This is a genomic window from Burkholderia sp. HI2714 (assembly GCF_002223085.1).
GTDB lineage: Bacteria > Pseudomonadota > Gammaproteobacteria > Burkholderiales > Burkholderiaceae > Burkholderia > Burkholderia lata_D.
Window position 1 is genome coordinate 1 of sequence record NZ_NKFM01000024.1, and the last position, 56114, is coordinate 56114.

Consider the following 56114-nt stretch of genomic DNA (forward strand, 5'->3'; position numbering starts at 1 on the left):
TTTTCGGTTCAGTTAAGAACCGGTCGCTCACTCAAAGCTGACAGGAATATGAATCACTTCATAAACCTGACTTACTTTAGTGTGAGACTCTTGATACTTTCGCTATCTGATCCGAGGATCAGCTCGCTTTCATCAAGCGCCCACACTTATCGGCTGTTAATTTTTAAAGAGCATTTCTGCGAGGAACTTCGTGTTTCTCAGCAGCGCTGCGTTTTCAGCAGCAGAGAAGCGAGATTATGAACCGTGTTTCGCAGCTCGTCAACAACTTTTTTACTACATCGTTGCGACTGCAGGGCTCAACTTCCAGGCCGGCTGCGCATCGCCAACCCTGCTTCCCTTCTCCCGCGCCGTGTTTCCGTTAGCGCGAAAGAGGCGTGATTGTAGGCAGCCTCTTCGATCTGCGCAAGGGGTTCGAAGCAACTTTTTTACAAAAGCTGCAATTTGGCCGGCCGGCCATGCGTCGGCACGAGACCGCTTATGGTGCAAAGAACGGACTAGAATACGAGGTTCTTCGCCTCTTTCTATATACGTCTTTAATATGCGCCAGCGAATCGCCAAACGCCTCCCTCCCGATGCCGACAAACTGGTCGGCCTGTCGCTTGCGCTCTTCGCCTCGGGCAGCCGCATCGAGGACCGCTTCTGGGAAGCGAAGCTCGATGCGCTGCTCGCCAAGATTGTCCGCAACGGCAACCAGACCACGCTCGACGCAGCGCTCGACCATCTGCAGCAGAATCATCCAGACGCCTATGGCGCGCTCGCCGACATGGCCGAGACGCACAGCGAGTCGATGGTGATCGAGCACGATGGCCAACCGTTCGATGCGCTGCTGGTCGCCGTCCCGGTTCTCGCATGGACGCGCTACATGATTCCATCGGGCCCGCTCAAGGGCGACGTTGCCGACGCGCTTCGAACGCACCTGCAAGCGCACGTCCTCGCGAACGGTACCCTCGTCGGGCTTGCCCCGTTCCTCTACAGCATCGACCAGTTGCCGCGACACCACGTCGAGACCTACCGGCTCGCCCAGCAGCTCGCGCATGGGGCGATCAGCCAGCACACGCCCAAGCTCAGCTTCGGCGACCTGCCCGAAACCTCGCCGATCCTGGCCGACCCGCGCTTCCTGCTCGCCGTCGTTGCGGCCCCCGCCGGCGCACCGCTGTTCCGCTGGCAGGAAGAAGAAAACGGCAGCCGGATCGAACGCGGCCAGTGCCTCGAGCAATGGACGGCCCAAGGCGGCCCGAACCTGTCGATCGCGCTGCCCGGCTGCGAATTCGAATGCCTGCTTCCGGACGCGTACTATTCGGCCTGCCGGGATGCGGACGAACGCATCCGTCCACATACGGTAAGAACGGCCATTCGTTATCTATTCGACACACTTGGTGCAGCACCGCAAGAGCTGCGCGCGGTGGTCGCGGGCTTCGGCGAACGCCGTATCGACGAGTACCGTGTCGGCTTCACACGGCGTGCCAGCAACGACGTAATTTACGGCGTCGTATGGCCGCTCTACGGTCGTGAAAACGGCGACGTGTCGATCGACAGTGCGACGCTCGAAGGCGAAACGCCGATCGAAGGACCGGTCGAGGAAATCGTGAGCCTGCTGAAGGAATGCGGCGTAACCGACGTCCGGCGGCACGCGGGCCGCTTCGAACCCGAATATTGCGATGACTGCGGCGTGCCGCTCTACGCAGATCCGCTCGGCGAAATCGTTCATGCGGAAATGCCGGAAGACGCGTCACCCGCCCAGCCGCACTTCCACTAATCTGCACCACCGCAGGCCCTGACGGCCTGCCCACTGAAGCCGCTCACGGTTCCCGCCGGAGCGGCTTTTTACTTGTCTGCCTTCCCGCCGCCCGAAATTTCATACTTTTCCTAAGCCTTTCAGCCAAGCAGACATCGTGTAAGGTCTTTGTCATCATCAGACCCAAGACATGCCAGACGGCAGATCAATGGCTCACATAACGGAGGTTGAATATGCGGTTCCTGATGCTCAATTCAGACGCCGAGCGGCGTGACGGACTGAAGGCCCTGTTGCGACAGATCGACCGTCACGCCGGCATCAACGATGCACCCGACAGTTTTCAGGCGCGCAGGCTGCTGCGCAACCAGCGTTTCGACCTGGTCGCGATCGACTGGCTCGACGTCGGCCGGCTCAGCGAGCTACAGGCGCTCTCCAGCGCGTGCTCGCCGACACCCGTCGCCGTCCTGGTCGACGAAACATCGCCCGAAGCCATCCAGCGCTTCTTCAACTACGGTGTCGCCGGCGTGATCCCGCACTCCACGCGGCCACACCTGATCGTGCGTGCGCTCGAGATCGTGCTGCTGGGCGGGCATTACATTCCGCCGATTGCGCTCCGCCTGCTGCCTTCTACTGCTGCGGCGCGCTACGATGCCCATTTCCAGACGCTCGCCGGGTCGCTTCCCCGCCGGCCGCCGAGCGGCCTCCTGTCGCCGCGGCAAGCGCAGATCATGCGCTTCGTCCACATGGGTAGTACCAACAAGATGATCGCCCGCACACTCGGCATCAGCGAAGGCACCGTCAAGATCCACCTCGCCAGCATCTTCCAGCAGCTTGGTGCCGCCAACCGCGCCGCCGCGGTCGCAATCTACAACGGCTGGCTGTCGCCTCACCTCGAGGTGCTGCTGGCGAACCGCAGTCGCACGCGCAAGCCGACCATCGGCGAACTGGGCCCGGTTCCGCTGCGTACGCAACGGAGTGACCGCCGTTACCCGTTGCCGGCCGCGATCGATAGCGCTCAGGACCTGCCGATCGCCGCCGAGCCGCCGGCGCGGTTCCGGCGCGAACGCTAGTCAAACAGTCTCGATATTGCGACGGTCGGTGTGTGCGGATTCCCACCTTTGATGCTCAACGAGTAATATGGACGCATGGGTTTTCTTTTCACACCGCTTCCGCTCTGGGTTGGCATCGGTGGCTGGATCGCCGCCGTGGCCCTGCTCGCGCTCGCGATCTGGAATCGTCCCTTCGTGCGCCTGCAGGACGCCACGCTCCAGCACGTGTGGCTCGCGCTCGTCACCGCCATTGCGGTCCTCTGGGCCTCGAATGCGTGGCTCGAAGATGGCATCGTCATGCATCTGCTTGGCGCGACGCTGCTCGTCACGCTGTTCGACTGGACACTCGCACTGATCGCGATGGGCGCCGTCACGGCGGTCGCCGCGATCATCTTCGATGCGCCCTGGCAGGGCATTGGGCTGACCTATCTGATCTACGGCGCGCTGCCGGTCGCCGTGTCGGCATTGCTGCAGCGCGCCGCACTCGCATGGTTGCCGCACAATCTCGCGTCGTTCATTACCGGCCAGGGATTCCTGTCGCCGGCCATCGCGATCATCGCGGTCGCCGCTGCCGCTGCCGGGGTCCAGCTCGCGCTCGCGGATGGCGTTCCCGTCGTGATTCCGGCCGGCTATCTGCTGAACACCGCGCTGCTTGCACTCGGCGAAGCGTGGTTCACCGGCATGGCGACCGCGCTCATCGCCGTCTATCGTCCCGCGTGGGTCACGACCTTCGACGTCCGGCGCTATCGTCTCGGCGGCCCGCGCGCCTGAATTGCCCCTCCGGCGGCGGCGCCGTCGTCACGTGCCGACCGTCCCTCGCTCAGTGCGGCAGAGTGCGACATCTACTGCCGCACAACTTTTTTACGCTAAGATTGAACTCCGGTTCTTCATCGGGCATCTATACGTGCCCGATGTCTCATTCGCTCCTCACCAATAACCAGATGGACAGCTCTCCTGCGTCGCTCCGGATTTTCCGGGCGCTCGGCAAGCTGGCAGCCTGTATTGCGGGCCTGTCGCTTGCGCTTCCGACACCGGCATTCGCCGATCTGCTCGACCAGCGCTCCGAACTGATCAACAAGTTCGTCAACGAAATGCATGCCGATCCGCTCGCCGCCGATTGTGCAGCGCACGGCAGTTTCATCGCCAGCACGTCGTCGGCCTTCGACCGCGTCGACTTCGCGCCGAACGCATTCGACAGCGGCAACGCGACGATCACACCGTGGAACGACTCGTTCGACCAGGGCAAGCAGCGCGTGAAGGTCGACAATATCGTCACTGTCGACGGCCTCGGCGTCCACAGCGACGGCAGCGACCCGACGCCGCTGAAATTCCGATGCGGCTATGTCGGTCAACAAATGCTCGCGTTCAGCTGGAACGACCCGGTTCCGCCGCTTAAGCCGCGCGTCGAGCGCTCCTCGTCCTCGACGAAAAAATTCAAGGGCAAGGCGCACCGAGGCAAGGGCAAGGCCAAGGCATCGGGCCGTACCGGCAGCAAGAAGGCCGTCGCAACGAAAAAGTCGAGCGGCCAGAAGAAGGTCGTGAAGAAGACCGCGAAGAAGTCCTGATACGACGAAGCGACATCCACAGAAGTAGAAAAGCCGGGGCATCCTGAGATGCCCCGGCTTTTTTCATACGGCGACGCTACGCTTACGCTTACGCGAACGTGTCGACGTGCACCAGGATCGCCGCCAGCATCGCCGCGCCAAGCGCCGCGCTTCGCTCGCCGTTCCAGCCGACGCGTTCGTCGGGCAGGTTCGCGTTGTCCTTGAACGGCATCTCGAGCGTCAGCGACAGACAGCCGAACTGGTGGCCGATGTACTTCGACGCGAGCTTGAGCGCGTCCTCCTTGTACTTGCTCGCGGCATAGCCGTGCTCAGTCTGGAAGTCGGGGCTCGCGACCTTGAATGCTTCGATGAACGCGGTCTGCTCCTTGCCCTGCTGTTCGGTAAAGCTCGGCAGCATCTCGGACCCGGCAACGAACACGTACGGCAGATCCTCGTCGCCGTGAATGTCGAAGAACATGTCGCAGCCGATCGCATGGATGGCATCGCGCACGGCCAGCACCTCGGGGCTGCGCTCGGCATCGGGCGCCATCCACTCGCGGTTCAGGTTCGCGCCTGCCGCATTGGTGCGCAGGTTGCCATGCACGCTGCCGTCCGGGTTCATGTTCGGGACGATATGGAACGTCGCACGATCATACAGCTTGCGCGCGACCGGATCACCCGCCCAGTCGCCCCATCCGGCCAGCCGCTTGACGAGGCCTTCGACGAACCATTCGGCCATCGACTCGCCAGGATGCTGGCGCGCGATGATCCACACCTTCTTCTTCGGCGCGCCATCGGTTTCCGGCGTACCGAGCGTCAGCAGCGACATCGGACGGCCCTCGACCGTGCGGCCGAGTTCGACGACGCTCGCCTGCGGCAACTGCTGGACCGCGCCGAGAAACGCCGCGTGACGTTCTTCCGAGTACGGTTCGAAATACGCGTAGTAGATGCTGTCGAATTCCGGCGTATGGTCGATGGTCATCGTCTTGCCGTCGAACGTCGTCGGCACGCGGAACCAGTCGACCCGGTCGTAGCTCGCCACCGCGCTGTAATTGCGCCAGCCCGACGGATACGCGCATTCAGCCGCATTCTCGAACGTCATCACGCAGCGCTCGCCACGCGCGCCCGTCAAGCGGTAGTAAAACCATTGCGCGAATTCCGAGCGGGTGTCGCCGCGCACGCGCAGCCGAATCGCATCGGGACTGTCGCACGACACGACGTCGATTGCGCCTGCGTCGAAATTGCTGGTGATCGAAAGGGCCATCTGTCTCTCCTTTGTCGACCGGCGTTAGCGCCTTAGCGCTAACGCCGAGCTGGCGACCGAAACAGGCGGTGTAGCGCTTGCCCGGCCTCATGCATGCGCCGGCCGTCTCGTGAACGGCCGGCAGGGTTACTCGCCGACTCGCCGGCGATATACGTAAGTCGAATCGTTCGACGCCGCCGCATCGAACGCATAGCCTTCCGTCGCGAAATCCTTCAGCGCCTTCGGGTCGGTAATACGGTTCTCGACGATAAAGCGCGCCATCAGACCGCGCGCCCGCTTCGCATGGAAGCTGATGATCTTGTAGCGGCCGCCCTTCCAGTCCTCGAACACCGGCGTGATGACCGGTGCGGCCAGCAGTTTCGGCTTGACCGACTTGAAGTATTCGGTCGACGCGCAGTTGACCAGCACGCGCGCCGCGCCGCTGCGCGTCTCGAGCTGTTCGTTCAGTGCCCGCGTGATGCGGTCGCCCCAGAACGCGTACAGATCCTTGCCGCGCGCGTTCGCGAAGCGCGTGCCCATCTCGAGCCGGTACGGCTGCAGCAGGTCGAGCGGACGCAGCAGTCCGTACAGGCCCGACAGCACGCGCACGTGCCGCTGCGCATAGTCGAGATCGGCGGACGACAGCGATTTCGCGTCGAAACCTTCGTAGACGTCGCCGTTGAACGCGAGCACGGCCTGCTTCGCATTGGCCGGCGTAAAGGTCGACGACCAGTCGGCAAAGCGCTGGAAATTCAGGCGCGCGAGCGGATCGGAGATATCCATCAGTGTCGCGATGTCCTGCGGCGACAGCTTGCGCAGGCCGTCGATCAGCTCGGACGCGTCGTCGACGAATGCAGGCTTCGTGTAAGACTGGACGTGCGCGGGCGTATCGTAGTCGAGGGATTTGGCTGGAGAGAGAACGATTATCATAGAGGCTCGCTGGCACGCCGTGCCTTGCGGTCAGACGAAAACCACCGATTGTAACGAATGACCCGCTCTCTCGCCCCGCATGCCGCACATCGCGTCGTGCTCGACTCGAACGTCTGGATCGACATCCTCGTATTCGACGACCCCGCTACGCGCCCGATCCGGGCCGCGCTGGAAAGCGGCGCGCTTGCCGCCGTGATCGACGGCCGCTGCCTGACCGAGCTCGAATACGTGCTCGACTATCCGCAGTTCCAGTCGCGCGCCATCGACAAGGCGGCCGCACTCGCGACCGTCGCCCGGCTCGCGAGCCTCGTCGAGCCGCCGCCCATCGACGCCGACGCGCCGCCGCTGCCGAAATGCAAGGACCGCGACGACCAGAAGTTTCTGGAACTCGCCCGCGCCGCCCAGGTTGAGTGGCTCGTGTCGAAAGACCGCGCGCTGCTGAAGCTCGCGAAGCGCACCGCACGCGACTTCGGCTTCCGGATCGCGCAGCCCGCGCCATTTACCGAGGCCTGCTCGCTCGACGCCGCGCCGGACACGACGACCACGCCGGCCTGACCTACGTCGCACCACCCGATTTCGACCGTATCGATGAACGCTCCTTCAGACATGCCAACGACTCCCGTTTTCCCCTCGCGCCTGCCGAACGTCGGCACGACGATCTTCACGGTCATGAGCGCGCTTGCCGCAGAAAAAGGCGCGGTGAACCTCGGCCAGGGCTTTCCGGATTTCGACTGCGATCCGCGCATCGTCGATGCGGTTGCCGCCGCGATGCGCAACGGGCACAACCAGTATCCGCCGATGGCCGGTGTCGCGCCGCTGCGCGACGCGATCGCCGACAAGATCGCGCGGGTCTACGGCCGGCGATACGATCCGGCGACCGAAATCACCGTCACGGCCGGCGCGACGCAGGCGTTGCTGACCGCGATCATGTGCACGGTGCATCCGGGTGATGAAGTGATCGTCGTCGAACCGACCTACGACAGCTACCTGCCGTCGATCGAACTCGCGGGCGGCAAGCCCGTGTTCGTCACGCTGGAAGCGCCCGACTACGCGATTCCGTTCGACCGCCTGGCGGCCGCGATCACGCCGAAAACGCGCATGATCCTGATCAATACGCCACATAACCCGACGGGTACCGTGTGGCGCGAGTCGGATATGCGCAAGCTCGAGGAGATCGTGCGCGGCACCAACGTGCTGATCCTGTCCGACGAGGTCTACGAGCACATGGTCTATGACGGCGCGCGCCACGAGAGCGTCGCGCGCTATCCGGAACTCGCCGCGCGCAGCTTCATCGTGTCGAGCTTCGGCAAGACCTATCACGTGACGGGCTGGAAGGTCGGCTATGTCGCGGCGCCTGCCGCGTTGACCGCGGAATTCCGCAAGGTCCACCAGTTCAATGTGTTCACGGTGAACACGCCGATGCAGATCGGGCTCGCCGACTACCTGCGCGACCCGGCGCCGTACCTGACGCTTGCCGGCTTCTACCAGAAGAAGCGCGACATCTTCCGGGCCGGCCTCGAGCGCACCCGCTTCAAGCTGCTGCCCTGCACGGGCACGTACTTCCAGTGCGTCGATTATTCGGCGATCAGCGACCTGCCGGAAGCGGAATTCTCGAAGTGGCTCACGTCGGAGATCGGCGTGGCCGCCATTCCGGTGTCGGCGTTCTATCACGAGCCGCACGAATCGGGCGTCGTCCGATTCTGCTTCGCGAAGCAGGAAAGCACGCTCGCGTCCGCGCTCGAACGGCTCGCCCGCCTGTAAGACCCGCACGGGCGGTCGCACACCGCCCTGCGGGAACCACGCTTACGAACGCGCGACGTTCGTCGCGTCGATATACGCCTTGCGCTCCGCCGCCACGCGCTGTGCGGCTGGGCGCTCGCCCACCTTCTTCGCATGCGCCTTCCAGTCGATGCCTGCATCGAGCAGGAAATCGCGTCCGAATACGGCTTTCGTCGCCATGCCGATGACCGGCAGATGGACCCACGCGGCGATGTCCGCGAGGCCGAACGACTCGCCGAGCACATACGGTGAAAACTGCGTCATCTGCTTGAATCCATCGATCGCGCGCGGCAGCCGCTTCTCGACGTGCGCCTTCATCCCGTCGCTGACCTTGCCGCCGAAAAACGCTTCGGTGTAAACCTCGCGCGCCATCCATTCGAGATACAGTTCGAGCGTCTCGATCAGTTCGCGTACCTTCGCGGCCGCGAACGGGCTCGCCGGGAAAATGCCTTTTTCGGGATAGCGCGCCGCCAGGTACTCGATGATCACCTGCGACTCGAACAGCGCGCCTTCCTCGGTCTTCAGAAAGGGAATCTTGCCGAGCGGCGAATCGGCGAGCTGTGCCGGATCGACGACCGGCAATCCGCATACCGACTCCTCGAACGGAATGTCGTGCTCGAGCAGGACGAACTTCACCTTGTTGTAATAGTTGGACAACGGGATACCGCACAGCTGTAGCATCGGAGTCTCCTTCCTTGCTGAAGCGCGGCCGCATCGATGTCGGCCGCATCGGGATTCATCGCGCTGAAAAGCACGTTCGTGCTAGTCTAAAGCAAGTTTTGCGTCCGCCACGACAACAATACCTCCGCTACGACATCGTCCGCATCAGCACGCGCTATGTGTCCGCTGCCGCAGCCCTGCCATCCGATGGAGACACGCTCGCATGAGTGCTGAACTGCTGGCCTCGCGTCCGCCCGAGAGCGAATCGACGCTCGTCCTCACGCTTTCCAACCCCGGCGCGCGCAATGCGCTGCATCCCGACATGTACGCGGCCGGCATCGAAGCGCTCGCCACCGCCGAACGGGATCCCGGGATTCGCGCGGTCGTGCTCACCGGCGCCGATCGCTTCTTCTGCGCGGGCGGCAATCTGAACCGGCTGCTCGACAACCGCTCGAAGGATCCGTCCTACCAGGCCGACAGCATCGATCAGCTCGCCGCATGGGTAACGGCGATCCACGCTTCGACGAAGCCGGTGATCGCAGCAGTCGAAGGCGCCGCAGCCGGCGCGGGCTTCTCGCTCGCGCTCGCGTGCGACCTGATCGTCGCCGCGCACGATGCGAAGTTCGTGATGTCGTACGCGCGTGTCGGCCTGACGCCCGATGGAGGCGGTTCGTGGTTCATCGCCCGCGCGCTGCCGCGTGCGATCGCGGCCGAGATCCTGTTCGAAGGCAAGCCCGTTGCAGCCGAACGTCTGCACACGCTCGGCGTCGTCAACCGGCTCGCCGTGCCCGGCGCGGCACTGACCGACGCGCTGGCATGGGCCGATGCGCTCGCCGGCATCTCGCCGAACGCACTCACACGCATCAAGTCGCTGCTCGACGACGCGACGACGCAACCGCTCGACGCGCATCTCGCCACGGAGCGCGATCATTTCGTCGCATCGCTGCATCATGCGGACGGGCTCGAAGGCATCTCCGCATTTCTCGAGAAACGCCCGCCCCGCTACAAGCGCTGAACCGTCGCGCCAGCTATTGAATTGAAGCATCGCCACCGCATCGACCCGGTGCGGCGCGGCGACGCGTCCCTCTCGACGACTCGGGACGATACGCAATCGCCCCCGGCGCCCTGTCATGCAACGCACGCATCGGCACGCACATTTCCGTCGCCGGCAGCCCGCATCGATCCATGCTCTAATGACCGCCTGTCGCGGCGCTGCCTGCGCCGTGTTCGCGCATGCAACCAAGGAGTTCACGATGATCGACGTCTATAGCTGGGCGACCCCGAACGGCCACAAGGTGCACATCATGCTCGAGGAAACGTGCCTCGCTTATCGCGCCCATCCGGTCGATATCGGCGCAGGCGACCAGTTCAAGCCGGAATTCCTGAAGATCAGCCCGAACAACAAGATCCCCGCGATCGTCGATCCGGACGGCCCCGGCGGCACGCCGATCTCGCTGTTCGAATCGGGCGCGATCCTGATCTACCTCGCGGAGAAGACCGGCAAGTTCCTGCCGACCGATCCGGCCGCACGCTACGCGACGCTCGAATGGCTGATGTTCCAGATGGGCGGCGTCGGCCCGATGCTCGGGCAGGCGCACCACTTCCGCCTGTATGCGCCGGAGAAGATCGAGTATGCGGTCAACCGCTACACGAACGAGGCAAAGCGCCTGTACAACGTGATGGACAAGCGCCTCGGCGAATCCGAATATCTCGCGGGCGACGCGTACACGATCGCGGACATTGCGACGTTCCCGTGGACGCGCTCGTGGCAGAACCAGGGCATCGTGCTCGACGAATTGCCGAACGTGAAGCGCTGGTACGACGCGATCGCCGCGCGACCGGCCGTGCAACGCGGTGTCGAAGTGCTCGCGTCGATGCGCAAGGCGCTGCAGGACGACAAGGCACGCGAGGTGCTGTTCGGCGCGACGCAATACGCGAAGCACTGACACGCATGTGACGGGCGGAGCGGCATCCGTGCATGCCGCTCCCCGCTTCAGAAGTAATGCAGCGTGATGAATTCCGCCGCGCAAACTGGCAGCGGCACATCGGGACGCTCGACCTGCACCGTCACCGACCACGTCACCTGCACACCGTCCCGCGCGGCCTCGGCGGTTTCCTTTACCGCAAACAGCGCACGCACACGCGCACCGACTGGCACCGGCTTCAGGAACCGCACGCGGTTCAGTCCGTAGTTCACACCCATCTTCTGCTCGAAACGCATCGCGTCGGCCATCAACGCCGGAATCAGCGACAGCGTCAGGAACCCGTGCGCGATCGGGCCGCCGAATGGCGACTCGCGCCGCGCGCGTTCGGGATCGACGTGAATCCATTGATGATCGCCGGTCGCATCGGCAAAGCCATCGACACGACGCTGGTCGATCGCGATCCAGCCGCTCGCGAGCGGCTCTACGCCGACCCGCGCCTGCAGCGCCTGCGCCGATGCGATCAGCGGCAAGGTCACGTCGGTCATGCGTGCGTGCCTCCCGGATGGCGCAGCCCGAAGATCACCTTGGTATGTACAGTGATCACCGTCTCGCCGGCGCCGTTCACGCCGACCCACTCCGTCGACACGATGCCGCGGTCGGGCTTGCTTTCCGATACGCGCTTGTCGTGGACCTTCTGATACATCGTGATCGTGTCGCCGGCGCGCACCGGCTTGAGCCAGCGGATCGAATCGATGCCGGGCGAGCCCATGCTTGTCGAGTCCGACCCGAGCTTCTTGATGAGCAGGCTCATGAACACCGAACACGTATGCCAGCCGCTCGCGACGAGCCCGCCGAAATGCGATGCTTTCCCGGCTTCTTCGTCGAGGTGGAACGGCTGCGGGTCGTAGCGTTGCGCGAACGCCTTGATGTCGTCCGGTTCGAACGTGTAGCGGCCCACTTCGGTGGTACTGCCGACCACCAGGTCTTCGTAACTGATGCCCACTAGGTATCTCCTTCGTTGGTGCGCTCGCGCATCGCCGTCATGCCGCGTCGGTCCGCGCGAAATCGGGCAACGCCGCGATGCGGGCAAGATGATGATCGGTGTCGCCGAGCGTCGTCTCGATGATCGTCAGCCGCTTGAACAGGTGCGCGGCGGCGACCTCGTTGGTCACACCCATGCCGCCGTGCAATTGGACGGCCTGTTGGCCAACGAAGCGCGCGGCGGCGCCGACACGCGCTTTCGCAGCCGACACGGCCTTGCGCCGCGCATCGGCATCGCCGCTCGCGTAGCGTACGGCTGCCAGGTAGGTCAGCGAACGCGCCTGCTCGGCATGGATCAGCATGTCGACCATCCGGTGCTGCAGCGCCTGGAAACGCGCGATCGGCACGCCGAACTGTTCGCGTGTCTTCGTGTATTCGACCGTCGCGCGATTCAGTTCGTCGAGCACGCCGACCGCCTCCGCGCACAGCAGGAACGTCGCGTAATCGGCAACCTGCTCGAGGGCCGCAGCGTCGCGCGCACCGCCCGTCAGCAGTCGCGCCGGCGTTTCATCGAACCCGATCGTCGCGGCACGCTGGCCGTCGATCGTCCGGTAGTCGACCACCTTCGCGTTCGCGGCATCCCGCTCGACGACGAAGAGGCCGATACCGCCCCCGTCGACGCGTGCGGGCACGATCCACGCATCCGCCTGTGCGCCATGCTGAACGACCGACTTCGTGCCGATCAGCCGGTACGTGCCGCCCTGCTCGCGCGCATGCGTGTCGAGTTCGAACAGGTCGTAGCGCGCATGCGGTTCGTGGAACGCGACTGCCACACGCTTGTGCCCCTGCGCGACGGCTTCCAGCAGCGCCGCATCCTCACCCGCGCCGGAACCGGCAACGCGCAAGGCCTCGACGCCCACCGCCGTTGCCCAGTACGGCTCGATCACGAGCGCACGGCCGAGTTCCTGCATCACGACCAGCATGTCGACCGGGCCGCCGCCGAAACCACCCTGCGCGTCCGGCACGGGCAGCGCGGTCAACCCCAGTTCGGCGAACGCGCTCCATTGCGTGTCCGACACGCCCGCATCGCTGCGCACGATTGCCTGGCGCGCTTCGAAGCCGTATTGCTCGCCGAGATAACGGCGCAGCGCGTCGGCGAACTGCTGCTGCTCATCGGTAAAGCTGAAATCCATGGTTGTCTCCGTTCCCTGATCACAGCCCCAGAATCATCTGCGCGATGATGTTCTTCTGGATCTCGTTCGAGCCGCCGTAGATCGACGTCTTCCGGTAATTGAAGTAGTACGCGGCAAGCGGTGCCGCATCGTCATCGCCCGCGATGCTGTGCTCGCGCTGGCCGTCGAGGAACGGTACGTCGAACGGTGCGGCGAGCGGGCCGATCGCGTCGACCATCAGCTCGGTGAGCGCCTGCTGCACTTCGGTGCCCTTGATCTTCAGCATCGACGCCTCGGGGCCGGGCCCCTTGCCGCTCGTCTCGCGGCTGACGACGCGCAGCACCGTCACCTCCAGCGCCATCAGCTCGACCTCGAGCGCCGCGACCTTCGCGGCGAACACGGGATCGGCGAGCAACGGCTTGCCGTTCTTGCGCTGGTTCGACGCCACACGCTTCAGGAACGCGAGCTCGCGCTTCGACGCGCCAACGCGCGCGATGCCGGTGCGCTCATGGCCAAGCAGGTATTTCGCGTAGGTCCAGCCGCGGTTCTCGTCGCCGACGAGATTCTCGACCGGCACCTTCACGTCCTCGAAGAACACCTCGTTGACCTCATGGTCCTCGTCGAGCATGACGATCGGGCGCACCGTGATGCCGGGCGTCTTCATGTCGATCAGCAGGAACGAGATGCCTTCCTGTTTCTTCGCGGCCGGATCGGTGCGCACGAGGCAGAACATCATGTCGGCGTACTGGCCGAGCGTTGTCCAGGTCTTCTGGCCATTGACGACGTAGTGGTCGCCCTGGCGCTCCGCGCGCGTGCGCAACGATGCGAGGTCGGATCCCGAACCCGGCTCCGAATAGCCCTGGCACCACCAGTCCGAGCCGTCGAGAATGCGCGGCAGATAATGACGTCTCTGCGCTTCGCTGCCGTATTTCATCAACACGGGCGCAACCATCGATACGCCGAACGGCAGCACGGTCGGCGCGCCGATCCGCGCGCACTCCTCGTCCCAGATGTGTCGTTGCGTCGCGTTCCAGCCCGGGCCGCCGTATTCGACGGGCCATGCGGGCGCAGACCAGCCGCGCTGACCGAGAATCCGGTGCCAGCTCGCGAAATCCTCGCGATCGAGTCGTTTGTGATCGAGTACTTTGGCGCGCAGTGCGTGAGGCAGGTTGGCCTCAAGCCAGGCGCGGACGTCGACGCGGAACGCGTCGTCCGAGGGGGAATAATCCAGATCCATGCGCAGTGTCTCCTGTCCGCAGCCGTCCGGCCCGGCAAGGACTCACTGCATAGGTCATTGCAGTGGTTCTTTCAGCGCGGCAGGAATCGGCAGCGGCATCACGTCGATGCCTTCTTCGGCCAAGGATTGCGCATCTTCGAGCGTCGTGACGCCACGAATGCTGCGTGCCGGCGCCTCGTTGTAATGGATGCGCCGCGCTTCCTCGGCGAAGCGCTCGCCCACATTCTCGGTTTTCTCCAGCACCTCGCGCAGCGCACGCATTACCTGCGCCTGCAGTGCACGCGAATCGACCGGCTGTGCCTGCGTCGCGCCCGACAGGTTCAGGCGCGGCGCCGACGGCAGACGGTTGACCTCGGTCGTTCCGCACACCGGACATTCGACCAGCTTGCGGGACAACTGCGCTTCGAATTCATCGGCGGAAGCGAACCAGCCTTCGAACCGATGACCGTGCGGGCACTGTAAATCGAGGACCTTCATGCTGAATCAGGGCGTGTGACGAGTGTAGCGCAAAAAGCGGTTTTGTGAACGGTCGTGCTAAATACCGGTCGCGCGACGCGGCGCCGCCGCGTCACCGGATTGTAACGCGGCCCCCAACCCGCCGCTGACGCCGCGCTCAGGGCGTCAGGACCGGCCCGAGCGGCCACGTGCCGGACAGCACCTTGTCGAGCCACATCGTGCCGATGATCGTCTTCACGTCGGAGATCTGGCCCGTGCGCACCCATTCCTGCAGATCGGCCTGCGTCGCGGTGAAGGTCTCGAGGAATTCGCCTTCATCGAGCTTGCGCTCGCCGGCCGTCAGCCCGCGCGCCAGGTACAGGTCGATGAATTCGGTCGAATAGGAAATGATCGGATGAATCCGTGCCAGGAACACGTACTCGCGCGCCGTGTAGCCGGTTTCTTCACGCAGTTCGCGCACCGCGCATGCGAGCGCGCCTTCGTTCGGATCGAGCTTGCCGGCCGGGAATTCGGCCATCACCTTGCCGATCGGGTAGCGATACTGGCTTTCCATCAGCACGCGGCCGTCGTCGAACAGCGGGATCACCATCACCGCGCCCGGATGCTGGACGTATTCGCGCGTGGCCTTCTTGCCATCCGGCAGACGGACGGTATCGCGCTTGAGCTTGAGGAACGCGCCGTCGAAGATCGCCTCGCTTTCGAGGCAGGTTTCGGTCAGTGCGGCGTCGTGATTGGGTAGTTCGGCCATCGGCGGCTCCAAAATTGAGCGCGACGGCCGAAGCCGTCAGCGTCGTTTGACGAGATACTGGAACGTGAAGCCGGGAAACGCGAACACGACGAAAAGACTGAACGTGATCGCGTAGAACTGCCAGCCCTGTTCGAAGCGGTTGCCGGCGCGCGACTCGAGCCAGAAGCCGAGCGCGCCAACGATGAAGTACAGCACGATCAGCTCGCCGATCCGGACCCACCCGCTCTTCTTCGCCGCGCCGAACGGCACGACGGCGAAGAGGCGTTGGTTCAGGAACGGCAGGTTGGCGCAGACGAGCGCCAACAGCACAATAAACCAGCCGGCTGCCGACATTACAGCGGCAGCGTGTGACGAATTGCCTGCAGGCAGGCCGTCAGCAGCGGGCTCGGGATCAGGCCGAGCGCGACGACCGCCAGACCGTTCAGCACGAGGATCGTACGCTTGCAGAAATCGCCCGAAATCGGCGTCGTATCCTGCGGTGCATCGAAGTACATCAGCTTCACGATGCGCAGGTAGTAGAACGCGCCGAACAGCGACGTGATCACGGCCAGCACGGCCAGCCACGTGAGGCCCGCGTTGACGGTTGCCTCGAGCACGGCGAGCTTCGCGTAGAAGCCGACGGTCGGCGGAATACCGGCCAGCGAGAACATCATGACCATCATCACGAACGCGAACACCGGGCTGCGCTTGTTGAGGCCCTTGAAGTCGTCGATCGTTTCGGCTTCGAAATCGCGGCGTGCGAGCAGCATCACCACGCCGAACGAGCCGAGCGTCGTGATCAGGTAGACGATCGCGTAGAACATCGCCGAGCTGTATGCGTTCGCCGGTGCCGTTGCGTCGCCCTTCACGATGCCCGCGAGCAGGCCGAGCAGCACGAAGCCCATGTTCGAGATCGCCGAGTACGCAAGCATCCGCTTGATGTTGCGCTGGACGATACCCGTGATGTTGCCGACGATCAGCGACAGTGCGGCCAGGATCACGAGCGCGGTCTGCCAGTTCTGTGCGAGCGGCAGCAGGCCCATCACCAGGAAGCGCAGGCCCCACGCGAACGCGGCAACCTTCGGGCCGCCGCCGACGAACAGCGTCATCGCGGTCGGTGCGCCCTGGTAGACGTCCGGCACCCACATGTGGAACGGCACGGCGCCGAGCTTGAACGCGATACCGGCGACGATGAAGACCACGCCGAACATCAGCACGGCCGCGTCGGTGTTGCCGCCGACCGCCTTGTACACCTCGCCCAGCTCGAGCGAGCCGGTCGCGCCGTAGAGCATCGAGATGCCGTACAGCACGAAGCCCGACGCAAGCGCGCCCAGCACGTAGTACTTCATCGCGGCTTCGCTCGACTGTGCGGCGTCGCGGCGCAGCGCGATGACGGCGTACAGCGACAGCGACATCAGTTCGAGACCGAGGTACAGCGTCAGGAAGTTGTTGCCCGACACCATGACCAGCTGACCGAGCAGCGAGAACATGCCGAGCAGGAACACGTCACCGCGGAACATGTCGCGATCTTCGAGGTACTTGCGCGAATAGACGAGCGAGACCGCGAAACCGAACGACACGACGGCCTTCATCATGCTCGCGAACGAGTCGACGACGACCATCTTCGAGAAGAAGTAGTACTGCTGCGGGTCGAGTGCCTGCACCGCGAACCACACGCCGGCGACGACCGACGATACGACCGCGATCAGGTAAGTCAGGCGGCGGCCGGAGGCGCCGGTAAAGGTGTCGTTCAGCCATGCGACGACGATGGCGGCCATCACCAGCGCGTCAGGCAACAGGACATTCATAGGAGCGTTCATGATCTTGAGTTCCTCCGCTCGCGATTACTGGGCCAGCGGCAGCTTCGACTGCGCGACATGGGAGAGGAGGTTTTCCACGGAAACGTGCATCACGTCGGTGAAAGGCTTCGGATACAGGCCCATCAGCATCGTGAACGCGGCGAGCACAGCCAGCATCAGGAATTCGCGACGGCCGATGTCCTTCAGCTTGGCAACGTGATCGTTCGCAACCGCGCCGAAGTACACGCGCTTGTACATCCACAGCGTGTAGGCAGCGCCGAGGATCAGCGTGAATGCCGCGCCGAATGCGATCCAGAAGTTGTACTGGACGGCCGCGAGAATCACCATGAACTCGCCGACGAAACCCGACGTACCCGGCAGGCCGCAGTTGGCCATCGAGAACAGCATCGCGAAGGCCGCGAACTTCGGCATCACGTTGACGACGCCACCGTAATCGGCGATCTGGCGCGAGTGCACGCGGTCGTACAGCACGCCGATGCAGAGGAACATCGCGCCCGACACGAAGCCGTGCGAGATCATCTGGATGATCGCGCCTTCGACGCCGAGCTGGTTGAAGATGAAGAAGCCGAGCGTGACGAAGCCCATGTGCGCGATCGACGAATACGCGACCAGCTTCTTCATGTCGGCCTGCACCATCGCGACGAGGCCGATGTAGATCACCGCGATCAGCGACAGCGTGATCACGACGGGTGCCAGGAAGTGGCTCGCGTCAGGCGTGATCGGCAGCGAGAAGCGCAGGAAACCGTATGCGCCGAGCTTCAGCATGATCGCAGCCAGCACGACCGAGCCGCCCGTCGGCGCTTCCACGTGCGCGTCCGGCAGCCAGGTGTGGACCGGCCACATCGGCACCTTCACCGCGAACGCGAGGAAGAAGGCAATGAACAACAGTATCTGCGGCGTCATCGCGATCTTGGCGTTCTGCCACGTCGCGAGGTCGAACGAATGCGTTTCCGTGTACAGGTAGATCAGCGCGACCAGCATCAGCAGCGAGCCGGCCAGCGTGTACAGGAAGAACTTGAATGCCGCATACACGCGGTTCGGGCCACCCCACACGCCGATGATGATGTACATCGGGATCAGGGTCGCTTCGAAGAACACGTAGAACAGCAGGCCGTCGGCCGCCGAGAATACGCCGATCATGATCCCGGACAGGATCAGGAACGCCGCGAGGTACTGCGCGACGTTCTCGGTGATCACTTCCCATGCGGCGATCACGACGATCACCGTGATCAGCGCGGTCAGCACGACGAACCACATCGAGATGCCGTCGACGCCGAGGTGATACGCGATGTCGAAGCGTTCGATCCAGGTCGACTTCTCGACGAACTGCAGTGCAGCCGTGCTCGAGTCGAAGCCCGTGATCAGCGGGATCGTGACCGCCAGGCCGAGCAGCGAACCGATCAGCGCGATCCAGCGGGCCGTCCCCGGATTTTTGTCGTTACCCACCGCAAGCACGAGGAGGCCGAAAACGATCGGCAGCCAGATCGCGGTACTGAGAATCGGAAAAGCGTGCATTAAGTTGTCCCCCGCCTTATTTGCCGCCGAGCGTTACAAACAGGGTCAGGAGCCCCAGCATGCCGATGATCATGGCGAACGCGTAGTGATAGATGTAACCGGATTGGAGGAAGCGGATCACGCCGGCGAACCAGCCGATGAACCGGGCGCTGCCGTTGACGAGGCCGTCGATCACCACGACGTCACCTTCCTTCCACAGGCCGCGGCCGATCGCCACCGAACCACGGGCGAACACCACTTCGTTGATCTTGTCCATGTAGTACTTGTTGTCCAGCAGCGTGTAGATCGGGCCGAACGCGCGGCGGATCGACGCCGGCAGTTCCGGACGCTTCAGGTACAGGAACCACGCGACAACGACACCGGCGAGCGCGAGCCAGACCGGCAGGCCCGACACCGAGTGCAGGCCCATGCCCACCCAGCCGTGGAACTCTTCGGCCATCTCGGCCAGTGCCGGATGGTTTTCGCCGATGAAGATCACCTTGTCGAACGCAACGCCGTGCTGGAAGAAGTCGCCGAACAGCATCGGGCTGATCGCGATCGCGCCGATGATGACCGACGGGATCGCCAGCAGGACCAGCGGCACCCACACGACCCACGGGGTCTCGTGCGGTTCGTGCGCGTGGTCGTCATGACCGTGGCCATGGCCGTGATCGTCGTGGCCGTGCGCAGCCGCCATGCCCATCGGCGATTCCGGATGCTTCGGCTTGCGGAAGCGCTCTTCGCCGTGGAACACCAGGAAGTACATGCGGAACGAGTACAGCGCCGTGACGAACACGCTCGCGACGACCGCGAAGTACGCGAAGCCCGAACCCGGCAGGTGCGACAGCTTCACCGCGTCGATGATCGAGTCCTTCGAATAGAAGCCCGAGAAGAACGGCGTGCCGATCAGCGCGAGCGAACCGACGAGCGACGTGATCCACGTGATCGGCATGTACTTGCGCAGGCCGCCCATGTTGCGCATGTCCTGGTCGTGGTGCATGCCCATGATGACCGAGCCGGCGCCGAGGAACAGCAGCGCCTTGAAGAACGCGTGCGTCATCAGGTGGAACACGGCGACCGGGTAAGCGGACACGCCGAGCGCGACGGTCATGTAGCCGAGCTGCGACAGCGTCGAGTACGCGACTACGCGCTTGATGTCGTTCTGGACGATGCCGAGGAAGCCCATGAAGAGCGCCGTGATCGCGCCGATCACCGTGATGAACGACAGCGCGGTATCCGACAGCTCGAACAGCGGCGACATGCGCGACACCATGAAGATGCCGGCGGTCACCATCGTCGCCGCGTGAATCAGCGCGGAGATCGGGGTCGGGCCTTCCATCGAGTCCGGCAGCCACACGTGCAGCGGGAACTGTGCCGACTTACCCATCGCGCCGATGAACAGGCAGATACAGGCAACGGTCAGCAGGCCCCAGTCGGTGCCCGGGAAGTGCAGGCTCGCGAGTTCCGCGCGCTTTGCGAACACTTCGCCGTAGTTCATCGAGCCGGCGAATGCGAGCAGCAGGCCGATGCCGAGCAGGAAGCCGAAGTCACCCACGCGGTTCACGAGGAACGCCTTCATGTTCGCGTAGATCGCGCTCTCACGCGTGAAGTAGAAGCCGATCAGCAGGTACGACACCAGACCCACCGCCTCCCAGCCGAAGAACAGCTGCAGGAAGTTGTTGCTCATCACGAGCATCAGCATCGAGAACGTGAACAGCGAGATGTACGAGAAGAAGCGCTGGTAGCCGTCTTCTTCCGCCATGTAGCCGATCGTGTACACGTGCACCATCAGCGAGACGAAGGTCACGACGACCATCATCATCGCGGTCAGCGAATCGACGAGGAAGCCGACTTCGAGCTTCAGCGAGCCGACGTTCATCCATTCGTAGACGGTCGCGTTGAAGCTTGCGCCGCCCATCACGTCGAAGAAGACTTTCGCCGACAGGAGGAACGCGATCATTACGCCGAGGATCGTGATCCGGTGTGCGCCCTTGCGCCCGACTGCGTTCCCGAACAGCCCCGCAATCAGCGAGCCGGCCAGCGGAGCGAGCGGAATCGCCAGCAGCAGGTTTTCATTGAGTGTCGTTGACATAACAGCGTTGCCTGAAATTAACCTTTGAGCTGATCGAGATCCTCGACATTGATCGTGTCGAGCTTACGGAACAGGGTCACCAGAATCGCGAGGCCGATCGCGGCTTCCGCTGCGGCGACCGTCAGCACGAAGAACACGAAGATCTGGCCGTGCACATCGCCGAGGTAATGCGAAAACGCGACGAAGTTGGTGTTCACCGCCAGCAGCATCAGTTCGATCGACATCAGGATGATGATGACGTTGCGGCGGTTCAGGAAAATCCCGACGATCGCGATCGCAAAGAGGATCGCGCCGAGCACGAGGTAATGAGCAAGAGTCAGCATGTTTTCTTTTCCTCCGCTTAGCCGTTGGTGCCCGAACCGGCTTCGCTCTGCGCCGTTTCCGGCTGCGGCTTTTCCGCGTCCATCTTCACGAGGCGCACGCGGTCGTTGCGGCGCACCTTGACCTGATCCGATACACGTTGACGCTTGCTGTCCTTGCCCTTGCGCTCGGTCAGCCCGATCGCGGCAATGATCGCGACCAGCAGCACGAGGCCGGCGATTTCAAACGCGAAGATGTAGTCGGTGTAGATCACCTTGCCGATCAGGCGCGTGTTCGACCAGTTGGCCATCTCGCCCGTCGCCATCGCGTGCACCGTCTGCGTGTCGCCGTAGCCGCGCCACAGGATCAGCGCGGTTTCGATCACGATGATCGCGCCGACCACGGTCGCCATCGGGACGAAGCGCTTGAAGTCGCGGCGCAGGTAGTCGATGTTGATGTCCAGCATCATCACGACGAACAGGAACAGCACCATCACGGCGCCCACGTAGACCAGCACCAACAGGATCGCGAGGAACTCCGCTTCCAGCAGCATCCAGATCGCGGCGGCGTTGAAGAACGCCAGCACAAGGAAAAGCGCAGACGCCACCGGGTTGCGCGAAGTGATCACCTTCAGCCCTGATACCACCAGGAGCAGCGCGAAGATGTAGAACAGTACGGTCGTGAATTCCATGATTACCGGTTCATCGTTAGGCCATAGTCAGGCGCGGCTTGCGGGACGCTCTCGCGTGCCGCACCCGTCGCGGCGGCTCGGCCCAGGCTTCGGGCCGGCACTGCAAACACAATCAACGATACGGCGCGTCGGCAGCCTTCGCCGCTGCGATGTCCTTCTCGTAGCGATCGCCCACCGCAAGCAGCATTTCCTTCGTGAAATACAGGTCGCCGCGCTTTTCGCCGTGGTACTCGAGAATCTGCGTCTCGACGATCGAATCGACCGGGCAGCTCTCTTCGCAGAAACCGCAGAAGATGCATTTCGTCAGGTCGATGTCGTAGCGCGTCGTGCGGCGCGTGTTGTCCGCGCGCGTTTCCGATTCGATCGTGATCGCCAGCGCAGGGCACACGGCCTCGCACAGCTTGCACGCGATGCAGCGCTCTTCGCCGTTTTCGTAGCGGCGCAGTGCGTGCAGCCCGCGGAAACGCGGCGAGATCGGCGTCTTTTCTTCCGGGAACTGCACGGTGACCTTGCGCTTGAACGTGTAACGGCCGGTCAGCGCGAGCCCCTGCAGGAGTTCGGTCAGGAAGAAGGTCTTAAAGAAGTGTTGGATTGCGCTCATGATTTCGTCCGATTACTTCACCCAGATGTTGAGCGGCGACATCATCCAGAAGCCGACCACGACCACCCAGACCACCGTGACGGGCAGGAACACCTTCCAGCCCAAGCGCATGATCTGGTCGTAACGGAAACGCGGGAACGTCGCGCGAACCCAGATGAACACCGACAGCAGCGCGAAGATCTTCAGCACCAGCCAGAAGATGCCCGGAATGAACGACAGGAATTCGAACGGTGCATCCCAGCCGCCGAGGAACAGCGTCGCGGTCAGTGCCGAGATCACGATCATGTTGATGTACTCGGCGAGGAAGAACAGCGCGAATGCCATACCCGAGTAATCGATCATGTGACCGGCAACGATTTCCGACTCCCCTTCCACCACGTCGAACGGGTGGCGGTTCGTTTCGGCGATGCCCGAGATGAAGTACACGACGAACGCCGGCAGCAGCGGCAGCCAGTTCCACGACAGGAAGTTCACGCCGTGGCCCGCGAAGAAGCCGTGCTGCTGCGAACCGACGATTTCCGACAGGTTCAGGCTGCCGGCCGTCATCAGCACCAGCACCAGCGCGAAGCCCATCGAGATTTCGTACGACACCATCTGTGCCGCGGCGCGCATCGCACCGAGGAACGCGTACTTCGAGTTCGATGCCCAGCCCGCGAGAATCACCGCGTACACGCCGATCGACGAGATCGCCATCGCGTACAGCAGGCCCGCGTTCACGTTCGCGAGGACCGCTTCGGCCTGGAACGGGATCACGGCCCACACGGCGAACGCCGGCACGACGGTCATCACCGGCGCGATCAGGTACAGCCAGCGGCTGGCGGCGCTCGGCTGAATGACTTCCTTCAGCAGCAGCTTCAGCACGTCGGCGATCGGCTGCAGCAAGCCGCCGGGGCCGACGCGGTTCGGGCCGAGACGCACGTGCATCCAGCCGATCAGCTTGCGTTCCCACAGAATCAGGTACGCGACGCACAGCAGGATGACGACGGAGACGACGAGGATGCGCACGATTGCCCACACCGTCGGCCATGCGAAGCCGAGAAGCTGGGACCCGCCCGCGTTGATCGTATCGAACAAGCTCATTTACGCCTTCTCCACCACCAGTTCACCGGACAGGCTGCCGAGCGCTGCGCCGGCAGGCGTTGCCGCCGACACGCGAACGACGGTCTCCGCAAGATTCGCGTCGCGCACGGCCGGCAACTGCACCGCACGCTCGCCCTGGCGCACGCGCACCGCGTCGCCTTCCTTCAAGCCCAGCTTGTCGAACAGCGCGGCCGGCAGGGCTGCGGCATTCGCCGCCTTCGCGGCAGCCGTCAGGTGCAGCGCACCTGCGCGGCGCACGAGTGCGTCGGCGTGATAGATCGGCACATCGGCCAGGCGCTCGAAGCCGCCGTTCGCGGCATTCGCTGCAGCACGAGCCGGTGCGACCGACGTCTGGTTCGACAAGCGGCCCGCGACACCGGCGTCGCCGAGTGCGGCGAGACGCACTTCTTCCGCGGTCTCATATTCGAAGTTCGGCAGGCCGAGCAGGCTGCCGAGCACGCGCAGCACCTTCCAGCCCGGACGCGTGTCGCCGAGCGGACGCACGACGCCGTTGAAGCTCTGCACGGTGCCTTCGGCGTTGACGAACGTACCGGCCGTTTCCGTGAACGGCGCAACCGGCAGCAGCACGTCGGCGTAGTCGAGGCCATGCTTGAACGGCGACATCACGACGACCATCTCAGCCTGGTTCAGCGCGGCAAGCGCCTGCGCCGGATCGGCGGTGTCGAATTCCGGTTCGACGTTCAGCAGCACGTAGCCCTTGCGCGGCTGCGCGAATGCTTCGCGCGCGTTCAGGCCGCCTTCGCCCGGCAGTGCGCCGACGACGTGCGCGCCGACCGTGTTCGCCGCTTCCGTCAGGAAGCCGAACGTGGCGCCGGTGTTGTCGGCGATCCACTTGGCAACGGCGTGCAGCTTGGCGAATTCCGGATGGCGGACCGCGACGTTGCCGAGCAGCACCGCGCGGCGTTCACCGTTCGCGAGCGACTGGGCGACAGCCTGCGCGGCCGGCGATGCCGTGACGCCCGCGAGCGTGTCGGGCAGTGCGACGCCGCGCAGTTGCGCGACGGCCGCTGCGATGCCGGCCAACTGGTCGAGCCATGCCGACGGTGCAGCAACGATGCGCTGCGCGGTCGGGATCAGGGCGTCGTCACCGGTCGCGTGCAGGAAGTGCAGCTTCGCGCCGTTCTTCGCGGCCTGACGCAGGCGAGCGGCGAACAACGGGTGGTCGCGGCGCAGGAACGACCCGACGACGAACGCGGCGTCCACGTTCGACAGGTCGGCGATCGGCATGCCGAGCCACGGTGCGCCCTGGACCGGCGCGGAGAAATCCTGCTGACGCAGACGGAAGTCGACGTTCGGCGTCTTCAGTTCGTTGGCGAGCTGCTTCACGAGGAACAGCTCTTCGGCCGTGCTGTGCGCGCTCGCGAGCATCGCCAGCGCGTTCGCGCCGTGATCCGCGGCGATGCCCTTCAGGCCCTTCGCGACGTATTCGAGTGCGGTCTGCCAGTCGGTTTCGATCCACTGGCCGCCCTGCTTCAGCATCGGCTTCGTCAGGCGCTCTTCGCTGTTGAGGCCTTCATACGAGAAGCGATCCTTGTCCGAGATCCAGCATTCGTTGATGGCTTCGTTCTCGAACGGCAGCACGCGCATCACGCGATTGTTCTTCACTTGAACGACGAGGTTCGCGCCGACGGAATCGTGCGGGCTCACCGACTTGCGGCGCGACAGTTCCCACGTACGGGCGCTGTAGCGGAACGGCTTGCTGGTCAGCGCGCCGACCGGGCACAGGTCGATCATGTTGCCCGACATTTCGGAATCGACCGTCTTGCCGACGAACGTCGTGATTTCCGAGTGCTCGCCGCGGCCCAGCATGCCGAACTCCATCACGCCGGCGATTTCCTGGCCGAAGCGGACGCAGCGCGTGCAGTGGATGCAACGCGACATTTCTTCCATCGAGATCAGCGGGCCCACGTTCTTGTGGAACACCACGCGCTTCTCTTCCGAGTAGCGCGACGACGACTTGCCGTAGCCGACCGCCAGATCCTGCAGCTGGCATTCGCCGCCCTGATCGCAGATCGGGCAGTCGAGCGGGTGGTTGATGAGGAGGAATTCCATCACCGACTGCTGCGCCTTCACGGCCTTGTCGGATTGCGTATGGACGATCATGCCGGCCGACACGGGGGTCGCGCAGGCAGGCACGGCCTTCGGCATCTTCTCGACTTCGACGAGACACATCCGGCAGTTGGCCGCAACCGACAGTTTCTTGTGATAGCAGAAGTGAGGAATGTACGTATCCGCCTTGTGCGCAGCCTGGATCACCATGCTGCCTTCGGGCACCTCGACCTTCTTGCCGTCTATTTCAAGTTCAACCATGATGGTGAATGGTCCTTAACCTATTTCCGCCCGTTCGCGCCTTCGCCCGACCGTGCGCTCAAATTCCGCAACCGGGTACGCTTCAGGCTGCCGCCGCGTGCGCGTGGCCGCCGACCATGCAGTGCTTGTGCTCGACGTGGTACGCGAATTCGTCCCAGTAGTGCTTGAGCATCCCGCGTACCGGCATCGCCGCCGCATCGCCGAGTGCGCAGATCGTGCGGCCCATGATGTTCTCGGCAACCGAGTTCAGCAGGTCCAGATCTTCCTGGCGGCCTTCGCCGTGCTCGATACGGTTCACGACGCGATACAGCCAGCCGGTGCCTTCACGGCACGGCGTGCACTGGCCGCACGATTCCTCGTAGTAGAAGTACGACAGGCGCAGCAGCGAGCGCACCATGCAGCGCGTCTCGTCCATCACGATCACCGCGCCGGAACCGAGCATCGAGCCCGCCTTCGCGATCGAATCGTAGTCGAGATCCGTCTGCATCATGATGTCGCCCGGGATCACCGGCGCCGACGAACCGCCCGGAATCACGGCCTTGATCTTCTTGCCGCCGCGCATCCCGCCGGCGAGCTCCATCAGCATCGCGAACGGCGTGCCGAGCGGCACTTCGTAGTTGCCCGGACGCTCGACGTCGCCCGACACCGAGAAAATCTTCGTGCCGCCGTTGTTCGGCTTGCCGATCTCGAGGTAATTCTGCGGCCCGATGGACAGCAGGAACGGCACCGCGGCGAACGTCTCGGTGTTGTTGATCGTGGTGGGCTTGCCGTACACGCCGAAACTCGCCGGGAACGGCGGCTTGAAGCGCGGCTGGCCCTTCTTGCCTTCGAGCGACTCGAGCAGCGCCGTTTCTTCGCCGCAGATGTACGCGCCGTACCCGTGGTGCGCGTGCAGCTGGAACGAGAATTCCGAGCCCATGATGTTGTCGCCGAGGAACCCGGCTGCGCGCGCTTCATCGAGCGCGGCTTCGAAGCGTCGATACACTTCGAAGATTTCGCCGTGGATGTAGTTGTAGCCGACGGTGATGCCCATCGCGTACGCGCCGATGGCCATGCCTTCGATCAGCGCGTGCGGGTTCCAGCGCAGGATGTCGCGATCCTTGAACGTGCCCGGCTCGCCTTCGTCCGAGTTGCAGACGAGGTACTTCTGCCCCGGGAACTGGCGCGGCATGAAGCTCCACTTCAGGCCGGTCGGGAAGCCCGCACCGCCACGGCCACGCAGGCCCGACGCCTTGACGTCGGCGATCACCTGCTCGGGCGGAATCTTTTCTTCGAGAATGCGGCGCAGCTGCTTGTAGCCGCCGCGCGCAACGTAATCTTCGAGGTGCCAGTTCTCGCCGTTCAGACCGGCGAGGATCAGCGGTTTGATGTGACGGTCGTGGAGGGACGTCATTTCGAGAGCTCCTCAAGCAGCTGGTCGATCTTCTCGCGGCTCATGAAGCTGCACATTCTGTGATTGTTCACCAGCAGCACCGGCGCATCGCCGCACGAGCCCATGCATTCGCCTTCCTTCAGCGTGAACTTGCCGTCGGGCGTGGTCTCGCCGAAGCCGATGCCCAGCTTCTGTTTCAGGTAGTCGGCAGTCGCTTCCGCGCCACCGTCCGGGCCGAGCTGGCACGGCAGGTTCGTGCAGAGCGTGATCTTGTGCTTGCCGACCGGGTTGAGCTCGTACATCGTGTAGAACGTCGCGACTTCCTGCACGGCAACGGCCGGCATGCCGAGATAGTCCGCGACGAACTGCATCAGTTCGGGCGACAGCCAGCCGTGCTCTTCCTGAGCAACGGCCAACGCCGACATCACGGCGGACTGTTTCTGATCGGCGGGATACTTCGTCAACGCTCGATCGATTTCCTTCAGGCCTTCAGCTGAGATCATTTTCAGACACGACTCTTTCAATTCCTACCGAACGAACAACCTGCCGCACACTGGGGTGCATGGACGGCAGACCTGGCGCTCACTGTTGACAGCTTGCGAAGCCGCGCCGGTTCAGCGCGCATCGCGTGTGACTTGCTGCTCGCCGCCCGCTCGCGCGGGCGGCGCTAACCATTAGCGATCGATTTCGCCGAACACGATGTCCTGCGTACCGATGATCGTGACGGCGTCGGCGATCATGTGACCGCGCGCCATTTCGTCGAGCGACGCCAGGTGCGCGAAACCCGGTGCGCGAATCTTGAGGCGATACGGCTTGTTGGCACCATCCGACACGAGGTAGATGCCGAACTCACCCTTCGGATGCTCGACCGCCGCGTACGCTTCGCCTTCCGGGACATGGAAACCTTCGGTGAAGAGCTTGAAGTGGTGAATCAAGTCTTCCATGTTGGTCTTCATGCCGACGCGCGACGGCGGGGCAACCTTGTGATTGTCCGTCATCACCGGGCCCGGATTCTTGCGGAGCCACTCAATACACTGTTTCGCGATGCGGATCGACTGGCGCATTTCCTCGACGCGCACCAGATAGCGGTCGTAGCAATCGCCGTTCACGCCGACCGGCACGTCGAAATCGAGGCGATCGTACACTTCGTAGGGCTGCTTCTTGCGCAGATCCCAGGCGATGCCCGAGCCGCGCAGCATCGGGCCCGTCATGCCCATCTGCAGCGCACGCTCCGGGCTGACCACGCCGATCCCGACCAGACGCTGTTTCCAGATCCGGTTGTCGGTGAGCAGCGTTTCGTATTCGTCGACGCACTTCGGGAAGCGCGTGAAGAAGTCGTCGATGAAGTCGAGCACCGAGCCGCTGCGCGCTTCGTTCATCTTCGCGAGCGCCTTCTCGTTGCGAATCTTCGACGCCTTGTATTGCGGCATTGCGTCAGGCAGATCGCGATAGACGCCGCCCGGACGGTAGTACGCCGCGTGCATCCGGGCGCCGGACACCGCTTCGTACACGTCCATCAGGTCTTCACGCTCGCGGAACGCGTACAGGAACACGGCCATCGCGCCGACGTCGAGCGCGTGCGCGCCGATCCACATCAGGTGGTTCAGCACGCGCGTGATTTCGTCGAACAGCACGCGGATGTACTGCGCGCGCTCCGGCACGTCGATGCCGAGCAGCTTTTCGATCGCGAGCACGTAGCCGTGCTCGTTGACCATCATCGACACGTAGTCGAGACGGTCCATGTAAGGCACGGACTGGATGAACGTTTTGGATTCCGCGAGTTTTTCCGTCGCGCGGTGCAGCAGGCCGATGTGCGGATCGGCACGCTGGATGACTTCGCCGTCGAGCTCGAGCACGAGGCGCAGCACGCCGTGCGCTGCCGGGTGCTGCGGGCCGAAGTTGAGCGTGTAGTTCTTGATTTCTGCCATGACGCCCCCTTAATGTTTCAGACCGCCATAGCGATCCTCGCGGATCACGCGCGGCGTGATTTCGCGCGGCTCGATCGTCACCGGCTGGTACACGACCCGCTTTTCTTCCGGGTCGTAACGCATTTCGACATAGCCCGACACCGGGAAGTCCTTGCGGAACGGGTGGCCGATGAAGCCGTAGTCGGTGAGGATGCGGCGCAGGTCGGGGTGGCCTTCGAACACGATGCCGTACAGGTCGAACGCTTCGCGCTCATACCAGTTCGCGGAGGTCCAGATGTCGACCAGCGACGCCACGATCGGCAGGTCGTCGTCCGGCGCGAATACGCGCAGGCGCAGGCGCCAGTTGTTCGTGACCGACAGCAGGTGCGACACGGCCGCGAAGCGCGGGCCGTCGTAGGCACCGTCACCGAAGGTCTGGTAGTCGACGCCGCACAGGTCGATCAGTTGCTCGAAACGGAGCTTCGGATCGTCGCGCAGCATCTTTGCGACTTCGAGGTAATCGCTCGCCTTCACGACGAGCGTCAGTTCACCGATCGCTTCGGTGAGGCTCACCACGCGCGCGCCGAGCGCGGCTTCGAGGTTTGCCTTGAGGGTCTCGATTTTGCTTGCCATATTGAGGGGACGCTCGGGGCTTTATTGACGGGCGATGGTATTGGTACGGCGGATCTTCGCCTGAAGCTGGATCACGCCATAGACCAGCGCCTCGGCCGTGGGCGGACAGCCCGGCACATAGACGTCGACCGGCACGATCCGGTCGCAGCCGCGGACCACCGAGTACGAGTAGTGGTAGTAGCCACCGCCGTTCGCGCACGATCCCATCGAGATCACCCAGCGCGGCTCGGCCATCTGGTCGTACACGCGACGCAGCGCGGGCGCCATCTTGTTGCAGAGCGTGCCGGCGACGATCATCACGTCCGACTGGCGCGGGCTCGGGCGAAACACGACGCCGAACCGGTCCAGGTCGTAACGGGCCGCGCCCGCATGCATCATTTCGACGGCGCAACACGCGAGCCCGAACGTCATCGGCCACAGCGAGCCGGTACGCGTCCAGTTGATCAGCTTGTCAGCCGTCGTGGTGACAAACCCTTCCTTCAAGACCCCTTCGATACTCATTTGCTTTCCACTCCAGACGAGCGACCGAGCGTGGCCGCCCATGCAAACCGGCGATTAACCCATCACTCCCAGTCGAGGCCGCCTTTCTTCCAGATATAGGCAAAGCCCAGCAGGAATTCGAGCAGAAAAATCATCATTGCGATGAAACCCGGCCAGCCGATGTCCCGGAGCGCGACGCCCCACGGAAACAGGAATGCGGTTTCGAGATCGAAGATGATGAACAGGATGGCGACGAGGTAGTACCGGACGTCGAATTTCATCCGGGCGTCTTCAAAGGCTTCGAAGCCGCACTCGTACGGTGCGTTCTTCTCGACGTCCGGCTTGTTGGGACCAAGGAGCTTGCCGATGCTGACCAGCGCTATACCTAAACCAGTGCCCACGAGGAGGAACAACAAGACGGGGTAATAGGCTGCGAGGTTCAAGGCAATCCTCTATCGGTTGGTTCTGAGCGTCCGGAGAATACCACTTCCGGCGGAAGGAATCATTTCGGAGTGCGTGCAATCGCAAGACAACCGCAAGCACACCCCAGAAATGAAAAATGCCAGCCACTAGAAGCGGCTGGCATTGAGTAACTTTGGTGCCGACGGCGAGACTCGAACTCGCACAGCTTTCGCCACTACCCCCTCAAGATAGCGTGTCTACCAATTTCACCACGTCGGCACTGCATGCAACCGGGGTTGTAACTACTTGTTTCCCGCGAATCGCTTCAAGAATTAAATTCTAACCTGACTTCCAGAATTGTTCAACGCACAAACGCAAAAATTTGAACTTTTTATTTCGGGACATCCTGGCCCGGCGCGCTTGCAGCCGAACCAGCGGCAGCGGATGCCGCGACAGCCGGCGCCGATGCTGCAGCTGCCGATGCCGGTGCGGTCGCAACCCCACCCAGCACGCCTGCCGACGGCGTCGACTTGTACGAGCCGAGATACGTCAGCGCGAGCGTAGCGACGAAGAAGATCGTCGCGAGAATGCCCGTCGTACGCGACAGGAAGTTCGCCGAGCCCGTTGCACCGAACAGGCTGCCCGACGCGCCGCTGCCGAATGCAGCGCCCATGTCGGCGCCCTTGCCGTGCTGCAACAGCACGAGACCAATCACACCAAGTGCAGACAGCACCTGCACCACAATAATCAGCGTCTTGAATAACAGCATCACACCCACCCGAATGGATCAGGCGACCGGACCGACCGGCCGCCGTCATGGTTCAATTCGATCTCGGACCGCTCAGCGCGCGGCCCGGCAGATCGCCAGGAAATCTTCCGCCTTCAGCGACGCGCCGCCGATCAGGCCACCGTCGATGTCCGGCTGCGCAAACAGCTCTTCCGCGTTGTCCGGCTTCACGCTGCCGCCGTACAGCACGGACACGTCCGCCGCACCCTTTGCCGCGAGACGCGCTCGCAGGAACGCGTGCACGTCCTGTGCCTGCGCCGACGTCGCGCTCTTGCCCGTGCCGATCGCCCAGACCGGCTCGTATGCGACGACGATCCGCGCGGCCTCGTCGGCCGTCAGCACGGCCAGCACCGCATCGAGCTGCGCACCGACCACCTGCTCGGTCGCGCCCGACTCGCGCTCGTCGAGCGTCTCGCCGACGCACACGACAGGCGTGAGCCCCGCTGCGAGCGCGCGTTGCGTCTTCGCCGCGACCGTCTCGTTGCGTTCGCCGTGATACGCGCGGCGCTCCGAGTGACCGACGATCGCATAGCGTGCGCCGAACTCCGCGACCATCGCAGCAGCCACTTCACCGGTGAACGCGCCCTGCTCGTGCGCCGACACGTCCTGCGCACCCCAGGCGACACGGCCGCCGTCGAGCTGCGCCTGAACCTGCGCGAGATACGGGAACGGCACGCACACGCCGACCGACGTTTCGGCCGCCACCGCGCCCGCGCCCTGCACCACTTCGTTCAGCAACGCCTGGTTGCCGGCCAGCCGGCCGTGCATCTTCCAGTTGCCGATCACACGCTTAGTTCTCTGTTTCGACATCGTGTCTGTCTCGTCACCGCTTGGTCATTAACGCGCCGGAAACCGGCCGTCAGGTTTGATCTGGCGAAGCAAACCGGCGATTTTACTGCGCGCGGCTTGAACCGGTCAAACCGCGCATGTCAAGCCCGGCCATACGGGCCGTCAGGCGTTCGTACCCCAATCGAGCACGATCTTGCCGGTGTGCTCGCTGCTTTCCATCAGCGCATGGGCCTGCGCGGCGTCCGCCGCCGGCAATACGCGATAGATCACCGGCTTGATGCGGCCGTCGGCAAGCAGCGGCCACACGCGCGCCTTCAGCTGCGCGGCGATCTGCGCCTTGAGCTCGACCGGACGCGGGCGCAGCGTCGAACCCGTGATGGTCAGCCGGCGACGCAGGATCTCGCCCAGGTTGACGTCGGCCTTCGCGCCGCCGAGCAGCGCGATCAGCACGAGGCGGCCCCCATCCGCGAGCGCGGACAGTTCGCGCGGCACGTACGAGCCGGCCACCATGTCGAGGATCACGTCGACGCCGCGATCGTGCGTCAGCGACTTCACGACCTCGACGAAGTCTTCCGTCTTGTAGTTGATCGCACGCTCCGCGCCGAGCGCCTCGCATGCGCGGCACTTGTCGGCAGTACCGGCCGTCGCGAACACGCGAAAGCCGAGCGCATGCGCGATCTGGATCGCCGTCACGCCGATGCCGCTCGAGCCGCCCTGCACGAGCAGCGTTTCCTGCTCGCCGCCCTCGCCCGCGCCGAGCTGCGCGCGGTCGAACACGTTGCTCCACACCGTGAAAAACGTCTCGGGCAGCGACGCGGCCTCGATATCGGTGAGCCCGTCGGGCACCGGCAGGCATTGCAGCAGCGGCGCGACCGCATATTCCGCATAGCCGCCGCCCGCGAGCAGCGCACACACGCGATCGCCGAGCTTCAGGCCGAACGGGTTCTGAGCGGCGTCCGACAGGTCGCCGCCGACGATCTCGCCCGCGACCTCGAGGCCCGGCAAATCCGACGCACCCGGCGGCGGCGCATACGCACCCTTGCGCTGGAACACGTCGGGCCGGTTCACGCCGGAAGCCGCCACCTTGATCAGCACTTCGCCGCGCTTCGGTTCGGGGCGCGGACGCTCCGCAAGCTTCAGCACGTCGGAGGCGCCGAACTCGGTGATTTCGATGGCTTTCATGGTGAGGGTCGCTCCAGGATCGGAATCGGATGGCGCGCCCGCACGCGGCACGGGCGCCTGGCCGGCGCTGCTGCGCCGCACAACGATGCTACAGAAAAAACGGCCGGCACGCTTTCGCACTGCCGGCCGTTGGTCCGCCTATCCGCTTATTGCTGCGGCGGCGTGTCCGACTGCGACGCCGCCGCTGCTTCGTTCAGCAGCGCCTTTGCCGACAGACGTACGCGACCCTTTTCGTCCGTCTGGATGACCTTGACCTTCACTTGCTGGCCTTCCTTCAGGTAGTCGTTGATGTCCTTCACACGCTCGTTGACGATTTCCGAGATGTGCAGCAGGCCATCCTTGCCCGGCAGCAGGTTCACGATCGCGCCGAAATCGAGCAGCTTCAGAACCGTGCCTTCGTACACCTGGCCGACTTCGATCTCGGCCGTGATCTGCTCGATGCGCTTCTTCGCTTCGGCCATGCCGTCGCTGTTCGTGCTCGCGATCGTCACGACGCCGTCGTCGGAGATGTCGATGGTCGTGCCGGTTTCTTCCGTCAGCGCGCGGATCACCGAACCGCCCTTGCCGATCACGTCGCGGATCTTTTCCGGGTTGATCTTGATCGTGATCATGCGCGGCGCGAATTCCGACAGTTGCGTGTTCGCACCCGAAACCGCCGACGTCATCTTGCCGAGGATGTGCATACGGCCTTCCTTCGCCTGCGCGAGCGCGACCTGCATGATTTCCTTCGTGATGCCCTGGATCTTGATGTCCATCTGCAGTGCCGTCACGCCTTGCTCCGTGCCGGCCACCTTGAAGTCCATGTCGCCGAGGTGATCTTCGTCGCCGAGGATGTCGGTCAGCACCGCGAACTTGTTGCCTTCGAGGATCAGGCCCATCGCGATACCCGCGACGTGCGCCTTCATCGGCACGCCGGCGTCCATCAGCGCGAGGCAGCCGCCGCACACCGATGCCATCGACGACGAACCGTTCGATTCGGTGATTTCCGACACGACGCGGATCGAGTAGCCGAATTCGTCGGCGCTCGGCAGGCACTTGACCAGTGCACGCTTCGCGAGGCGGCCGTGGCCGATTTCGCGGCGCTTCGGCGAGCCGACGCGGCCCGTTTCGCCGGTCGCGAACGGGGGCATGTTGTAGTGGAGCATGAAGCGCTCGCGGTACTCGCCTTCGAGCGCGTCGATGATCTGCTCGTCACCCTTCGTGCCGAGCGTCGCGACGACCAGCGCCTGCGTCTCGCCGCGCGTGAACAGCGCCGAGCCGTGGGTACGCGGCAGCACGCCGGTGCGGATTTCGATCGGGCGCACGGTGCGCGTGTCGCGACCGTCGATGCGCGGCTCGCCGTTCAGGATCTGCGAACGGACGATCTTCGCCTCGATGTCGAACAGCACGTTGCCGACCGTTGCCTTGTCGGCTGCGACCGTACCTGCTGCCAGCGCATCTTCCTCGAGCTTCGCCGAGGTTGCCGCGTAGACTTCCTTCAGCTTCGTCGAGCGTGCCTGCTTGTCGCGGAGCTGGTAAGCAGCGAGCAGGTCGTTCTGTGCCAGCTCGGTCACGCGCGCGATCAGCGCTTCGTTCTTCGGCGCCGGCTGCCAGTCCCACTCGGGCTTGCCGCCTTCGCGGACCAGTTCGTGGATCGCGTCGATCGCGACCTGCATTTGCTCGTGGCCGAACACCACGGCGCCCAGCATCACTTCTTCCGACAGCTGGTCGGCTTCCGATTCGACCATCAGCACGGCACGTTCCGTACCCGCGACGACGAGGTCGAGGCTCGACGCCTTGATCTGGTCACGCGTCGGGTTCAGCACGTACGCGTTGTCGATGTAGGCCACGCGTGCGGCACCGACCGGGCCGTTGAACGGCAGGCCCGACACGGCGAGCGCAGCCGATGCGCCGATCAGCGCGGGGATGTCCGCCGGGATTTCCGGGTTCACGGACAGCACGTGGATCACGACCTGGACTTCGTTGTAGAAGCCTTCCGGGAACAGCGGGCGCAGCGGACGGTCGATCAGGCGCGACGTCAGCGTCTCGTGTTCCGACGGACGGCCTTCGCGACGGAAGAAGCCGCCCGGGATCTTGCCGGCCGAGTAGGTCTTCTCGAGGTAGTCGACGGTCAGCGGGAAGAAATCCTGACCCGGCTTCGCCGACTTCGCGCCGACGACGGTTGCCAGCACGACGGTGTCTTCGACGTCGACGATCACGGCGCCGCTTGCCTGGCGAGCGACTTCACCGGTTTCGAGGCGCACCTTGTGCTGGCCCCACTGGAATTCCTTCACGACCTTGTTGAACATGGACATGGTTGCTCCTTTGAATTCATGCATTTCATTCGCCGCGCCGGCCATCCCGCGCGGCGGCGTCCCGACCGAATCACCCGGAGCAAGGTGTGTTTTTTATGCCATTCCAGCGCGGCGCTCGTACAGCGACGCGCTGGAATGACACAAATCCTGCCCCGGTATCAGTCGTTGCGGCAGTCCCGCACAACCGTGCCGGACAGCCTGCGGTGCGCGTGACGCTACGCACCGCGCAAAAACAAAATGCCTGTATCAGCGCACTGACACAGGCATCTTGCTGGCGGCAATCGCCTCGATTACTTACGCAGACCCAGCTTCTCGATCAGTGCGCGGTAACGGTCGGCATCCTTGCCCTTGAGGTAGTCGAGCAGCTTGCGGCGGCGGCTCACCATGCGCAGCAGGCCGCGGCGGCTGTGGTGATCCTTCGCGTGGGTCTTGAAGTGACCCGTCAGTTCGACGATACGTGCGGTCAGCAGTGCGACCTGAACTTCGGGCGACCCCGTGTCGTTGGTACCGCGGGCGAACTGAGCAACAACTTCCGACTTCTTGATATCTGCAACAGACATGTGATTTCCTTTCTAACTGAACAGGCGGACACGGAAGAATGGCCGTGCCGTGACTTACAACCGGCGCGCATTGTAGCACAACTCCACGCCGTTCTTACCGCCTCCTGTCACGGGCGCGTCATCGAGCAGGTGGACGGCATCTCCGTGCGCGGCACCGGCACCGCGAGCACGGTCCGGAAGCCATAGCCCGAACCCTCGTTGTCGAAGCGCACGCCCGGCGTGCCGGCCTTGTCCATCTCCATCACGTAAAGGGGCTGGATCAGCTGGTGATCCTGCGCGCGCATCTTCGATGCGTGGAAGCCATCGTCGAACGACAGGCCCTCGAGCGCGCGCGCGACCGCGACGGGGTCGGCCGACCCCGCGCGATTCATCGCGGCGGCCAGCATCTCGATCATCAGGCTCATCCGCCGCACCGGATAGTCGTCCTGGGCGGCCGGAAAACGGCTCCGGAACGCGCGGTAGAACGCATCCGATTTCGCACCGCCCGCGTTCGGGTGCCAGTCCGCCACGGCCACGACCCGTCCGACCCCGGCATCGCCGAGCGCCGCCGGCGCGCCGAGGCTGTTGCCGTAGAAGGTATAGAACTTCGCATTCAGCCCCTGCTCGCGCGCCGCCTTCACGAGCAGCGTGAGGTCGTTGCCCCAATTGCCGGTCACGACGGCGTCGGCGCCGCTCGCACGGATCTTCGCGATGTACGGCGAGAAGTCCTTGATCCGGCCGATCGGGTGGAATTCATCGCCGGCGATCGTCACGTCCGGGCGCCGCGCGGCCAGTGCCTGCCGGGCGAGCGTGCTGACGTCGCGGCCGAAGCTGTAGTCCTGGTTCAGCAGGTAGACCTTGTGGAGCGCGCGGTCGCGCGCCATCACGTCCGCAAGCGCGGCCATCCGCATGCCCGCGTGCGCATCGAAGCGGAAATGCCAGAAACTGCAGCGCGCGCCGGTCAGCGCCGGATCGTCGGCCGAATAGTTAAGGAACAGCATCCGGTTGTCCGGATCGCGCGCGTTCAGCTTGTCGAGCGCCGCGACGAGCGCGGCCGCGACGGCCGAGCTGTTGCCCTGCGTGACGAACCCGATATGACGGTCCGCGGCCGCACGCAACTGCACAAGCGCCTCCTCGGGGCTGCCCTTGCTGTCGAGCACGACGAGTTCGAGCGGATGCGCACCGTCGCGCAGCTTCACGCCACCCGCCGCGTTGACCTGCTCGACGCCGAAGCGCAGGTTGCGCTCGACCGCCGCGCCCGCATTCGCGAACGGGCCCGACATCCCTTCGATCAGCGCGATCCGCACCGGCTCGCCGCCGGCAAACGCGGACGACACCAGCATCCACCCCGCGCTCAGCGCGAGCGCGCACCGCTTCCACCCCTGCATCGGCCACCTGCCCTTCAATCTGCCTGAGAAGCGCGGATCATAGGCCGGCGCCCCCGCCGCCCGCAAGCGCGACGCGCCCGGCGATCCGCACCGATTTTTTCCGCGCGATGCGCGGTCGCATGCCGTCCGTGATAAAACGAGACTTGTTTCCGTGTTCTGGAGAACCCCCATGCGCATTCGCATTTCCGCGCGCCTGCCGGTGCTGGTCGCCAGCGCCGCCGCGCTGCTGGCCGGTTGCGCGCAACCGTGGCAGCAATACCAGGCCGGCCAGGACGAGTCGGCGATCGTCGCACGCATGGGCCCGCCGCGCGAGATCTACGACCTGCCCGGCGGCGGCAAGCGCCTGATGTGGCCGACCCAGCCGATGGGCGAAATCACCATCGCGGCCGACGTCGACGCGGCCCACAAGATCGTCAACGTGCGCCAGGTCCTGCAGCCGAACGAGTTCTATCGCGCAGAGATCGGCAAGTGGACGAAGACCGATGTCCTCGTGAACTTCGGACGCCCCGTCGAGACGTCCTATTTCCCGCTGATGAAGCGCGAGGTGTGGACCTACCGGTATCTCGAGGACAACGTCTGGTACATGATGTACAGCTTCTACTTCGATCCGCAGGGCATCCTGCGCATCACGCAGAAAACGCCCGACCCGCTGCACGACCCCGACCGCCGCAACCTGTTCTGACCGATTACGCATTTACGCGCAATATTCAGCATGGCCATTCACGAATACAGTGCGTGAATGGCCATTTCCTTTTTTCCGCTTTCTGATTAATTCGGAAAATGCGACGGAAATCTTTTCCGATCAGTGACATTCCGATGGCAACTCGCTGACATCCCCGTCATACGGGCCTTTGCGCGGAAACAGGCATGCGCAGTGCATGTCATGCGGCGAACTGGTGCACGCAATGCACTATGCCAAATCAATTTGAAACAATTTGTTTCAGTACCCCCGAAGTGCTAGGGCATACCCCTAATATCAGTCGAAAACCAACCTTTCAATTTAGAAAGAATGCCATTGCGACATTTTTGCCGATATTCGTTTGCCTTTATCACAAAGGAGTCCTCATGAATCGCCCCAAGAGCATGCTGGTTGCCAACATCGCCTGGGCCCGCGAAACGCGTGAATACACGCCCGGCTTCTTCGACGCGCTCGCGCGCGGCCAGAATCCGCGCGTGCTGTGGATCGGCTGCGCCGACAGCCGCGTGCCGGCCGAGACCATCACGCACTGCGCGCCCGGCGAGTTGTTCGTCCATCGCAACATCGCGAACCTGTTCCATCCCGACGACGACAATTCCGCCAGCGTCCTCGAGTACGCGGTGCGCGTGCTGCAGGTCGACCACGTGATCGTGTGCGGGCACTACGGATGCGGCGGCGTACGCGCGTCGCTGCTGCCGCCGCCGTCCGACCTGCCGCACGTCGCCCGTCGCATCGCGCCGCTGTGCGCGCTCGCGCGGCGCCACCGCGACGCGCTGGACGGGCTCGACGACACCGCCGCCGCCGACCGCCTCGCCGAACTCAACGTGCTCGAACAGGTGCGGCTGCTGCGCGCGTCCCCGATCGTGCAGGGCCGCGAACGGCCGCCGCTCGTGCACGGCTGGATCTTTTCGCTCGCCGACGGCCGCCTGCAGGAACTCGATTCCGGCTACACCACCCCGTCCGTCGACGTCGAACCCGTGCAGGCCGCGACGGCCGGTGCGCTCGGCTGACCTACCCGCCCCAAGCCAATGAAATCGCCCCAACCATGAAACTGAACGAGCGCCTGTCCACCCTGCCGCGCGACATCGTCGCCGGCGTCGTCGTGTTCCTCGTCGCGCTGCCGCTGTGTCTCGGCATCGCCAATGCATCCGGCGTCGAGCCATTCGCCGGGCTCGTGTCGGGCATCGTCGGCGGCATCGTCGTCGCGTTGCTGAGCGGCTCGTCGCTGTCCGTCAGCGGGCCGGCCGCCGGCCTCGTCGTGATCGTCGTCGAAGGCATCGCGCAACTCGGCAGCTTCTCCGCGTTCCTGCTCGCGGTGCTGCTGTCCGGCGTACTGCAGTTCGGGTTCGGCATGCTGCGCGCCGGCCGTTTCGCCGCCTATGTGCCGTCGCCCGTCATCAAGGGCATGCTCGCCGCGATCGGCCTCCTGCTGATCGTGAAGCAGATTCCGTTCGCCTTCGGTATCGGCGGCTCGGCCGCGCAATCGTTCGCGAATTGGCCGGGCCTGCCGGTCGCGTGGGCCGCGACGGCCATCGCGCTCGCCTCGCTGGCGCTGCTGGTCGCATGGGATACGCCCGCGCTACGCCGCTTCGCGCTGGTGCGCTCGGTGCCGGCCCCGCTTGCGGTGGTCGTGCTGGGGATCGGCGCCACGCTCGTGCTGAGCGTCGTCGCGCCGTCCGTTGCGCCGGGCGCCGCCCATCGCGTGACGCTGCCCGAACTCGGATCGTTCGCGGCCTTCGCGGCGTCGCTCAAGCATGCGGAGCTCGGCCCGAACTTCGCGCAGCTGGTCAATCCGGACGTGTGGCGCGTCGCGATCACGCTTGCGGTCGTCGCAAGCCTCGAGACGCTGCTGAGCCTCGAAGCCGTCGAGCAGATCGACCCGAAGCGCCGCCCGACCCAGCCCGACCGCGAGCTCAAGGCCCAGGGCGTCGGCAACCTCGTCGCCGGCGCGGTCGGCGGGCTGCCGATCACGTCGGTGATCGTGCGCAGTTCGGTGAACGTCAATGCAGGCGCGCAAAGCCGGATGTCGGCGATCGTGCACGGGATGCTGCTGCTCGCGAGCGTGTTCGCGCTCACCGGCCTGATCAACCTGATCCCGCTCGCGAGCCTGGCCGCGATCCTGATCCACACCGGCTTCAAGCTCGCGAAACCGGCGCTGTTCCGCTCGGTGATGAAACAGGGGCCGGCCGCATTCGTGCCGTTCGCCGCGACGATTGCCGGCGTGCTCGCGGTCGACCTGCTGTTCGGCATCGCGCTCGGCCTTGCCTGCAGCGTGCTGGCGGTCGCCGTCGCAAACCTGAAGAGTCCCGTCACGCTCGCGCAGCACGACGACCACTTCCTGCTGTCGTTCCGCAAGGACGTGTCGTTTCTCGGCAAGGTGCAGGTCAAGCATCACCTGCGGCACATTCCCGACCGGGCCGCGGTGATCATCGACGCGACGCGCGCCGACTACATCGATCACGACGTGCTCGAACTGCTCGACGCGTTCGTCGCCGATGCGCCGCGACGCGGCATCGCGGTCGAGTTCCGGCGGCGCAGCCCGGCGCAGCGCACGGCCGCGCGTCGCTGGCTGTTCCGTGCGCCGGCCGCCGAATGAGCGGTGGATGAGTAGGTGAATGAAAAACGCCCCAAAGGTCGGATCAAAAATCCAACTTTTGGGGTGCAGATCAGCGGCGCAGGGCCGCACGGGGCGTTTCGGTGATGCGCAGCGCGCTGCGCTTATGAACGCTGCGGATTGACCTTGTCGTCCTTCGAATGCAGCTTGTTCAGTGCGGAGATGTACGCCTTCGCGGATGCGGCGACGATGTCCGGATCGGTGCCGACCCCGTTGACGATCCGCCCGCTCTTCGACAGACGGACGGTCACTTCGCCCTGCGCCTGCGTGCCGGTCGTGATCGCGTTCACCGAGTACAGCAGCAGCTCGGAACCGCTGCCGACTTCGCTCTCGATCGCATTGAACGTCGCATCGACCGGACCGTTGCCGCGTGCCTCGCCGGTCACTTCCTTGCCCTCGACCCCGAACACGACCTTCGCGTGCGGCTGCTCGCCCGTTTCCGAGTGCTGCGACAGCGACACGAACTTGAAGTGCTCCTGCTCGTGCGCGAGCGCCGATTCCTCGGACACGATCGCGATGATGTCTTCGTCGAAGATCTCGGCCTTGCGGTCGGCCAGATCCTTGAAGCGCATGAACGCGGCATTGAGTTCGCTCTCGCTGTCGAGCGCCACGCCGAGCTCCTGCAAGCGCTGCTTGAACGCGTTACGGCCCGACAGCTTGCCGAGCACGATCTTGTTCGCGGTCCAGCCCACGTCTTCCGCGCGCATGATCTCGTAGGTGTCGCGCGCCTTCAGCACGCCGTCCTGGTGAATGCCCGACGCGTGCGCGAACGCGTTCGCGCCGACCACCGCCTTGTTCGGCTGCACGACGAAGCCGGTGATCTGCGACACGAGCTTCGACGTCGGCACGATCTGCGTCGTGTCGATGCCGACGTCGAGGCCGAAGTAGTCCTTGCGCGTCTTCACGGCCATCACGATTTCTTCGAGCGACGTATTGCCCGCGCGCTCGCCGAGACCGTTGATCGTGCACTCGATCTGACGTGCGCCGCCGATCTTCACGCCGGCGAGCGAGTTCGCAACGGCCATCCCGAGGTCGTTGTGGCAGTGCACCGAGAAGATCGCCTTGTCCGAGTTCGGAATGCGTTCGCGCAGCGTCTTCACGAGGTTGCCGTACAGCTCCGGCACGCCATAGCCGACCGTGTCGGCGATGTTGATCGTCGTCGCGCCTTCGGCGATCACGGCTTCCAGCACGCGGCACAGGAAATCCATGTCGGAGCGGCTGCCGTCTTCCGGCGAGAATTCGACGTTGTCGGTGAACTTGCGTGCGAAGCGCACGGCGAGGCGGGCCTGCTCGAACACCTGGTCGGGCGTCATCCGCAGCTTCTTCTCCATGTGCAGCGGCGACGTCGCGATGAACGTGTGGATCCGGAAGCTCTCGGCCGGCTTCAGCGCGTCGGCCGCACGCTGGATGTCCTTGTCGTTGGCGCGCGCCAGCGAGCAGATCGTGCTGTCCTTGATGAGACCGGCGATCGTGTGGATCGCGTCGAAATCGCCGTTCGAGCTGGCCGCGAAGCCGGCCTCGATCACGTCGACCTTCATCCGCTCGAGGTGCTTCGCGATGCGGATTTTCTCTTCCTTCGTCATCGACGCACCGGGCGATTGTTCGCCGTCACGCAACGTCGTATCGAAAATGATCAGCTTGTCTGTCATGGGGGGCTCCAGGGCTCTTTATACGGAAGTCAAACGTAACGAGATCGCGCCACCGCTGGCGACGCTCAACAACAGACGAGGCTTGACGGGGGGCGAGAACGGTCAGCGCGGCAGGCGCGCCAAAGCTAGCGCGCGTAGCGGCGCACCGGCTAGAAGGAGGGAGAGGCGGGAAAATGCAGTCATGCCGAAGACTATAGCGGCATTCCGTTGGGTGCGCAATCGGACGGCACCCCGGGTTTCCGGCCGCACGGGCCGAACCGGGGACAAATGAAAACGGCGCCCCGAGGCCGCCGTTTCCGGGCACAGAATGCGCGTGCGTCAGTGATCGCGCTGCGACGAGCGCGCCGGATTCGCGCGCCCGCGGATGGCCATGTAGCCCCAGAACACGTAGCCGGACAGCCCGTACAGCACGAACAGGCAGAACAGCATCAGCGGTGGATCGGACGAGACGAGCACGAACGCGACGACGACCAGCAGGATCGCCGCGAACGGCACGCGGTGCCGCACGTCGAGCGCCTTGCCGCTGTAGAACGGCGCGTTCGACACCATCGTCACGCCCGCGTAGATCGTCAGCACGAACGCGACCCACGGCAGCCAGCCGAGCTTCAACGGCACGCGGTTGTCGGTGGCGAGCCACACGAAGCCCGCGATCAGCGCGGCGGCGGCCGGGCTCGGCAGCCCCTGGAAGAATCGCTTGTCGACGACGCCGATGTTCGTATTGAAGCGCGCGAGGCGCAGCGCGGCGCCCGAGCAGTACACGAACGCGGCGAGCCAGCCCCAGCGGCCGAGATCCTTCAGCACCCACTCGTACATCACGAGCGCGGGCGCGACGCCGAACGACACCATGTCCGACAGGCTGTCGAACTGCTCGCCGAACGCGCTCTGCGTATGCGTCATGCGTGCCACGCGCCCGTCCATCCCGTCGAGCACCATCGCGACGAAAATCGCGATCGCGGCGATCTCGAAGCGCACGTTCATCGCCTGCACGACCGCGAAGAAGCCGCAGAACAGCGCGGCAGTCGTGAACGCGTTCGGCAGCAGGTAGATGCCGCGCGTCTTCAGGAACCGCTGGCGCGCGGCGCGGCGGCTCTCGATAGGCACCGGATCCTGTGCCATCACCTTGTTGCGGCGGAACGGGCGTGGCGTCTGGCCGGCGCCGTTGCGCGGCCGACGCGGTTTGAATGCGGCCATCGTGCGCCCCGCCGCTTACTGTTCGAGCTCGGCGAGGATCGTCGACGACGCGTAGACCTTCTCGCCGATCGACACCTTCGCGCGGCTGCCGAGCGGCAGGTACACGTCGACGCGCGAACCGAAGCGGATGAAACCGTAGCGCTGGCCGCGCGACAGCGGTTCGCCCGCGCGCACGTAGCAGAGGATCCGGCGTGCGACGAGGCCGGCGATCTGCACGGCGGTCACGGTCTTGCCGCTCGCCGTCTGGATCACCACCGCATTACGCTCGTTCTCGGTCGACGCCTTGTCGATCGCCGCGTTCAGGAACGCACCCGGGAAGTACTCGACCTTGGAGATCGCGCCATCGACCGGCGAACGCTGCGAATGGACGTTGAAGACATTCATGAACACGCTGATCTTCAGCGCTTCGCGGTTCGCGTACGGGTCCTGCGTGGTCTCGACCGCGACGATGCGGCCGTCCGCCGGGCACAGCACGGCGTTCGGCTGCGCCGGGATCGGACGCTGCGGGTCGCGGAAGAACTGGACGACGAAGACGAGCAGCAGCCAGAACGGCCACGCGAAGCCGAAGCCCCCGACAGCATGGATCAACAGCGCGATGACGGCTGCAATCGCGATGAACGGCCAGCCTTCGCGCGCGATGATCGGATGAGGATAGTTCATGGATTCGTTCTGTGTTCGGTGAATTGCAAAGCCCGTAGGATAGCAAAAGCCGCCCGGGGCACTGCTGCCTTCGGGCGGCTTTTTGGTACCGGCCCTCTATTCGAGGGGCCGGAACAGCACGCGGTGCTTAGTTCTTCGACTGGTCGACGAGCTTGTTCTTCGCGATCCATGGCATCATCGCGCGCAGCTTCGAGCCGACTTGCTCGATCTGGTGCTCGGCCGTCAGGCGGCGGCGCGACTGCAGCGTCGGCGCGCCTGCCTTGTTCTCGAGAATGAAGCTCTTCGCGTACTCGCCCGTCTGGATGTCGGTCAGGCACTGCTTCATCGCCTTCTTCGTCTCTTCCGTGACGATGCGCGGGCCCGTCACGTACTCGCCGTACTCGGCGTTGTTCGAGATCGAGTAGTTCATGTTCGCGATGCCGCCTTCGTAGATCAGGTCGACGATCAGCTTCAGTTCGTGCAGGCACTCGAAGTACGCCATTTCCGGCGCGTAACCTGCCTCGACCAGCGTCTCGAAGCCGGCCTTGATCAGCTCGACGGTACCGCCGCACAGCACGGCCTGCTCGCCGAACAGGTCGGTTTCGGTTTCTTCACGGAAGTTGGTTTCGATGATGCCTGCACGGCCGCCGCCGTTCGCTGCCGCGTACGACAGCGCGATGTCGCGTGCCGCGCCCGACTTGTTCTGCGCAACTGCGATCAGGTGCGGCACGCCGCCACCTTGCGAGTACGTGCCGCGAACCGTGTGGCCCGGTGCCTTCGGCGCGATCATGATCACGTCGAGGTCGGCGCGCGGGATCACCGCACCGTAGTGGACGTTGAAGCCGTGCGCGAATGCCAGCGCTGCGCCCTGCTTGATGTTCGCGTGGACTTCCTTCGCGTACACGTCGGCGATCTGCTCGTCCGGCAGCAGCATCATCACGACGTCGGCGCTCTTCACCGCTTCCGCGACTTCCTTGACCGACAGGCCTGCGTTTTCGGCCTTGCTCCACGACGCGCCGCCCTTGCGCAGGCCGACCGTCACGTTCACGCCGCTGTCCTTCAGGTTCAGCGCGTGTGCATGGCCTTGCGAGCCGTAGCCGATGATCGTGACTTGCTTGCCCTTGATGAGGGAGAGGTCAGCGTCTTTGTCGTAGAAAACGTTCATGATGGTTCCTTCGCTAATTCAAAAATTCAACAATTCGTTCGGATGGAGTACTGCGGGCCGGGACATGACGGCGCACCCGGCGTGCCTGTCTGGCATCACACCTTCAGGATGCGCTCGCCGCGTCCGATGCCGGAGCTGCCGGTGCGCACGGTCTCCAGGATCGCGCCCGCGTCCAGCCCCTGGATGAATGCGTCGAGCTTGTCGCTCGCGCCCGTCAATTCGATCGTGTAGGTCTTTTCGGTCACGTCGATGATGCGGCCGCGGAAAATGTCCGCCATCCGCTTCATTTCTTCGCGCTCCTTGCCCACTGCACGGACCTTGATCAGCATCAGCTCGCGTTCGATGTGTGCACCGTCGGTCAGGTCCACCACTTTCACCACCTCGATCAGGCGGTTCAGATGCTTCGTGATCTGTTCGATCACGTCGTCGGAGCCAATGGAAACGATGGTGAGCCGCGACAGCGATTGGTCTTCGGTCGGCGCCACCGTCAAGGTTTCGATGTTGTAGCCGCGTGCGGAAAACAGACCGACCACGCGCGACAGCGCGCCCGGTTCGTTCTCCAGCAGGACGGAAATGATGTGTCTCATGTTCGCTTCTTCCAGAATGTGTCCGTGTCGATTCACTCGCGCCGCGCGCTGCCGGGTGCCGCGCCGCCCTTCGTGAAGGCGGCCGCATCGGGCTCAGGCGCGCGTCGCGCCGTTACAGATCTTCCGATCCGAGCAGCATCTCGGTGATGCCCTTGCCGGCCTGTACCATCGGCCAGACGTTTTCGGTCGGATCGGTCTGGAAGTCGAGAAACACGGTGCGGTCCTTCAGGCGCAGCGCTTCCTTCAGCGCCGGCTCCACATCCGAGGTCTTTTCGATCCGCATGCCGACATGGCCGTACGCTTCGGCGAGCTTCACGAAATCAGGCAGCGCATCCATGTACGAATGCGAATAGCGCTTGCTGTATTCGATCTGCTGCCACTGGCGAACCATGCCGAGATAGCGGTTGTTCAGCGAAATGATCTTCACGGGCGTGTCGTACTGCAGGCAGGTCGACAGTTCCTGGATGCACATCTGGATCGAGCCTTCGCCCGTGATGCACAGCACGTCGTCGTCCGGGTGCGCCATCTTGACGCCCATCGCTGCCGGCAGGCCGAAGCCCATCGTGCCGAGGCCGCCGGAGTTGATCCAGCGACGCGGCTTGTTGAAACGGTAGAACTGCGCCGCCCACATCTGGTGCTGGCCGACGTCCGAGCACACGAACGCATTGCCGTCCGTCAGCTCCCACGCCTTCTCCACCACGTACTGCGGCTTGATGATCTCGCTTTCGCGGTCGTATTTCAGGCAGTCCTTCGAGCGCCAGCCCTCGATGTCCTTCCACCATTGCGCGAGCGCCTCGGTGTCGGGGCCATGCTCGGCCGTCTGCAGCTGCTCGATCAGCTCCTTCAGCACTTCCTTCACGTCGCCGACGATCGGGATGTCGACCTTCACACGCTTCGAGATCGACGACGGGTCGATGTCGATGTGGATGATCTTGCGCGGACGCGACGCGAAGTGCGCCGGATCGCCGATCACGCGGTCGTCGAAGCGGGCACCGATCGCGATCAGGACGTCGCAGTGCTGCATCGCCATGTTCGCTTCGTAGGTGCCGTGCATGCCGAGCATGCCGAGGAATTTCTTGTCCGACGCGCGATAGCCGCCCAGGCCCATCAGCGTGTTCGTGACAGGGTAGCCGAGCAGGTCCGCGAACTGGTTCAGTTCGCGCGACGCGTCGGCGAGGATGATGCCGCCACCCGTGTAGATGTACGGGCGCTTGGCCGTCAGCAGCAGCGACACGGCCTTGCGGATCTGGCCCGAATGGCCCTTCGTGACCGGGTTGTACGAACGCAGCGACACGCTCTTGACGGGCTCGTATTCGCACGGCGTCTTCGAGATGTCCTTCGGGATGTCGATCAGCACCGGGCCCGGACGGCCGGTGCGGGCGATATAGAACGCCTTCTTGACGGTTTCCGCGAGGTCGCGCACGTCCTTCACGAGGAAGTTGTGCTTCACGCACGGACGCGTGATGCCGACGGTGTCGCACTCCTGGAAGGCATCCTGGCCGATCGCGGCCGTGGGCACCTGGCCGCTGATCACGACCATCGGGATCGAATCCATGTACGCCGTGGCGATGCCGGTCACCGCGTTGGTGACACCGGGGCCCGACGTCACGAGACAGACGCCGACATTGCCGGTGGAACGCGCATACGCATCGGCTGCGTGCACGGCCGCCTGTTCGTGGCGCACCAGCACGTGCTGAATCTTGTCCTGCTTGTAAAGCTCGTCGTAGATGTAGAGTACCGAGCCGCCGGGGTAGCCCCAGATGAATTCGACGTTTTCATCGGCCAGTGCCTTCATGAGCACGGTACCGCCGATGGAGTCGCTATCGGGAGGGGAAAGGGGTTCCGACGTGGAGAATTCCGCGCTGGGCATGTTCATTTTGACCTTTCGAATTTTCGGCAAAAAATTGATCGGGTGCTCTCTGCCGGGCTTGTGGCTCGGGTTCAAGCGGCGCGTCCAGTTTGAAGGGCAGGCTTCTTGGGCCAGCCTCAAATGAGACCATCACTTCATGTTGCGAATCATTGACGATAGCGGGTCGCGATTGGGTCGTCAAGCAAAATATCCCGCAGCGCATCATGGGCGCCGCCCGGCACCCCGCCGCCGCGGCTCGCGCGCAACGTGCGGCGGCCAACCCGGTGCCAAGCGGCGCAAAAATTTGATAGCATCCGCGGGTTTTACGAAATTTTTCGACCTTTTACACCACGCAGCGGCCCGCAGCGCATACCTTCACGGAATGGCATCAGACAAGGAACTCGCCGACTTTCTGGCGGGCGTCGAAAGGCGCGCGTTCAAGCAGGCTGCGTACGCCGTGCGTGACGACGATGCATCGCTCGACATCGTGCAGGACGCGATGATCAAGCTTGCCGAGAAGTACGGCGACCGGCCGGCGGCCGAGCTGCCGCTGCTTTTTCAGCGGATCCTGCAGAACGCGATCCACGACTGGTTCCGCCGGCAGAAAGTCCGCAACACGTGGGTCACGCTCTTCTCGTCGCTGAACAACAGCGACGACGACGACTTCGACCCGCTCGAAACACTCGAATCCGCGGACGACAACGCGGGCGTCGAGAGCAGCGAGCACCGCCTCGAACGAGAGCAGGTTCTGGCCCTGATCGACGAAGAAATCCAGAAACTTCCGGCGCGTCAACGGGAAGCGTTCCTGATGCGTTATTGGGAAGATATGGATGTCGCCGAGACTGCCGCCGCAATGGGGTGCTCCGAGGGCAGCGTGAAGACGCACTGCTCGCGGGCCACCCACACGCTGGCGCACGCGCTCAAGGCCAAAGGAATCACGCTATGAGCTCCGCTCCCGCAAATCGAGAACACGAATTCGCGTTGAAGGTGCGCCGCGCGCTGGACGAGCGCGCGGCCGACCTGCCAGCCGCGACCACCGACCGTCTGGCCGTCGCCCGCCGGGCTGCGCTCGCGCGCAAGAAGCCCGAAGCCGCGACCGTGCCGGTGTTCGTGCCGGCCTTCGCCGGCGCGGCCGGTGCGTACGGCACGGCGCCCGCGAGCCGCCCGCAGGCGTCGTTCGCGCGCCGCCTGCTGCGCGCGTGGCCGCTGGCCCTGCTGCTCGCCGGGCTCGTCGGCATCGCCTACTGGGAAGACATGCAGCGCACGGCCGAACTCGCCGACATCGACGCGGCGATGCTCAGCGACGACCTGCCGCTCAACGCGTATCTCGATCACGGGTTCAACGCGTATCTGTCGCGCGCTCACTAACAGACAATAACGAGGGGATCGCACGGGTGAGTCAGAAGCGCGGCCTGGCCGTATTTTTCGGATGCGTAATCGCGATCGCCGTTTCCTACGTCGCCACTTATCCACGATTCCACCCGGCCCCCGCGACGACCACCGCCGCGGTCAGCAGCCCTGCCGCGCCCGCATCGGTCGCGACCGGGCTGACCACCGAACTTCCCCCGCTGCCCCTGCCCCTGCCGCTGCCGGCCGCTACCGGCCCGTTGTCGTGGGCGCGCCTCACGCCGGCACAGCACGCGGCACTCGCGCCGTTCGCCGACCAATGGGACGGCTTCAGCGACGCCCGCAAGCGTAAATGGCTGAAGATCGCATCGCGTTTCGCGAAGTTGACGCCCGATGACCAGAAGCGCCTGCAGGACCGGATGACCGAGTGGGCCAAGATGACGCCCGAACAGCGCCGCGTCGCGCGCGAGAACTACCAGAGTGCGAAGGAGCTTTCCGCGCAGGCGCGCGAGCGTGCGTGGAAGGCATACCAGCAACTCCCCGAAGAGCAGAAGGAACGTCTCGCGGCCGCCGAGCGCCGCCGCCGGCCGAGCGTCGTCAGTGCGCCGCCGACCGTCGCCGACCGAGACGTGCGCCGCCTCGTCAATTCGCACGAACACCCGGCAAGCGGCCCCGCCACCGCACCGGCGCCCGTCTCGGCCGCCGTCGCGCCGCCGGTGCCCGCATCGTCGACGGCCGGCACCGCTTCCGCGCCGGCTGCCGTGGCGCCGGTGTCGCCCGCCGACGCGCCCTCGCTGTTCAAGGGCTCCTGAGCGCCCGTGGCGAACGCCCACGCACCTGAAACCCCGGCCGCCGCGCCGTCCGTGCGGCGGCGTCTCGCCGCGCTGCTCTACGAAGGCGTGCTGCTGTTCGGCGTCGTGTTCTTCGCCGGGCTCGCGTTCAGCCTCGCGACGCAGCAACGCAACGGCCTCGTCCATCACAACCTGCTCGCCGCCTGGATCGCGCTCGTGGTCGGCGCGTACTTCGTCTGGTTCTGGACGCACGGCGGCCAGACGCTGCCGATGAAGACGTGGCGGCTGCGGCTCGAATCGTCGAGCGGCCGGCCGCTGAGCACGGGCCACGCGCTCGTCCGCTATGCGCTCGGCTGGCTGTGGTTCCTGCCGCCGCTCGCGCTGCATCCGCTCCTCGGCCTGTCGGTACCCGTCACGCTCGCGCTCACCGCCGCTTGGATCGCCGCATGGGCCGGCGCCGCGCGACTGCACGCCGAGCGCCAGTTTCCGCACGACCGGATCGCCCGCACGCGCGTCGTCGCGATACCGCGCTGACGCGCCGCATTCACCAGACGAAAGCACCGCGCCGAGGCGACTCCCGCCCGGCCCGACAGCCCTGCCGGACAATGGTCGGCCGTTCCGTACGGCACATTACGCAACGCCCCATCATTCACTGCTAAACACCCTGCAGCGGTCGTAATAAGAACGTCTCGTGACTGTCATGGCACAGTCACGCCCGCATGGCGGAATGCCGGTAATGTCAACCGGCGCGAGTCATGCATGGGCCAGAAAACGTCCGCGACCTCCCTGTTCCGTCACCCCATCGGCGCCCGCGCCGCCACAACTTTCCTGTCCGGTTCTGCCGCAACCGACGGGCTGGTGTCGCAAGACCCGCCTGTCGGGCACGCCACGCAGCATGACGACCCCGACTCGTCGGCCCACCGCTACCGCACCATCTGGCTGTCCGACATCCACCTCGGCTCGAGCGGTTGCCAGGCGCCGTACCTGCTCGACTTCCTGCGCCACAACGATTCGGAGTACCTGTACCTCGTCGGCGACATCATCGACGGCTGGCAGCTGAAGAAGGGATGGTACTGGCCGCAGGCGCACAACGACGTCGTGCAGAAGATCCTGCGCAAGGCACGCAAGGGGACGCAGGTCGTCTACATCCCCGGCAACCACGACGAAGGCGCGCGGCAGTTCTGCGATCTCGCGTTCGGCGACATCCAGGTGCGCGGCGAGGCGTTCCACACGACGCTCGCGGGCAAACGTTTGTGGATCGTGCACGGCGACCTGTTCGACGGCGTGATCCAGCACGCGAAATGGCTCGCGTACCTCGGCGACACGCTCTACACGCTGATCCTCGTGCTGAACCGCTGGTTCAACCGGATCCGCAGCCGGCTCGGCTTCCAGTACTGGTCGCTGTCGCAGTACCTGAAGCACCAGGTCAAGAACGCCGTCAACTTCATCTCCCAGTTCGAGACCGTGATGACCGACGAGGCGCGCCGCCGCGGTTGCGACGGCGTCGTGTGCGGCCACATCCACAAGGCGGAGATCCGCGACATCGACGGCGTGCTGTACTGCAACGACGGCGACTGGGTCGAAAGCCTGTCCGCACTCGTCGAAACGATGGAAGGCGAACTGAAGATCGTCTACTGGACGGTGATGCGCACCGCACCGACGGAGACCACGTCGCGCAAGGCCAAGGCCACTGCCTGACACACCCCTACTTACAGGACAAAGCCGCGATGAAGATCATGATCGTCACCGACGCGTGGGAACCGCAGGTCAACGGCGTCGTGCGCACGCTGAAGAGCACGTCGCGCGAACTCACCGCGCTCGGCCACCGCGTCGAACTGCTGACGCCGCTCGAATTCCGCACGGTGCCCTGCCCGACCTACCCGGAGATCCGCCTGTCGATCCTGCCGTACCGCAAGCTGCGCGCGCGGATCGATGCTTTCGCACCCGACGCGCTGCACATCGCGACCGAAGGCCCGCTCGGCCTCGCCGCGCGACGCTACGCGCGTTCGCGCAAGCTGCCGTACACGACCGCGTACCACACGCGCTTTCCGGAATACGTGCAGGCGCGCTTCGGCATCCCGCTCGCCGCGACCTACCGCTTCCTGCACTGGTTCCACGGCCCGTCGCTCGCGGTGATGGCGCCGACGCCGGTCGTCAAGCAGGACCTCGAGAAATTCGGCTTCACGAACGTCGTGCTGTGGACCCGCGGCGTCGATCTCGACGTGTTCCGGCCGATGGAATCGAAGGTGCTCAATACCGCGCGGCCGATCTTCCTGTACGTGGGCCGCGTCGCGATCGAGAAAAACGTCGAGGCATTCCTGCGCCTCGACCTGCCCGGCTCGAAGTGGGTCGCGGGCGAAGGCCCCGCGCTCGCGGAGCTGAAGTCGCGCTATCCGGAAGCAAACTATCTCGGCGTGCTGTCACAGGCCGAGCTCGCCAAGGTGTATGCTGCGGCCGACGTGTTCGTGTTCCCGAGTCGCACCGACACGTTCGGCCTCGTGCTGCTCGAGGCGCTCGCCTGCGGCACGCCGGTAGCCGCGTATCCCGTGACGGGCCCGATCGACGTGCTCAGCGGCGGCGACGCCGGCGCGATGCACGAGGACCTGCAGGAAGCCTGCCTCGAGGCGCTGAAGATCGAACGCACCACTGCGCGCGCGTGGGCCGAACGCTTCTCGTGGCGCGCGGCATCCGAGCAGTTCGCGTCGCATCTGAAGCCGCTGCCGAAGACCGCGTACTCGCCAGCAGAAGGTGCCGCCGTTTGAAACGAGACCTGAACGACAAAATCCCGCCCCCAGACGCAACGCCGCAACGGCACCGCCCGTTCGACGAGGAAGAGCCGCACGCCGACGCGGACGTGCATGCGCACGAGCCGCTCGGCCCCGACGATCGGCTCGCGCCGCTGCCGCCGAATCCGTACAAGCGCCATCGCGGCATCACGCGCGCCTGGTACGCCCTCAAGCATTCGCTGAACGGCTTTCGCGTGGCGATCCGCGAGGAGAGCGCGTTTCGCCAGGAGCTCACGCTCGCCGCGCTGATGCTCCCGGTCGGCGCATTCGCACCGGTGCCGGCGGCATCGCGCGCGCTGCTGATCGCGTCGGTGCTGCTCGTGCTGATCGTCGAGCTGCTGAACTCGAGCGTCGAGGCCGCGATCGACCGCATCTCGCTCGAGCGTCACGAACTCTCGAAGCGCGCGAAGGACCTCGGCAGCGCAGCCGTGACGGTCGCGCTGTTCGCATGCGTGACGACGTGGGGCTTCGTGCTCGGACCGGTCGTCGCCCGCTGGCTCGGCTTCTAGACGGCTGCCCCGCGGGTACCTGGCGCACCGCCCGCGTGCGGCGCTGCACCATGCGCCGCGCGGGAGGCGATCACGAAATGCCCCGATGTGGCGGAACCCCGGTTTATAATCGTCCGCTAGACATAGAACAGCAACCCGCGCCGGACGAATCACGCAGCATCGATTGCAGCGCCCGCCAGTCCGGCACACACAGGGCCGGACGACATGGAAGCGAAACCTCCCCGCCGCACCCGCGAACGGATTCTCGAGTTGTCGTTGAAACTCTTCAACGAGATCGGCGAACCGAACGTCACCACCACGACGATCGCCGAGGAAATGGAAATCAGTCCAGGCAACCTGTACTACCATTTCCGCAACAAGGACGACATCATCAACAGCATCTTCGCGCAGTTCGAGCAGCAGATCGAACGGCGGCTGCGCTTTCCCGAAGATCATCGTCCGACGATCGACGAAACCTGGTCGTACCTGCAGTACATGGCCGATTTCATGTGGACCTACCGGTTCCTGTATCGCGACCTCAACGACCTGCTCGCCCGCAACCGCACGCTCGAGACGCACTTCAAGCAGATCATCAGCCACAAGGTGCGCTTCGCGCGCGACATGTGCGAGCTGCTCGTGTCCGACACCGAGATGGTCGCGACGCCCGCCGAGATCGAGGTCATCGCCACCAACATGGCCGTCATTTCGACGTACTGGCTGTCGTATCAGTACGTGATGCATCCGCGCAAATACAACGACCAGGATGCGATCCGCGAGGAACTGCACCAGGTGAGCATGCACGTGATCTCCGTGATGGCACCGTACCTGCGCGGCCGTTCGCGCCAGCTGTTCGACGACCTGGTCTCGGGCAAGCTGCCGAAGCGCCAGTTCACCGACTACCTGCCGCCACGCGACGGCTCGCCGCGCCCCGCCGACAGCCCCGTCGTCATCGGGCAGGCACCCGCCAAGGATTCCAAGCAATGAAGGCAGTCTGCGTTTACTGCGGCTCGTCGCCCGGCGTGCGGCCCGTCTATGCCGATGCCGCGCGCGCATTCGGTCGCGCACTCGTCGATGCGGGCCTCACGCTCGTCTACGGCGGCGGCCGGGTCGGCCTGATGGGCGTGATCGCCGACGAAGTGATGGCGGCCGGCGGCCGTGCGGTCGGCGTGATCCCCGAACTGCTCGTCGACAAGGAAGTCGGCCATACGGGGCTGTCGGAACTGCACGTCGTGCCCGACATGCACCACCGCAAGAAGATGATGGCCGATCTCTCCGACGCGTTCGTCGCGATGCCCGGCGGCGCCGGCACGCTCGAAGAGCTCTTCGAGGTCTACACGTGGGCGCAGCTCGGCTATCACCGCAAGCCCGTCGCGGTCTACAACATCGATTCGTTCTACGATCCGTTGATCGCGCTGCTGCGCCATACGGTCGACGAAGGCTTCATGCGTCCGGCCTATTTCGACGCACTGTGCGTCGAATCCGAGCCCGTCGCGCTGATCGAGCGGCTGCGCCGCTACCAGCCGCCTGCCCGCGACAAGTGGGCGCCCGACGCCGCGAAGTAACCGTCACCGGAACCCGCACGCGATGACCGCACCGTCCGACCGCAAGGCCGTCCTCATCACCGGCGCGAGCCGCGGCATCGGCCGCGCGACCGCCGTGCTCGCGGCCGAGCGCGGCTGGGACGTCGGCATCAACTACGCGCGCGACGCGGCGGCAGCCGAACTCACCGCGCAGGCCGTGCGCGACGCGGGCGGCCGCGCGTGCATCGTCGCGGGCGACGTCGCGAACGAAGCCGATGTCATCGCGATGTTCGACACCGTCACGGCCGCATTCGGCCGCGTCGACGCGCTCGTCAACAACGCGGGCATCGTCGCGCCGTCGATGCCGCTCGCCGACATGCCGGCCGACCGGCTGCGGCGGATGTTCGACACCAACGTGCTCGGCGCGTACCTGTGCGCGCGCGAAGCGGCGCGCCGGCTGTCCACCGACCGCGGCGGCCGCGGCGGCGCGATCGTCAACGTGTCGTCGATCGCTTCCCGGCTCGGCTCGCCGAACGAATACGTCGACTATGCGGGGTCGAAAGGCGCGGTCGACTCGCTGACGATCGGTCTCGCGAAGGAACTCGGCCCGCACGGCGTGCGCGTCAACGCGGTCCGCCCCGGCCTGATCGAGACCGACATTCACGCGAGCGGCGGCCAGCCGGGCCGTGCGGCCCGCCTCGGCGCAACGACCCCGCTCGGCCGTGCGGGCGAAGCGCAGGAGATCGCCGAAGCGATCGTCTGGCTGCTGGGCGACGCGGCGTCCTACACGACGGGCGCCCTGCTCGACGTCGGCGGCGGCCGGTAATTCCGCACTGCGGCGCATCAAAAACCGCCGCCCGAAGCAATCCGTCGTCACGACACCACAAATCTCCACAATTCCGTGACACGAACGGTAATCCACCGTAACAATTCCGTGTTCTACTAGCGGATATTCAGACAGGTGTCATAAACATCTGCCCATTGGCCCTTGATGTGGCCCCAATCGGTCCTGCCCATGTCGCCGGACCGGCTCGACTCGACCCGAGACTCCTTCCATGCCTGGAACCGCAGCGCCCAGCCGGCGACGCACGTCTGTGCCCGCTCCGGCCCAGCACACCCACTCGACCGCCGACGCCGACCTCACCGCCACGCTCGACGCCGCCGGCACGCC

General features: G+C 64.6%; 59 protein-coding genes and 1 tRNA gene (1 of these 60 running past the window's edge). 23 read left to right on the forward strand and 37 right to left on the reverse strand.

The features are described 5' to 3' along the window. The first annotated feature begins 538 nt into the window (after window positions 1–538). From CFB82_RS12735 to CFB82_RS12750, 4 genes are all read left to right on the forward strand, one after another. Window positions 539–1756 (forward strand): DUF2863 family protein, encoded by a 1218-nt coding sequence (locus tag CFB82_RS12735; RefSeq protein WP_089484324.1) that lies wholly within the window; start codon window positions 539–541, stop codon window positions 1754–1756. Window positions 1757–1968: 212 nt separating this feature from the next. Beyond that, window positions 1969–2805, forward strand: a complete 837-nt coding sequence (locus CFB82_RS12740; RefSeq protein ID WP_089484325.1) for a response regulator transcription factor — start codon at window positions 1969–1971, stop codon at window positions 2803–2805. A 75-nt stretch (window positions 2806–2880) separates the two neighbouring features. Further along, window positions 2881–3555, forward strand: a complete 675-nt coding sequence (locus CFB82_RS12745; protein WP_011352675.1) for an energy-coupling factor ABC transporter permease — start codon at window positions 2881–2883, stop codon at window positions 3553–3555. Window positions 3556–3695: 140 nt separating this feature from the next. Beyond that, on the forward strand, window positions 3696–4349 hold the full coding sequence (locus tag CFB82_RS12750) for a BspC domain-containing protein (protein ID WP_089484326.1): 654 nt from the start codon (window positions 3696–3698) through the stop codon (window positions 4347–4349). Window positions 4350–4437: 88 nt separating this feature from the next. Here CFB82_RS12750 and CFB82_RS12755 read toward each other — a convergent pair whose 3' ends face one another. Both CFB82_RS12755 and yaaA read right to left on the reverse strand, forming a co-directional pair. After that, window positions 4438–5592: a M14 family metallopeptidase gene (locus CFB82_RS12755; protein ID WP_089484327.1), complete on the reverse strand. Its 1155-nt coding sequence runs from the start codon at window positions 5590–5592 to the stop codon at window positions 4438–4440. A gap of 126 nt (window positions 5593–5718) precedes the next feature. Beyond that, window positions 5719–6501: a peroxide stress protein YaaA gene (gene yaaA, locus CFB82_RS12760; RefSeq protein ID WP_089484328.1), complete on the reverse strand. Its 783-nt coding sequence runs from the start codon at window positions 6499–6501 to the stop codon at window positions 5719–5721. 57 nt (window positions 6502–6558) lie between these two features. On the opposite strand from yaaA, the gene CFB82_RS12765 reads away from it, so the two are divergent. After that, window positions 6559–7056, forward strand: a complete 498-nt coding sequence (locus CFB82_RS12765) for a putative toxin-antitoxin system toxin component, PIN family (protein ID WP_089484329.1) — start codon at window positions 6559–6561, stop codon at window positions 7054–7056. A 33-nt stretch (window positions 7057–7089) separates the two neighbouring features. Then, complete coding sequence (locus CFB82_RS12770) at window positions 7090–8262, forward strand: pyridoxal phosphate-dependent aminotransferase (RefSeq protein ID WP_089484330.1); 1173 nt, start codon at window positions 7090–7092, stop codon at window positions 8260–8262. 42 nt (window positions 8263–8304) lie between these two features. On the opposite strand, the gene CFB82_RS12775 is transcribed toward CFB82_RS12770, so the two are convergent. Further along, window positions 8305–8961 carry a glutathione S-transferase family protein gene (locus tag CFB82_RS12775; protein WP_089484331.1) on the reverse strand — a complete coding sequence of 219 codons (657 nt, stop codon included), beginning with the start codon at window positions 8959–8961 and terminating at the stop codon, window positions 8305–8307. Window positions 8962–8975: 14 nt separating this feature from the next. Here CFB82_RS12775 and CFB82_RS42110 point away from each other — a divergent pair, with 14 nt between their 5' ends. From CFB82_RS42110 to CFB82_RS12785, 3 genes are all read left to right on the forward strand, one after another. Beyond that, entirely contained in the window at window positions 8976–9167 is a 192-nt protein-coding gene (locus tag CFB82_RS42110) for a hypothetical protein (RefSeq protein WP_143750905.1), read from the forward strand. Then, window positions 9164–9955 (forward strand): oxepin-CoA hydrolase, alternative type, encoded by a 792-nt coding sequence (locus CFB82_RS12780; RefSeq protein WP_089484332.1) that lies wholly within the window; start codon window positions 9164–9166, stop codon window positions 9953–9955. Before CFB82_RS42110 ends, CFB82_RS12780 begins: the two co-directional genes overlap by 4 nt. Before the next feature lie 238 nt (window positions 9956–10193). Beyond that, window positions 10194–10886, forward strand: coding sequence for a glutathione binding-like protein (locus CFB82_RS12785; protein ID WP_089484448.1), 693 nt, complete (start codon window positions 10194–10196; stop codon window positions 10884–10886). Window positions 10887–10933: 47 nt separating this feature from the next. Here CFB82_RS12785 and CFB82_RS12790 read toward each other — a convergent pair whose 3' ends face one another. The 28 genes from CFB82_RS12790 to CFB82_RS12930 all read right to left on the reverse strand — a co-directional run bounded on the left by CFB82_RS12790 (window position 10934) and on the right by CFB82_RS12930 (window position 37620). Then, on the reverse strand, window positions 10934–11410 hold the full coding sequence (locus CFB82_RS12790; protein WP_089446107.1) for a MaoC family dehydratase: 477 nt from the start codon (window positions 11408–11410) through the stop codon (window positions 10934–10936). Further along, window positions 11407–11868 (reverse strand): MaoC family dehydratase, encoded by a 462-nt coding sequence (locus CFB82_RS12795; protein WP_039370623.1) that lies wholly within the window; start codon window positions 11866–11868, stop codon window positions 11407–11409. The genes CFB82_RS12790 and CFB82_RS12795 overlap by 4 nt, the downstream gene beginning before the upstream one ends. Window positions 11869–11905: 37 nt before the next feature. Next, entirely contained in the window at window positions 11906–13039 is a 1134-nt protein-coding gene (locus CFB82_RS12800; RefSeq protein WP_089484333.1) for an acyl-CoA dehydrogenase family protein, read from the reverse strand. 19 nt (window positions 13040–13058) lie between these two features. Continuing rightward, a complete protein-coding gene (locus CFB82_RS12805) occupies window positions 13059–14255 on the reverse strand; it encodes an acyl-CoA dehydrogenase family protein (protein WP_089484334.1) in 1197 nt (398 codons plus the stop codon). A 54-nt stretch (window positions 14256–14309) separates the two neighbouring features. Then, entirely contained in the window at window positions 14310–14732 is a 423-nt protein-coding gene (locus CFB82_RS12810; RefSeq protein ID WP_069248463.1) for a DUF1178 family protein, read from the reverse strand. Between the two features lie 136 nt (window positions 14733–14868). Further along, window positions 14869–15459, reverse strand: a complete 591-nt coding sequence (locus tag CFB82_RS12815; protein WP_069248464.1) for an NUDIX domain-containing protein — start codon at window positions 15457–15459, stop codon at window positions 14869–14871. 36 nt (window positions 15460–15495) lie between these two features. Then, window positions 15496–15792, reverse strand: coding sequence for a DUF2818 family protein (locus CFB82_RS12820; protein ID WP_039370614.1), 297 nt, complete (start codon window positions 15790–15792; stop codon window positions 15496–15498). Continuing rightward, window positions 15792–17246, reverse strand: coding sequence for an NADH-quinone oxidoreductase subunit NuoN (gene nuoN / locus CFB82_RS12825; RefSeq protein WP_174944551.1), 1455 nt, complete (start codon window positions 17244–17246; stop codon window positions 15792–15794). Before nuoN ends, CFB82_RS12820 begins: the two co-directional genes overlap by 1 nt. A 36-nt stretch (window positions 17247–17282) precedes the next feature. Next, on the reverse strand, window positions 17283–18773 hold the full coding sequence (locus CFB82_RS12830; RefSeq protein WP_089484335.1) for an NADH-quinone oxidoreductase subunit M: 1491 nt from the start codon (window positions 18771–18773) through the stop codon (window positions 17283–17285). 16 nt (window positions 18774–18789) lie between these two features. Then, window positions 18790–20844: an NADH-quinone oxidoreductase subunit L gene (gene nuoL, locus CFB82_RS12835; protein WP_039370608.1), complete on the reverse strand. Its 2055-nt coding sequence runs from the start codon at window positions 20842–20844 to the stop codon at window positions 18790–18792. A gap of 17 nt (window positions 20845–20861) precedes the next feature. After that, window positions 20862–21167 (reverse strand): NADH-quinone oxidoreductase subunit NuoK, encoded by a 306-nt coding sequence (gene nuoK / locus CFB82_RS12840; protein WP_006478272.1) that lies wholly within the window; start codon window positions 21165–21167, stop codon window positions 20862–20864. Between the two features lie 17 nt (window positions 21168–21184). Then, window positions 21185–21835, reverse strand: a complete 651-nt coding sequence (locus tag CFB82_RS12845) for an NADH-quinone oxidoreductase subunit J (protein ID WP_089425978.1) — start codon at window positions 21833–21835, stop codon at window positions 21185–21187. A gap of 112 nt (window positions 21836–21947) precedes the next feature. Further along, on the reverse strand, window positions 21948–22436 hold the full coding sequence (gene nuoI, locus CFB82_RS12850) for an NADH-quinone oxidoreductase subunit NuoI (protein ID WP_069248466.1): 489 nt from the start codon (window positions 22434–22436) through the stop codon (window positions 21948–21950). A 12-nt stretch (window positions 22437–22448) separates the two neighbouring features. Continuing rightward, window positions 22449–23516 (reverse strand): NADH-quinone oxidoreductase subunit NuoH, encoded by a 1068-nt coding sequence (gene nuoH / locus CFB82_RS12855; protein WP_011352696.1) that lies wholly within the window; start codon window positions 23514–23516, stop codon window positions 22449–22451. Then, a complete protein-coding gene (gene nuoG, locus CFB82_RS12860) occupies window positions 23517–25847 on the reverse strand; it encodes an NADH-quinone oxidoreductase subunit NuoG (RefSeq protein ID WP_089484336.1) in 2331 nt (776 codons plus the stop codon). Between the two features lie 82 nt (window positions 25848–25929). Then, complete coding sequence (gene nuoF, locus CFB82_RS12865) at window positions 25930–27240, reverse strand: NADH-quinone oxidoreductase subunit NuoF (RefSeq protein WP_089484337.1); 1311 nt, start codon at window positions 27238–27240, stop codon at window positions 25930–25932. Continuing rightward, window positions 27237–27722 (reverse strand): NADH-quinone oxidoreductase subunit NuoE, encoded by a 486-nt coding sequence (nuoE, locus tag CFB82_RS12870; protein WP_006750460.1) that lies wholly within the window; start codon window positions 27720–27722, stop codon window positions 27237–27239. The genes nuoF and nuoE overlap by 4 nt, the downstream gene beginning before the upstream one ends. Window positions 27723–27893: 171 nt before the next feature. Then, window positions 27894–29147 carry an NADH-quinone oxidoreductase subunit D gene (locus CFB82_RS12875; RefSeq protein WP_089484338.1) on the reverse strand — a complete coding sequence of 418 codons (1254 nt, stop codon included), beginning with the start codon at window positions 29145–29147 and terminating at the stop codon, window positions 27894–27896. A 9-nt stretch (window positions 29148–29156) separates the two neighbouring features. After that, window positions 29157–29759, reverse strand: coding sequence for an NADH-quinone oxidoreductase subunit C (locus CFB82_RS12880; protein WP_069248468.1), 603 nt, complete (start codon window positions 29757–29759; stop codon window positions 29157–29159). A gap of 21 nt (window positions 29760–29780) precedes the next feature. Next, window positions 29781–30260, reverse strand: coding sequence for a NuoB/complex I 20 kDa subunit family protein (locus tag CFB82_RS12885; RefSeq protein ID WP_006398799.1), 480 nt, complete (start codon window positions 30258–30260; stop codon window positions 29781–29783). Between the two features lie 62 nt (window positions 30261–30322). Beyond that, complete coding sequence (locus CFB82_RS12890) at window positions 30323–30682, reverse strand: NADH-quinone oxidoreductase subunit A (RefSeq protein WP_006398798.1); 360 nt, start codon at window positions 30680–30682, stop codon at window positions 30323–30325. A gap of 153 nt (window positions 30683–30835) precedes the next feature. Beyond that, a tRNA-Leu gene (locus CFB82_RS12895) sits at window positions 30836–30920 on the reverse strand. A gap of 112 nt (window positions 30921–31032) precedes the next feature. Then, on the reverse strand, window positions 31033–31410 hold the full coding sequence (gene secG / locus CFB82_RS12900) for a preprotein translocase subunit SecG (RefSeq protein ID WP_089484339.1): 378 nt from the start codon (window positions 31408–31410) through the stop codon (window positions 31033–31035). Between the two features lie 72 nt (window positions 31411–31482). After that, entirely contained in the window at window positions 31483–32238 is a 756-nt protein-coding gene (tpiA, locus tag CFB82_RS12905) for a triose-phosphate isomerase (protein WP_034184885.1), read from the reverse strand. 141 nt (window positions 32239–32379) lie between these two features. Then, a complete protein-coding gene (locus tag CFB82_RS12910; RefSeq protein WP_089484340.1) occupies window positions 32380–33399 on the reverse strand; it encodes an NAD(P)H-quinone oxidoreductase in 1020 nt (339 codons plus the stop codon). Between the two features lie 146 nt (window positions 33400–33545). Next, window positions 33546–35693 (reverse strand): polyribonucleotide nucleotidyltransferase, encoded by a 2148-nt coding sequence (gene pnp / locus CFB82_RS12915; RefSeq protein WP_069249336.1) that lies wholly within the window; start codon window positions 35691–35693, stop codon window positions 33546–33548. A 290-nt stretch (window positions 35694–35983) separates the two neighbouring features. Continuing rightward, window positions 35984–36253 carry a 30S ribosomal protein S15 gene (gene rpsO, locus CFB82_RS12925; protein WP_006398792.1) on the reverse strand — a complete coding sequence of 90 codons (270 nt, stop codon included), beginning with the start codon at window positions 36251–36253 and terminating at the stop codon, window positions 35984–35986. 107 nt (window positions 36254–36360) lie between these two features. Beyond that, the gene (locus CFB82_RS12930; protein ID WP_089484341.1) at window positions 36361–37620 is read right to left on the reverse strand and encodes a branched-chain amino acid ABC transporter substrate-binding protein; all 1260 of its coding nucleotides are present in this window, start codon (window positions 37618–37620) and stop codon (window positions 36361–36363) included. A 169-nt stretch (window positions 37621–37789) separates the two neighbouring features. On the opposite strand from CFB82_RS12930, the gene CFB82_RS12935 reads away from it, so the two are divergent. The 3 genes from CFB82_RS12935 (at window position 37790) to CFB82_RS12945 (ending at window position 40913) form a co-directional block, all read left to right on the forward strand. Beyond that, window positions 37790–38302: a hypothetical protein gene (locus tag CFB82_RS12935; protein WP_069248473.1), complete on the forward strand. Its 513-nt coding sequence runs from the start codon at window positions 37790–37792 to the stop codon at window positions 38300–38302. A 383-nt stretch (window positions 38303–38685) separates the two neighbouring features. Further along, entirely contained in the window at window positions 38686–39327 is a 642-nt protein-coding gene (locus CFB82_RS44540) for a carbonic anhydrase (protein ID WP_089446115.1), read from the forward strand. A 35-nt stretch (window positions 39328–39362) separates the two neighbouring features. Further along, on the forward strand, window positions 39363–40913 hold the full coding sequence (locus tag CFB82_RS12945) for a SulP family inorganic anion transporter (protein ID WP_089484342.1): 1551 nt from the start codon (window positions 39363–39365) through the stop codon (window positions 40911–40913). Between the two features lie 122 nt (window positions 40914–41035). On the opposite strand, the gene CFB82_RS12950 is transcribed toward CFB82_RS12945, so the two are convergent. The 6 genes from CFB82_RS12950 to CFB82_RS12980 form a co-directional block, all read right to left on the reverse strand. Next, on the reverse strand, window positions 41036–42580 hold the full coding sequence (locus CFB82_RS12950) for a 2-isopropylmalate synthase (RefSeq protein ID WP_069248476.1): 1545 nt from the start codon (window positions 42578–42580) through the stop codon (window positions 41036–41038). A 318-nt stretch (window positions 42581–42898) separates the two neighbouring features. Further along, window positions 42899–43771 carry a CDP-diacylglycerol--serine O-phosphatidyltransferase gene (gene pssA, locus CFB82_RS12960; protein WP_089484343.1) on the reverse strand — a complete coding sequence of 291 codons (873 nt, stop codon included), beginning with the start codon at window positions 43769–43771 and terminating at the stop codon, window positions 42899–42901. A gap of 15 nt (window positions 43772–43786) precedes the next feature. After that, complete coding sequence (locus CFB82_RS12965) at window positions 43787–44431, reverse strand: phosphatidylserine decarboxylase (RefSeq protein WP_039370565.1); 645 nt, start codon at window positions 44429–44431, stop codon at window positions 43787–43789. Between the two features lie 127 nt (window positions 44432–44558). Next, the gene (gene ilvC / locus CFB82_RS12970; protein ID WP_039370562.1) at window positions 44559–45575 is read right to left on the reverse strand and encodes a ketol-acid reductoisomerase; all 1017 of its coding nucleotides are present in this window, start codon (window positions 45573–45575) and stop codon (window positions 44559–44561) included. A 95-nt stretch (window positions 45576–45670) separates the two neighbouring features. Beyond that, window positions 45671–46162, reverse strand: coding sequence for an acetolactate synthase small subunit (ilvN, locus tag CFB82_RS12975; protein ID WP_011352712.1), 492 nt, complete (start codon window positions 46160–46162; stop codon window positions 45671–45673). A gap of 112 nt (window positions 46163–46274) precedes the next feature. Then, window positions 46275–48038 carry an acetolactate synthase 3 catalytic subunit gene (locus tag CFB82_RS12980; RefSeq protein WP_046544741.1) on the reverse strand — a complete coding sequence of 588 codons (1764 nt, stop codon included), beginning with the start codon at window positions 48036–48038 and terminating at the stop codon, window positions 46275–46277. Between the two features lie 355 nt (window positions 48039–48393). Between CFB82_RS12980 and CFB82_RS12985 the strand changes: the two genes are divergently transcribed. The 11 genes from CFB82_RS12985 to CFB82_RS13035 form a co-directional block, all read left to right on the forward strand. Then, window positions 48394–48957, forward strand: coding sequence for an RNA polymerase sigma factor (locus CFB82_RS12985; RefSeq protein WP_011352714.1), 564 nt, complete (start codon window positions 48394–48396; stop codon window positions 48955–48957). Then, window positions 48954–49379, forward strand: a complete 426-nt coding sequence (locus tag CFB82_RS12990; protein ID WP_039370552.1) for a DUF3619 family protein — start codon at window positions 48954–48956, stop codon at window positions 49377–49379. The genes CFB82_RS12985 and CFB82_RS12990 overlap by 4 nt, the downstream gene beginning before the upstream one ends. A gap of 26 nt (window positions 49380–49405) precedes the next feature. Further along, complete coding sequence (locus tag CFB82_RS12995; RefSeq protein WP_089484344.1) at window positions 49406–50170, forward strand: DUF3106 domain-containing protein; 765 nt, start codon at window positions 49406–49408, stop codon at window positions 50168–50170. A gap of 6 nt (window positions 50171–50176) precedes the next feature. Further along, window positions 50177–50683: an RDD family protein gene (locus tag CFB82_RS13000; protein ID WP_089446119.1), complete on the forward strand. Its 507-nt coding sequence runs from the start codon at window positions 50177–50179 to the stop codon at window positions 50681–50683. 225 nt (window positions 50684–50908) lie between these two features. Next, complete coding sequence (locus tag CFB82_RS13005; protein ID WP_089484345.1) at window positions 50909–51847, forward strand: UDP-2,3-diacylglucosamine diphosphatase; 939 nt, start codon at window positions 50909–50911, stop codon at window positions 51845–51847. Between the two features lie 29 nt (window positions 51848–51876). Next, window positions 51877–52911, forward strand: a complete 1035-nt coding sequence (locus CFB82_RS13010) for a glycosyltransferase family 4 protein (protein ID WP_069248482.1) — start codon at window positions 51877–51879, stop codon at window positions 52909–52911. Further along, entirely contained in the window at window positions 52908–53444 is a 537-nt protein-coding gene (locus tag CFB82_RS13015) for a diacylglycerol kinase (protein WP_069248483.1), read from the forward strand. The genes CFB82_RS13010 and CFB82_RS13015 overlap by 4 nt, the downstream gene beginning before the upstream one ends. Before the next feature lie 204 nt (window positions 53445–53648). Continuing rightward, on the forward strand, window positions 53649–54407 hold the full coding sequence (locus CFB82_RS13020; protein ID WP_089484346.1) for a TetR/AcrR family transcriptional regulator: 759 nt from the start codon (window positions 53649–53651) through the stop codon (window positions 54405–54407). Further along, window positions 54404–54985 carry a TIGR00730 family Rossman fold protein gene (locus CFB82_RS13025; RefSeq protein WP_069248485.1) on the forward strand — a complete coding sequence of 194 codons (582 nt, stop codon included), beginning with the start codon at window positions 54404–54406 and terminating at the stop codon, window positions 54983–54985. Before CFB82_RS13020 ends, CFB82_RS13025 begins: the two co-directional genes overlap by 4 nt. A 22-nt stretch (window positions 54986–55007) precedes the next feature. Next, on the forward strand, window positions 55008–55769 hold the full coding sequence (locus CFB82_RS13030; RefSeq protein ID WP_089484347.1) for an SDR family oxidoreductase: 762 nt from the start codon (window positions 55008–55010) through the stop codon (window positions 55767–55769). 229 nt (window positions 55770–55998) lie between these two features. Further along, window positions 55999–56114: the beginning of an ArnT family glycosyltransferase gene (locus CFB82_RS13035; protein WP_089484348.1), read on the forward strand. Its footprint extends 1777 nt past the window's final position; only the first 116 of its 1893 coding nucleotides appear in the window; the start codon lies at window positions 55999–56001; the stop codon falls past the right edge of the window.

Bases quoted from the DNA above. Each gene is read 5' to 3' on its own strand.
- CFB82_RS12950 (WP_069248476.1), bottom strand. From the start codon at position 42,580: ATGACAGACAAGCTGATCATTTTCGATACGACGTTGCGTGACGGCGAA.
- CFB82_RS12830 (WP_089484335.1), bottom strand. From the start codon at position 18,773: ATGCACGCTTTTCCGATTCTCAGTACCGCGATCTGGCTGCCGATCGTT.
- CFB82_RS13005 (WP_089484345.1), top strand. From the start codon at position 50,909: ATGGGCCAGAAAACGTCCGCGACCTCCCTGTTCCGTCACCCCATCGGC.
- CFB82_RS12845 (WP_089425978.1), bottom strand. From the start codon at position 21,835: ATGGAATTCACGACCGTACTGTTCTACATCTTCGCGCTGCTCCTGGTG.
- CFB82_RS12750 (WP_089484326.1), top strand. From the start codon at position 3,696: ATGTCTCATTCGCTCCTCACCAATAACCAGATGGACAGCTCTCCTGCG.
- nuoK (WP_006478272.1), bottom strand. From the start codon at position 21,167: ATGCTGACTCTTGCTCATTACCTCGTGCTCGGCGCGATCCTCTTTGCG.
- CFB82_RS12770 (WP_089484330.1), top strand. From the start codon at position 7,090: ATGAACGCTCCTTCAGACATGCCAACGACTCCCGTTTTCCCCTCGCGC.
- CFB82_RS12780 (WP_089484332.1), top strand. From the start codon at position 9,164: ATGAGTGCTGAACTGCTGGCCTCGCGTCCGCCCGAGAGCGAATCGACG.
- nuoF (WP_089484337.1), bottom strand. From the start codon at position 27,240: ATGACGTCCCTCCACGACCGTCACATCAAACCGCTGATCCTCGCCGGT.
- CFB82_RS12755 (WP_089484327.1), bottom strand. From the start codon at position 5,592: ATGGCCCTTTCGATCACCAGCAATTTCGACGCAGGCGCAATCGACGTC.
- CFB82_RS13025 (WP_069248485.1), top strand. From the start codon at position 54,404: ATGAAGGCAGTCTGCGTTTACTGCGGCTCGTCGCCCGGCGTGCGGCCC.
- nuoI (WP_069248466.1), bottom strand. From the start codon at position 22,436: ATGAGCGCAATCCAACACTTCTTTAAGACCTTCTTCCTGACCGAACTC.
- CFB82_RS12990 (WP_039370552.1), top strand. From the start codon at position 48,954: ATGAGCTCCGCTCCCGCAAATCGAGAACACGAATTCGCGTTGAAGGTG.
- CFB82_RS12735 (WP_089484324.1), top strand. From the start codon at position 539: ATGCGCCAGCGAATCGCCAAACGCCTCCCTCCCGATGCCGACAAACTG.
- tpiA (WP_034184885.1), bottom strand. From the start codon at position 32,238: ATGTCGAAACAGAGAACTAAGCGTGTGATCGGCAACTGGAAGATGCAC.
- CFB82_RS12945 (WP_089484342.1), top strand. From the start codon at position 39,363: ATGAAACTGAACGAGCGCCTGTCCACCCTGCCGCGCGACATCGTCGCC.
- CFB82_RS12880 (WP_069248468.1), bottom strand. From the start codon at position 29,759: ATGGCAAGCAAAATCGAGACCCTCAAGGCAAACCTCGAAGCCGCGCTC.
- nuoN (WP_174944551.1), bottom strand. From the start codon at position 17,246: ATGAATGTCCTGTTGCCTGACGCGCTGGTGATGGCCGCCATCGTCGTC.
- CFB82_RS13010 (WP_069248482.1), top strand. From the start codon at position 51,877: ATGAAGATCATGATCGTCACCGACGCGTGGGAACCGCAGGTCAACGGC.
- nuoL (WP_039370608.1), bottom strand. From the start codon at position 20,844: ATGTCAACGACACTCAATGAAAACCTGCTGCTGGCGATTCCGCTCGCT.
- yaaA (WP_089484328.1), bottom strand. From the start codon at position 6,501: ATGATAATCGTTCTCTCTCCAGCCAAATCCCTCGACTACGATACGCCC.
- CFB82_RS12775 (WP_089484331.1), bottom strand. From the start codon at position 8,961: ATGCTACAGCTGTGCGGTATCCCGTTGTCCAACTATTACAACAAGGTG.
- ilvC (WP_039370562.1), bottom strand. From the start codon at position 45,575: ATGAACGTTTTCTACGACAAAGACGCTGACCTCTCCCTCATCAAGGGC.
- CFB82_RS13020 (WP_089484346.1), top strand. From the start codon at position 53,649: ATGGAAGCGAAACCTCCCCGCCGCACCCGCGAACGGATTCTCGAGTTG.
- secG (WP_089484339.1), bottom strand. From the start codon at position 31,410: ATGCTGTTATTCAAGACGCTGATTATTGTGGTGCAGGTGCTGTCTGCA.
- nuoH (WP_011352696.1), bottom strand. From the start codon at position 23,516: ATGAGCTTGTTCGATACGATCAACGCGGGCGGGTCCCAGCTTCTCGGC.
- CFB82_RS13030 (WP_089484347.1), top strand. From the start codon at position 55,008: ATGACCGCACCGTCCGACCGCAAGGCCGTCCTCATCACCGGCGCGAGC.
- CFB82_RS12885 (WP_006398799.1), bottom strand. From the start codon at position 30,260: ATGAGTATCGAAGGGGTCTTGAAGGAAGGGTTTGTCACCACGACGGCT.
- CFB82_RS12875 (WP_089484338.1), bottom strand. From the start codon at position 29,147: ATGGCAGAAATCAAGAACTACACGCTCAACTTCGGCCCGCAGCACCCG.
- CFB82_RS44540 (WP_089446115.1), top strand. From the start codon at position 38,686: ATGAATCGCCCCAAGAGCATGCTGGTTGCCAACATCGCCTGGGCCCGC.
- CFB82_RS12910 (WP_089484340.1), bottom strand. From the start codon at position 33,399: ATGAAAGCCATCGAAATCACCGAGTTCGGCGCCTCCGACGTGCTGAAG.
- pssA (WP_089484343.1), bottom strand. From the start codon at position 43,771: ATGGCCGCATTCAAACCGCGTCGGCCGCGCAACGGCGCCGGCCAGACG.
- ilvN (WP_011352712.1), bottom strand. From the start codon at position 46,162: ATGAGACACATCATTTCCGTCCTGCTGGAGAACGAACCGGGCGCGCTG.
- pnp (WP_069249336.1), bottom strand. From the start codon at position 35,693: ATGTCCATGTTCAACAAGGTCGTGAAGGAATTCCAGTGGGGCCAGCAC.
- CFB82_RS12765 (WP_089484329.1), top strand. From the start codon at position 6,559: ATGACCCGCTCTCTCGCCCCGCATGCCGCACATCGCGTCGTGCTCGAC.
- CFB82_RS12800 (WP_089484333.1), bottom strand. From the start codon at position 13,039: ATGGATTTCAGCTTTACCGATGAGCAGCAGCAGTTCGCCGACGCGCTG.
- CFB82_RS12965 (WP_039370565.1), bottom strand. From the start codon at position 44,431: ATGAACTATCCTCATCCGATCATCGCGCGCGAAGGCTGGCCGTTCATC.
- CFB82_RS12810 (WP_069248463.1), bottom strand. From the start codon at position 14,732: ATGAAGGTCCTCGATTTACAGTGCCCGCACGGTCATCGGTTCGAAGGC.
- CFB82_RS12930 (WP_089484341.1), bottom strand. From the start codon at position 37,620: ATGCAGGGGTGGAAGCGGTGCGCGCTCGCGCTGAGCGCGGGGTGGATG.
- CFB82_RS12745 (WP_011352675.1), top strand. From the start codon at position 2,881: ATGGGTTTTCTTTTCACACCGCTTCCGCTCTGGGTTGGCATCGGTGGC.
- CFB82_RS12815 (WP_069248464.1), bottom strand. From the start codon at position 15,459: ATGGCCGAACTACCCAATCACGACGCCGCACTGACCGAAACCTGCCTC.
- CFB82_RS12935 (WP_069248473.1), top strand. From the start codon at position 37,790: ATGCGCATTCGCATTTCCGCGCGCCTGCCGGTGCTGGTCGCCAGCGCC.
- nuoE (WP_006750460.1), bottom strand. From the start codon at position 27,722: ATGATCTCAGCTGAAGGCCTGAAGGAAATCGATCGAGCGTTGACGAAG.
- CFB82_RS12980 (WP_046544741.1), bottom strand. From the start codon at position 48,038: ATGAACATGCCCAGCGCGGAATTCTCCACGTCGGAACCCCTTTCCCCT.
- CFB82_RS12785 (WP_089484448.1), top strand. From the start codon at position 10,194: ATGATCGACGTCTATAGCTGGGCGACCCCGAACGGCCACAAGGTGCAC.
- nuoG (WP_089484336.1), bottom strand. From the start codon at position 25,847: ATGGTTGAACTTGAAATAGACGGCAAGAAGGTCGAGGTGCCCGAAGGC.
- CFB82_RS12740 (WP_089484325.1), top strand. From the start codon at position 1,969: ATGCGGTTCCTGATGCTCAATTCAGACGCCGAGCGGCGTGACGGACTG.
- CFB82_RS12985 (WP_011352714.1), top strand. From the start codon at position 48,394: ATGGCATCAGACAAGGAACTCGCCGACTTTCTGGCGGGCGTCGAAAGG.
- rpsO (WP_006398792.1), bottom strand. From the start codon at position 36,253: ATGTCTGTTGCAGATATCAAGAAGTCGGAAGTTGTTGCTCAGTTCGCC.
- CFB82_RS12820 (WP_039370614.1), bottom strand. From the start codon at position 15,792: ATGTCGGCAGCCGGCTGGTTTATTGTGCTGTTGGCGCTCGTCTGCGCC.
- CFB82_RS12805 (WP_089484334.1), bottom strand. From the start codon at position 14,255: ATGGATCTGGATTATTCCCCCTCGGACGACGCGTTCCGCGTCGACGTC.
- CFB82_RS12790 (WP_089446107.1), bottom strand. From the start codon at position 11,410: ATGACCGACGTGACCTTGCCGCTGATCGCATCGGCGCAGGCGCTGCAG.